A 55379-nucleotide genomic window follows, 5' to 3' on the forward strand; every position below is an offset into this window, starting at 1 on the left:
TCGAACTACCGCGACGGCCTTGAAGCAGGCATCGTGTTCGCCAATTCGCGCGGCATGCTGACCGATCGTGTTTCCGCCTTGCGCGAAGCCAATATTTATGAGCGTCAGACTTATCGCCACATCCTCGGCTTGCCGTCGATCCTCTCGGAAGACGGCGCGAAGGTGACAAGCGAGACACCCTTCATGGTGGCGCGCATTCTGCAGGATGGCGATACATCGATCTATGCCACGGGTCGCTATTTTGATGTCTACGAGATCGAGGACGGCGCGGCGAAACTGAACGAGCGCACGGTGGTGTGTGATAGTTCGCGGATCGATACACTGCTGGCGCTCCCATTATGACGTCCAAAGCCATAGCGCTGACCATTGGCGATCCCAATGGCATCGGCCCTGAAATCGCTGTGAAGGCCGCCGTGTTGTGCGTGGAAGCGCAGCCGGGCTCGTCGCCCATTCTGGTTGGCGATGAGCATGTCATCCGCTTCTACGCAGACAAATTCGCGCCCGGCCGGACGCTGACGCAGGCCGGGTCGCCCACTGATGAGCGGACGCTACTTTATTATCCTGTAGTAGCATTGGATGCTGCGGCTTTCACGCCGGGGCAAGGACGTGCGGAGGGTGGTCGCGCCACCGTCGCTTATGTTGAAGCCGGGCTCGATCTCATGGAGCAAGGGCGTGCCCACAGTATCGTGGCGTGTCCGCACTCCGAGACCAACGTCAATGCCGCCGGTATCAAGTTCTCCGGTTATCCGAGCCTGCTGGCGCAGCTGAAGAAGGTGCCGGAAGATGAGGTGTTCCTCATGCTGGTCGGTGCCGGCTTGCGCATCGTGCACGTCACCCTGCATGAGCGGCTGTTCGATGCCCTCGATCGGATCACGCCGGTGCTGATCGAGCGCGCCGTTCGCACGACCATTGATGCCTTGCGCAATCTTGGTATTGCACGTCCCCGGCTTGGTGTCTTCGGCATCAATCCCCACGCAGGCGAAGGCGGTCTCTTTGGCGATGATGACGACCGCATCGTCAAGCCGCTGATTGAGCGGCTAAAGGCCGAAGGCATTGATATCGAGGGACCGGTGGGCGCCGATCTCATGGTTGGTCAGCAAGGCTTCGATGCGTTCGTGGCGATGTATCACGATCAAGGACACATACCGATCAAGTTACTTGCGGGCCGCAATTCGGCAGCGATGTCGATCGGCGCCGGATTAATGTTTTCAAGCGTCGGCCACGGCAGTGCCTTCGACATCGCGGGAAAGGGCATTGCCGATCCGGCGCCCGTCCTGCGCTGCATCGAGCTTGTCGCAGGTGCCAATCAATTCAAGGAAACGGCATGACGCACACAATCGCGGTCGAAGACGCCGACATCAGCTTCACATGCAATGACGGCGAAACCGTCCTCGTCGCAGCGGAGCGTGCGGGATATACGATGCCTTATTCCTGCAGGAAGGGCGTCTGTGCATCCTGCGAAGGCTTTCTGAGCAAGGGCGATGTCAAACAGCGCTCGAAGGACATGACAGGTCCGACTGGCAAGGTTCTGTTCTGCACGGCCACCGCCAAGAGCGATCTCACCATCCGGCCTCGCCAGATCCAGCGCCACGATCCGTCGGCGCGAAAGAAACTCCAGGCTCGGGTCTTCCGCATATCGCGCCCGGCGGATGATGTGGCCATTCTGCAATTGCGTTTTCCGGCCAGCATTCGCGCCAAGTTCAAGGCGGGGCAGTATCTCCGCATCCGCGCGCCGGATGGCAACGAGCGCAGCTTTTCAATGGCCAACCCTCCGCAGGAGAGTGACGGGGTGCAGCTGCACATTCGGCACGTGCCCGGCGGCGCGTTCTCCGAAACAGTGCTGGCCTCCCTGCAACTCGACGACAAGCTCGAGGTCGAGGTGCCGTTTGGTGATTTTCATCTGCGGGAAGACGATCAAGCGCGTTACGTGTTTGTCGCGACCGGCACCGGCTTCGCGCCTTTGAAATCGATTCTCAACGACATGATCCGGCGGCGGCTCAGCCGCGAGGTGCGCTTCTATTGGGGCGGACGCAGCAAGGCTGATCTTTATCTCGCGGAGACCTGCGAGAAGTGGGCAAAGCGCTATCCATGGTTCACGTTCGTTCCAGTGCTGTCTGAGCCCGACGCGAACTGGAGCGGGCGTCGTGGCCTGGTGCACGCCGCGGTGCTTGAGGATCTTCCGGATCTATCGGACCGACATGTCTATGCCTGCGGTAATCCCATGATGATCGAAGCCGCGCGCGCTGAATTCAATACGCGTGGTGGATTGCACAGTGACCGCTTCTACGCCGATGCGTTCGTGCCAAGTGGATCGTCCGACATAAGCCAGTCGCAAGTCCTGCAAGCCACAGTCTGACGATTTTTGCGCGTTCTTCGTGCCTGCAGCGCGACGCGATCGCCGCGCGGTCATCAATAAAGAACAAATCGGGCCAAGAGTAATTTGGCGAGCAGAGGTGAGGAAATGATTGGTACGGAGGTTGCTTTTGACGTCCCATCCTTGATCAATTCGCGTCGCACCGGCATCACACAGTACGGAATTGTCCTGTTGTGCGGTCTCGTCATGTTCCTCGATGGCTTCGATACGCAGGCCATCAGCTACATGGCGCCGTCGATCGCAAAAGAGTGGGGGCTCACCAAGCAGCTTCTTGGTCCGATCTTTTCGTCGGCGCTGACCGGGTTGATGGTGGGCTATTTGCTCGTCTCGCCGTTTTCGGATCGGTTCGGCCATCGCAAGCTCGTCATCATCAGCACCTTTGCTTTCGCCTTACTCACATTCGCTACGATTTTCGCGACCAATGTCACCGAATTGATCGCGCTGCGTTTCTTGACCGGCATTGCGCTGGGGTCGGTGGTGCCCAGCGCCATCGCATTGACGACAGAATTTAGTCCCGCTCGCTTGCGCGCGACGTTCGTGTTGGCGATCTACTGCGGCTTCTCGCTCGGATTCGTCGCAGCCGGCGCGGTCGCAGCCTGGGCTATCCCTGAATATGGCTGGCGATCGATGCTGTGGATCGGCGCGGCCGCGCCCATTGTCGTCGCGATCCTGACGCTGATGTTCTTACCCGAGTCGCTGGACTTCCTGATCCGCACGAACGCGAAACCGGATGCCGTCTGGCGTGTGGTGCGTCGAGTTGATCGTGCGTTGCCAGTGCAGGGGCCGACGCAGTTCGTCACCGAGGCGGCTGAGCGGCGCAGCGCGGTTGGAAGTCTGTTCTCGTCCGGCCGCGCTACTGGAACGCTGGTGATCTGGGTCGTGTTCATGCTCAATCTCGCCGAATTCTACGCGCTACAAAGCTGGCTGCCGTCCATGCTGACGAATGTCGGTCATTCTCTCAACACAGTCGCGCTCGCCACCACCATGACCACGGTCGGCGGTATTGTCGCCGCATTCGCGATCGGACCGGCGATGGATCGCATTGGCCCCTATGGCTCTCTTGCGACGGTTTATCTGGCTGGCGTTCTGTTTGTTGTCTTGTTCGGCTATTCGATCGACAAACCGAGCTGGATAATGGTCGCGACCGCATTCTGCGCCGGCTTTTGCATCAGCGGCGGGCAGAAGAGCGTGATCGCGCTGGCGGCGATTTATTATCCGACCTCGATCAGATCTACGGGCGTGGGCTGGGCTCTCGGGATCGGCAGATTAGGCGGCATTGGCGGCCCGCTGTTGATTGGCGTCTTGCTCGCGTATCACCTCAGCGCGCAGCACATTCTCTATGTTGCCGGGATCCCGATGCTGATCGCCGGGTTGCTCATCCTCTTGCTCGGATATTGGTGTGGGCGGGATGGCGCTAAAGCGAAGATTGAATGAGCTCGGGACCGCCTTGCAGGTCGGCTGCGCGTCGGCCAGATTGTGAATCGGCGCGGGTTCCGACGCCGATCGGCACGTAACTCTTTGATTCGTTTGGTGATGCCGGGGTCATAATTCGGCGTCGATTCACAGACGAGATCACATTATGTAAGTTCTTTGTGCACCGACCTTCACTTGCCAACCTTTCGATCTCTTTTAGGAAGTCGACTGTTGGCATGGCGCTCCCGTAAGCGAAGTTCGCTGAGACACACAGTAAGGGCGCACATTGCGTTGGAGAATCACTCACCCGAACGGTGGGCATTTGAGCAAGTCTGCACCGGACTGAACCTCACATCGTTGCAGGTTTGCATAGAGGAGAACCTGCTGTGACAGTGTCCTTAGCTGCACGTCGATTTTTTCAGACAGGCATTCTCCCGAATCGTCAAACGTCTCGCCAACAGTGACGATCGCAGCTCCCAATGGGGTCGGCCATCCTCGTAGGGCGTGGACAACCGAACGAAGCGCCAGCAACGTCGAAACGGCGCCTTGCTCACCTGCCGCGGTCACAACACAGCCGACAGCTCGTCCCTCCAAATAGGGCCTTGCGTCCGACCTGAGTTCCTCGACGTAGTCGAGCGCGTTTTTGACGAGGCCTGAGATCCCACCGTGATAGCCCGGCGTGCCCACGATCACACCGTCGGCGCGACGGAGCTCGGCCACGATGCTCTGCGCGGCAACAGGAAGCTTGGCACCAGGTGTGTATGGAGGCAAGTCTAGATCGACGCCGCTCACCAGGTGCGTTTCCCCGCCCAGTGAGGCCACTTCACGCAGACACAGCGCTAACGCCTTTTGGGTCGACGAACCTGCCCGCGTCGTACCGCCAATTCCCACGATATACGGTTTTGTCATAGCGTCACCTCACATGCCGAACCAAGCCGAACCCGTCGAATCTCAGGAAGTCCTCCCGAGCGATGCTCCACCATCGATCGGGATTTCGGCTCCAGTAACGAAACTTGCAGCTTTGGACGCGAGAAAAAGGGCGAGCCCCTGGACATCTCGGGGATCGGCGATCCGCCCCAAGGGAATTCCCCTGCTGACTATTGCAGCAACTTCCGAGGACTTTAGCCGACCACCCCCAATGTTGGTGGCGAAAGCCCCTGGCGCAATTGCATTCACCGTGATGTTGAACTCAGCGAGTTCCAGAGCGGCCTGCCTGACTAAATGAGCTGCGCCAGCCTTTGCCGGCATATACGGTGTGCCAATCCAGGCTTGGTTGCGAAACGAGGCGATCGACGTGGTGACGATGATGCGCCCCGTACGACGCGGCTTCATATGTCGGATCGCAGCCTGAATTGTCGCAAATGCTCCACTGAGGTTCACCGCGATGACATCGTCCCAATGGCGGTCAGTGATCGCTTCAAGTGCGCCCCCCGGATAACGGGTCCCCTCAAGGCCAGCAAAGCCTGGGCCTGCGCCGATGCCTGCGTTGGCGAATACCGTGTCGAGGACTCCATAGTGACCAACCGCCGCATCAAACGCCTCTCTTAGCGCGGAGCGGTCACGCAAATCAATTGATCTTGCGAAGACCTCCACCCCGGTCTGGGCGAGCGCATTCGAAACAGTTGCCAGCGCTGCCTTATCGATGTCAAAGAGAGCCAGCCTAGCACGATTGGCGGCCAAGACCTCCGCGATCGCCAGACCAATCCCGCTGGCCGCGCCGGTGATCGCCACGACATCGTTGCTTACGTTAAATAGCTCGTCCGCCTTCATCACTAAACCTTGGTCAAGCCGCAGTTAGACCGCCATCGACGACCAGTTCGGCTCCAACCATGTACGAGGAGTCATCTCCGGCCAGAAATCTTACGACGCTTGCGATTTCATCCGGCCGACCTATGCGACCGATTGGATAGTGTTCGAGGACCTTCGCCCGAGCAGATTCGAGGCTCTCGTCTGACCCAGGCTTCAGTCGACTCTCGAACAGGGGTTTGGTCAGAGGCGTATCGATCAGGCCCGGATAGACAGAGTTCACCCGTATTCGGTAGCCTCGCCGTGCGAAATCGACTGCAATGGCCTTCGTGAACAGTCGCAAGCCGCCTTTGCCGGCCGAATAGGCGGGCATCCCAGCCGATCCCCTTAAGGCGGAAACAGACGCAATATTGATGATGGCTCCGCCAGAAGGCGAGCGGCTCGCACTTAGACGCATGGCGTCCAGCGCTTCCTTGATGCCGAGAAAGGCTCCATTCAAGTTCACGTCGATGTCGTGCTTCCAGTCATCCACCGACAGCGCCTCGAACGGCTTGATTCTCGCCCCGCCCGCATTGTTCACGAGAATGTTCAAGCCGCCGGCGGCCTCCAGCGTTTGGGCAATGGCCGCCCGCCATTGATCTCGGTCCGTGATATCGAGTCCAATTCCGATGGCCCGACCGCCATCCGACACGATGCCCCGCACGACACGGTCGGCCTGCTCGGCGTCAAGATCGGCGACCACCACCAGCGCTCCGTCGAACGAAAGCCGCCTGCAGATAGCCGAGCCGATCCCGCCGGCGCCGCCCGTCACCAAGGCCGTTTGCCCTTCGAGAGAAGTCATGTCTCGTCTCCTACTTGCTACCGATCACGTCGCCGAACGGCTCGAAGCGCTTGCCGTTGAATTTTACGGGTTGAAGCTGATCGATCGGCGAGTAATCGGTCTTGCTGGTACGGATCTTGATGCCGGGCAGATAGACATCGATCTCCATATCAAGACTCGTCATCTGCTTCATGAGGTTCTCTCGCGTCAGATCGTCTCCGCACCTTCTGAGAACTTCGACGAAGGCCTTGGCCGCGCCGTAGCCGAATACGGTCGTGCCGTTCTCCTGATCGCCCTCAGGGTAATACTTCGTCATGAAGGTGCGGAATTGACGGACACCTTCGTCATTCGCCCAACGCGGATCGGCGGGATCCTTCAGGTAGACGGCGCTGATGATCCCCAGTGACGCATCGATGCCCGCAGCGGAAATCGTCGACTGGGTTGACGCCGACGCATTGCCCAAGAACTGGATGGGCTTCCACCCAATTTCCCCAATCTTCTTGATCGCTTGCGCGGCAAACTTGGGCGTGGAGAGGTTGACGAAGATATCGACATGGGCGGACTTGATCTGCACCACCTGCGAATCGACCGTGGGCGTGGTCACTTCGTAGGGAAGCGCGATGACGATCTTCTTATCTGCGTCCGCACCGAACGCTTGACGAAATCCCGTTATGTAGTCTTTGCCAGAGTCGTCATTCTGATAAAGGATGCCGACCGTCTTCGTTGGATAGTTCTGCAGAATGTATTTCGCGTAGATTGTGGCTTCGCTGACATATCCCGGCCACCAGGCCATGCTCCAAGGCGAATGCTCGGGGTCATCGAACCTGGCAGCGCCGCTAGAGATGAACAGATGCGGCACCTTCTTGGAATTGACGTACTTCTGAATCCCAGAATTCCCTGCCGTCCCGACGACATTGAAAAGTGCGAAGACCTCGTCGGATTCGATCAGTTTGCGAGCCTGCTCGACAGTTTTGGGAGGACTGAAGCCGTCGTCATAAGTGACAAACTCGATCTTTCGGCCGTTGATGCCGCCCTGGTCGTTTATCATTTTGAAGTATGCGGCCTCGGTTTTGCCGATGGCAGCATATGCTGACGCCGGACCGCTATACGGCATGATGTTGCCAATCTTGATGGTCGTGTCGGTCACTCCCACGTCATACTTCTTTTGAGCCATCGCGACGCCATTGGCGAGCGTCGCGAGAAGGCCCGACAGCAGAACGGCAGTTAGCGAACGCATGTCGAGGCTCATCTGCACGCACCTCCCCGTCACTATTGAATTGGACGCCAGTGTTCTGGCTAATTAGGCCGACTGGCGCCGAGCGCCCTCGCGCTCGGTGAAGAACGCCTTCACTCGCGTCACGGCCGCCGGAGCCTCAAAGAAGATGAGGTGTCCCGCTCCTTCGAACAGCGCGATTTCGCTGGATGGCAGTCGCTTCGACCAGTAGTTCGCCTGCTCAACTGGAATGATCTGGTCCTTGTCACCCCAGAGCACCAACGTCGGCACCTTGATGTGCCCGAGCCATCGCGCAAGCTTCGGTTCGTAGTTTCGCTCCCAGCTGATGCGGGCGAGCGACGTCATCTCGCGATATCGCGCGATCTTGAGTTCATTGGTGAGATTGACGGTCGGGATACGGGCGAGCGCCTCGGGCGAAGAGACAATCCGAGAGGGGACATGCTCCGCGCGGATCGTAAACATGTCAGCCGTCGGATGTTCCTTGACCCGCAGACCCGCCGGACAGGCCAGGGCGAGGCGACGAACGCGATGCTGATTAAATACAGTAAAGAGACTGGCAATCCATCCGCCCAACGAGTGTCCCACGAGATCCACCGGCTCGGACAGCTTCAGCTGGTCGAATAGTGCAGCGTAGTGGACGGCGTAATCCAGCACGGAATTCACGCCGGGATCATCGTCGGACGCACCGAAGCCAGGATGGATCGGCACGATCAGACGGCGCCCCTGTGCCAGCGGCAGCAGATCCTGGAATCCGCTCGTCGTACCGGCACCGTGGAAGAATACAATCGGCTCGCCTTCGCCCGCTTCCAGGACCTGAACGCGAATGCCGTCGACGGTAATGTCACGCTTTGTGAAGCTGGTCATTGTTTCCTCCAACTATTCTGCCGCGACCTGGACCGAGGGTGACATCAGCTTCCGCACGCGCGGAATGACTTCTTCGGCGAACAGAGTGATGTTCTTGACGGCCTTCCAGTGCGGCATATCGCCGACGTGCAGATGCAAGATGATCTTGCTGCTCTGGGCCTGCTCGCACCAGAACGCGATGCGCTCGGCCACGTGATCGGGGGTACCAAGAGCGGTACGGTAGACCGTTGTGAGCCCCTCCCAGGTGACGTCGAGCTCCGTCGCCCCAGACTCGAGACGCTTGCGAAGGCGCTCGACCGGGAGATAGCCGGGAGGCGAATTCAGGTGCGAGTCGGTCTTCAGGAGGTTCTTGAAATAGAAGAGGATATGATCGCGCCCCTCCTCGACGGCCTTCTCTTCCGATTCGGCCACATACACCATTGCCGAAATGATGATCGATTCTGAGTCAGTCGGCTGATTGTGCTTGGCTGCCACAGACCGGTAGTTCTCGAACGACTTCAGCTGCGCTGGAATCGGGGTGAAGACCTGAGAATAGCCGTAGCCGCGCTCGGCCGCGTAGTTGACGGTGTCTTCCGTGCCTGAACCGACCACATAGATCTTCGGGTGCGGCTTCTGATACGGCAACGGGAAGCAATTGAGATATTTGTACTGATAGAAGTCGCCGTCGTAGCGGCTCGGACCAGGCTGATTCCAAGCCTGCATCAGGATGTCCATGCCCTCGCGGAAGCGTTCGCGCGCGGTCGCAGGGCTGAGCGGATTGACCCAGTACTCCATGCCGGTGCCGAGGGGAAACGCGCATTCGAGACGCCCACCGGACATGACGTCGAGCATTGCATACTCTTCCGCCAGCCGATGCGGATACGTCAGCCCGATCGGCGTGCCCATGACGCAGATCTTCGCGCGTTCCGTGAGCACCGCCAGCGCGCTGGCGATGAGTTGGCAGGAAGGCATCAGGCTATAGAAGGTGGCATGATGCTCGTTGACCACGAGACCATCGAACCCGAGCTTGTCACCCAGTACGAGCTCGTCGATGTATTCCTTGTAGAGCTTGTAGCCGACCTTCGGATCGAAGTGCGTATTGGGAATGTCGACCCACTGGCCCTGCGGGCGGTTCGGCACGACATCCGGATACGGCATGAAGTGCATCAAGTAGAACTGCGGAGCACTTAATCCCGGCATCATTAACCTCCCTCGGAACATCAACCTCGAGCTTCGAGGCTCGTTTATAATCATAGTATGCTATGATTATGGTCGAGACGTCAAGGGTTGTGCGCGAGTTTGAATCCCCGCGATCAATCGGTCGAAAGACTTGAGATGTGGACGTCACCTATTTGTCGCCGTAGCGCTCGGCGTTCAGGTTCTGCGTCATTAGGTTTGCAACGCGGAAAAACTCGTCGACCTCATGCGCGCTAAGTCCCTTGGTCGCCTTCTCTTCGACTTCCCGAGCCGCTTTGGACATGAGTTGACTGAGCGCGCGACCTTTCGCGGTAAGCCTTATTGTGGTTCGCCGCCCATGCGCAGGATCGGGCGATCTGGAGATTAGCCCGTCCCTTTCCATTCGTTTCAACGTCACAGCCATCGTTGGCTGCTCGATACCAATGATGCGTGAAAGCTCTCCCTGGGTCGATTCCGTCAGCTGCATCAACCGGGCAATGACTGGATTTACGCCAGGAAGGAAACCATGGCGGGCCGTTCGCTGCGCCAAGCTCCAGCTGATATTCCGGCCGAGCGTGTTTACGGCAAGGCCAAGAATTCGCTCGCGATCAGTGGATGGCTGAGATTCACCGTGCTCGCCTTCAACTTTGCTGGGCCTTGTCATCCAATGCTTTCAATGAGATCTCGAACTGCCAAGTCGTGGCCAAAATGCTGTTTCTGGATACCACCATCTTGGCACAGGCTACAGGGGAAGCCATGTGCAGCCTTTTGCCAAGAGATTCAATAGCTTTGGCTTTGGCTGACACCGCTTCCTTCCGCCGGGCAGAATGCGACCGTCAGGGTGCAGCGTCTTGCTGGTCAGGATTTTCGCGCTTTGCAGCCCCGGATGGAGCCAGCGGCGCTGGTAATTTCACGGCTGTTCGAGCGTATACGTCGTTGGAGGTGGCAGCGATAGAACTCGCTGCTGGCATCGGCGCGCCGCAGAACCCGCGGCACGAACGATTTCATCCGTGCACCGAACTCGCTGTTGCGATGTGTGCACGGCAATAATGACAACAAGAGCCGTCAACGAATAGGAGGCCCAAACGCTTCCGATCGGCTCAAGACCAGGCCCTAGCGCGAGCTACTCTTCCTCGAGAGAAAGAGACCGGAGAACACGATAAGGTCGATCCGCTGCGACCGATCACCGGGCAGCGCAAGCGCGGCGCGGCGGCAACAGAAGCCTCCGTCGCTACCGAAACGGCCACTCTCTATCCCGAAAGGCCCTCGAGGGCGTCAATCTGAGCACGGAGATCGCTTTTTTGAGCGCTAGATGAGCGGCCGCGAAGCACGAACCATCCCATCGCGAACACCGTCGCCGCCGCGCCGAGTGACGTCAAACCAGCAATGAGAAAGAACGTGGGCGCCGTGAAGCCTGCTCCGATCAAGACGCCACCAAGAACAGGACCAAGGATTGCGCCTATACGTCCTATTCCCATCGTCCAACCGACACCCGTTGCGCGCAGACGCGTGTCGTAGAAGCCCGCGCATAGAGCCACGGTGCACATCTGCGCGCCGATGGTCAGGATCCCGGCAAGAACTGAGAAGATCAATAGAAGCGTGCTTGACGTGCCTACATAGCCGATAGCGACGATAGCGACGGCACCGAGGCCATATCCAGCGCCAATAACCGTTGCCTGGCCGTAGCGTCCCGCCAACTGTCCGAGCGTAAGGCAGCCTATGATCGCACCCAAATTGATCATGGCCACGGCGACGACGGCCTCTTCGACGCTGTGCCCCCCTTGCCGAGCAAGCATGGGGATCCAGTTGAGAAGGAAATAGGACAACATCAAGCTGAAGAAGAAGGTGATCCAAAGCAGGATCGTACCGAGCGCGGTGCCCTTGGCAAATAGACTGAAGAGCGGCGCCGGCGTCTCGACCGTCAGTTTGACGTTCCATTTCTTTCCCAGGTTCATCCGATCCAGGATGGAAATGATCGCGAGGCTATCCCCCTTGAGCGCAAGAAACCGGATCGACTCCGGCACCCAGCCGACTATGAGCGGCATCAAGAGAAGTGGGATTACACCGCCAGCGTAGAAGGCGCTAGTCCATCCCAGTACTGGAAGCAGTTTCGCCATTGCGAAGCCGCCAATGACTGCCCCCAGCGGAAAACCACAAAACATGAGCGCAACAACCGTGGCCCGCAGGCGCGTCGGCGTATACTCCGACGTCAGCGCGATGGCCGTCGGAAGAGCTCCTCCGAGACCGAGACCCGTGACAAACCGCAGGGCGGTCAGATTGCCGATGGATGTGGCGAAAGGTGTGAGCAAAGAGCATATCGCAAACAATGCGACAGAAAACATCAGCACAGGCTTGCGGCCAAGGCGATCGCCGGCAAGCCCGAGCGCCATGGCTCCCAGCATGCCGCCGAGCAGACCCGCTCCAAAAACGGGACCAAACTGGGAAGGCTCGACGTGCCAACTGCTGGCTATTTCTGGCGCGACAAACGCGACGCATTGCGTGTCGAAGCCATCTATCATGGCAACGAGCGAACAGATCGAGATGATCAGGTACTGGGAAGGTCCCAGGCGACCTGAATTTACGACTGTCTCCAAGTCGACGGCTTCGCTCGAATCCATGCGCACTCCATTGCGGGCGTCTCCCGAGGCGCCGGTTACCCGGTCTTCTTCTTGCTGAACGTTTGCTTCGTTATGTCAGCGGCTTTGCATCAATCATGCAGCCGACCAACAAGCAAGGTTCTTTCGAACGATTGCTCCAAGCATGGTTGGTCCCGCGAATGATGACGGTGTCCCCTGGCCGCATCAACACCTCGTCGACGTCGGTCACCATGTAGATCTCGCCCTTGATGCAGGTGATGCAATCCAGCGTATCGGTCCGGTGCATGCTCGGATGGCGCGCCATGTCTTCAGCAGTAGGCGTATGCTTCTGATTCACTTCGACGTTCAACTTCTTGAGCGCCTCGATATGTCCGGCCTTGTCGCCAGTGTCTGGTGGAATCTCAAGGGCGCGGCATAGCATGCCGCCGGGAAACGGCTCGCGGGTCGTGATATCGAGCGACCGGTCCGCATCGATGCTGTTGTCGACCGGCACTTCTTTCGTACCCCACAGCGTTGCACGGTAGAAGATTCCAGGGCTTTCCTGCACGTTGGTAGCTTCGTGCATCAGGACTGCCGATTTTCCGGCTGCATTCGGGCCGACCACGTATCTTTTCCACTTAGCCATTTTTCTCTCGCGATGTATTGTTTGTTGGATTGGAGTTAGCGCCCTGGAAATCCGCTGGCCGGAGCGGGAGCCCGCCGGTAGTTTGTTCCCTCAATGCCGGCATTGAGGGCATTGACGGTTTGCTCGCAGAAGCGACGAAAGCCGAGCGTATCGAGACCGAGGCAGAACACAGTGATCCCGTCGTCCAGCGACTTGCGACACGACTCCGGCGTCGGATCCAGGATCGGACCTCCGACCACCGCAACACCATGCCGCTTAGCCGCCGCCAGGACCTTCCGGTAGGCGTCTTGAACGCGCGGGCTCTTCATCATCGCGGTGCCCTCACCCATCGCGTAAGACAGGTCGCCTCCGCCGAAGACGATGACCTTCACTTCCTCCATCGCACATATCTCATCGATATTCTCGACGGCGGTCGGATGCTCGATCATCGGAATCAGGATGACTTCGCGGTTATTCCAAGCGGCATATTCCTCGAATGTCCGCAACGAATAGCCTGCCGCGCGGATCGCGGGACAAATGCCGCGCGACCCCAGCGGCGGGAAGAACGCCGCGTCAGCGGCGCGCTTAACGTCTTCCGCGGAGCGCACCATCGGAAGGAAGATCCCGCTCGCTCCGGCTTCGAGCGCGCGTCGAATATCGGCCTCGTTGGCACGATCAGGAACGCGAACGAATGGCACAAGGCCAGCCTGCTCCGACACGCGGATGAGGCTTTCGAGCCCCCGCGCATTGTTGCTCGAGTGCTCGCAGTCCAACATCACGAAATCGAAACCGGTCAGGCCAAGCACTTCCACTAGCGCCGGATCACCAGTGAAGCATTGCATGCCGAGCGGAATTTCACCGCGCTCAAGCATTTCGATCAGCCGATTGGGCTTGAACAAAACATATTCCTCCCGAAGACATAAAGTCACTTGGTGTCTTTGTGACACAAGTCTCCAGGCTTGGGAAGAAGCATCTTGGAAAAATTTTCGGTCTCCGTCGCCGGGGGCTCACGCGACTCCCGGGTCAGCAACGAGATTGACCGAGCGGATTCCAGCCAGCGCGCAGGCTTCATCTTTATCCGGCACGTCGCCACTCACGCCAACAGCGCCGATGACGAATCCTTCTTGCGATCTGACAAGAACGCCGCCCGGGACCGGGACCATGGATCCTTCCGCAAGTGAAGAGAGAGCCACGAAAAATGAAGGATGGTGAGCCGCACGAGACATCAGCGTACGGGTACCCATTCCCATGCCTAGCGAGGACCAGGCCTTCGCTCTGGCAATCTGCTCCCGCAACAAGCTAGATCCGTCCTCCATTTTGAAGGAAACAAGGCACCCCCGCGCGTCGAGGACCGCGACGGTCATCGGCGGTAAATTCATCTCCCGCGCAGTCTTGAGGGCTTCGTCCACGACACGTGACGCATCGGACAAGGACAGCATTGTGAAACTCCCTTAAAGTTGTGCTCTTGAGCAACTGCGCATGCGCTGCGGATTGATCGGAGCCGTGCAAATTGCTAGTCACTAGGTCACCTACTCTCAAATCGTACCGCTGGACAATCAAAAATGGCAACATTCCGAAGCGGGTCTCAGGTCATTGATCGCGAACGCATCGCCGATCAGATCTTCAAGGATCTGCGGAACGACATCATTCTCGGCACCATCCCGCGCGGCACGAAACTACCTTCAGAGAAGGATTTGGCGCAGCGCTATGGCGTCAGCGGCCCCACGGTCCGTGAAGCGATCCGCGGCCTCAGTCTTTTGGGGTTTGCCGACGTGCGACACGGCAGCGGCGCCTACGTCGTTGCCAACCCGGACCAGCTGGTCGCCACCTCTTTGAGTGCCGTGATCCAATTGGGCAAGCTGGGGGTGGCCGATGTCCTCGGCGTGTGGGGGGCGCTGAACGAACACGTGGCCGCGTTGGCCGCGGAGGCTTCGACGCGCGAGGACCATGAACGTCTACGCACCACCCTCGCCGCGCTCGACGACGTCACTTCGGGGGAACAGGCTGCGCAAGCTGTTCTCGCTTTTCACAATGCCATGGCGACCGCAGCGCACAATCCTCTGCTCGCCGCGCTCTGCGGTTTTCTGGCCGAATTGCAGACCGAACTCGGTCACCAGCTTTGTGATTCCGTCACCCAATGGCGCACCATTCTCGCCAAGCTCAAGCCAATTCGAACGCAATTGGTCCAGTCAGTCATCGCGAGAAACCCGCCCAAGGCCGTCGCTGCAGCACAACAGTTCCATACTAAGGCGGTGGCTTTGATCACCGCCTTACCAAAGGCCAAGGAGATTCGACTGAACGACCCCAAGCTTCGCCAATTGCTGTCAACATTGTTGTTACGGGTTGGATGACCACACGCCGCACCCCCGTAAGAGCTACGCACATGCAGAAGAGTGATATTGAGAAACTGGAGCAGGCTCGGCGTAACGCTATGCTGGAGGCCGATCTGACTGGTCTCGGCCGCCTATTGGCCGACGACCTGGTCTGGATACATGCATCGTCCAAGTCGGACACCAAGAAGTCCTTGATCGAAAAGTTTGCCAGCGGAAGTCTCCGTTGCCATCGGCTCGACCACTCCGAGGTTGCGATCCGCATCTATGGTTCAGTCGCAATTGTGCAAGGCAAGCTGGAAATGGACGTCTCGGCAGATGGGACAAGCCGCACGTCTGTGAATCTGTATACCGGGGTCTGGGCAGGAGCGCCGGGTGACGCCAAGCTTGTCCTGTGGCAATCGACTCGCGTGCAGAGCTAGGTCATCCTGGAGAGATGCAAATTCTGTAAGACCTCGGGAAAAGAAAGGTGGCGCCTTTTCGGCGCCACTAGTTAGCGGTGGTCCAGTCCGCTACTTGAAGATCTGAGGTTTGATTGGCGTCGCCGGAGGATCAGGCGCCCACAAGCGATAGCTCACATTGGCGAACAACTTGTAGCCCTGGGTGACTGCCGCCCGGTCAGTAACAAACGGGCTCGGCGAGCCGCCGGACGCGCCAGCGCTTACCTCGCGGAATCCGAAGACGTTCAGCTGCACCGGACCAAAATTGTATCCGACAAGTCCTCCGATGGCGCCTTCGTGAAAGCGGTTCGCGCTGATGGCATCGCCGTAGAAGGCGCTCGACGTATCGTCTCCGACTTGTGCAACGTAATAGCCAAGGACACCGAGGGTCCACTTCCCCAACTGCTTCGTGACCGCAAATTCGGAGTCGAGCACGTCGCCACTCCGATAGTTGGTAACGGTATTCCGAGTGTTGGTTTCGTAGTAGAAGGCCGCAGTCAGATTCCACCCTTCGTTCAGATAAGAGACGATGAACTCTGGCCTAAACGTCCACCAGGGGTTGCCGACATTGCCCAAACCGTTGGTACCAGAGATAGTGCCGTCGGGCACGCCGATACCGAGCCCTGTCTTGACGAAAAAGCCCGTTTGACCAAGCTTCCAACTGAGTTCGACGGGCACCACAAAGGTGTTGTGTACGCCAGTTTTCATGGTGTTCACCGGAGAACTCGTGTCAGCGTTGGCGAAGGGCTGCACGATCACAGCATCATAGGTTGCTCCGAGGAAGGTCCAGCCAGGAACAAAAAGGAAGCCTGGCGTGGCCGCGTTGACGTTCACGGTCGTAGCGGCACCACCAACATTCGGAGCTCCCGGGCCCACAATCTTAGCCTGATAGGTCCAGAACTGGTCGAACATGTAGATGCCGGTGCCGGGCGCAGCGGCGGTTGTGTTACCGATCGCAATGCCGGCAGGCACTTGTGTCCCGGGTGAGCCCGATTCGTAGGCATTGGCCTGCCCTAGCGAAATTACAGCAGCCGCGGCGGACACGGCAATGTACATCTTCTTCAGATCAATACGCATTTTCCCCCCATTGGTGATTTCCGCCCGATGAAACTGCCCGCCCGCAAGAGCAGGTAGCCACGCCTCGAGCCCGATCACTTAGTCGTTATTCTGCACACTAAGTCACCTAGTGACCTTGTCAAGAGGCGACTTGAACCCCTATCTCCGACTCGCCTCAGCAAACAGGAAAGAAGCATGACAGCCGACGGTTCGGATAAACTCGCCCTGCGCATCGCTTCGCTGGTCACTGCAACTAATGTCATAGTCGCATGCGGATTTTCGATTGCCGGTCTTCTCAGTCCCAGCGCGATCTTGCCTGCGGGTGCATTCCCCACCGCGGCGTCGCAGACTTTTGCCATGTACGCGGCCGCGCGAGCGGTGCCGTTAACTCTGATTACTTTGGCGAAACTCGGTCAAAGAACTTGGATTTTGCCATTAGGCACCCTTGCCGGGTTCGCGCAGTTACTCGATGCCGGCGTTGGTGTCTTTCAGCACGATGTCGGCAAGACAATAGGGCCGCTGTTCCTAGCCATCCTACAATTTATGGCTCTTCTAAATCTCGGCCGTATCAGCAAATAACAACTCGATCGCCGCACTGAGGACTACGGATCGGGAGTTCCGTCAGAACGCTGCGGTGGTGCACGACGGAGGTGCAGCACGTCAAATTCCTCCTGGCCTTGGATACGGAAAGGATCACTTGGCGGATCATTGCCACGGCCCCTCCGCGGCGAGGTCGCCGGAGCGAGATCATCGCAACGGCCCGTCCGGCGGTCCGCAAGATCGGCCGAGCGAGTGGAGCTTTCGGCGAATTCGCGAAACTCGTCGGGAACATAACGAGAGATGCCCATCACCACCGAGCCTTAGCCAATGGCATCCCATCCGAAGCGGTCGCGGATCTCATCGAAAGGTCGGTCGGCCGCCCAACGTGCCATGCCTATTTTGTGCCGGAGCGGCGCGGTTCATCTTGAAGTCCAAGCGGAAGTTCCAGCTCCAGATTCCAGTGCTCCTCAAGATGGGACACAGAGATCGCCAGGAGCGAGATGGTCTTCTCGTTAGGGTGTTCAGCAAGGACCGCACTAGTCTAGTTAGCTCCTCGGCAAAGCTCGGCGAGGATCGCGGTCGCGGAGATTGGTGCGTCAAGCGTTCGCGAGCGCGTAGCTGAGTTCAGATTGGCGGAGCGAACGCGATCAATCGGTGGGGTAATGACAAGCGTTTGAGCCGCCTGTGTCGTGGCGATTGCCCCGGCAGCCTTCGTCGGCTGTACTGGAATTGGCGTGCGATAGACAAAGCCGCAGACGAGAATAAGATGCCGGGAAACCTCAACCGGCGCGGTCGGGTACTGCAGCCTCGGCAAATGTCGCCATCTTGTTATGCAACGCACATGCAAGGCGCAGAATTGGCAAGGCCAGCGCGGCGCCCGAACCTTCGCCGAGTCGAAGATCAAGATCGAGCAACGGACGGGCGGCGAGCGCCTCCAACACCAGACGATGGCCCTGCTCGGCCGAACGATGTGAGAAGATCAGGAACGGACGGCACGACGGATTGAGACGTACGGCGACAAGCGCCGCGACCGAAACGATGAAGCCGTCGACCAGGACGGGAATGCGGTGCTGCGCGGCGGCGATAATGGCCCCGCCGAGCGCCACGATCTCGAGCCCGCCGACGGCACACAAGATCTGTTCCACTGCAATATTGGACGCCCCGATGTCGTGACGGGCAAGCGCCGTCGCAATCACGCGCGCCTTGTGCGTCTGGCCAGCCGCGTCGAGGCCGGTACCAGCGCCAGTGATCATATCCGCGCTGAGCGTAAGGAGCGCCGCCGCCATCGCCGCAGCCGACGTGGTGTTACCGATTCCCATCTCCCCGAAGATCAAGAGGTCCGGCATCACTCCCACGGCGCGCGCGACGGCGCGTTTTCCAGCTTCGAAAGCGAAGGCCACCTCCGCAGTCTCGAGCGCCGGCTCCTTAGAGAAATCCCGTGTCCCGCGGCGCGGCTTGTCCTCGACAATACCTGGTATTCGATTCTCGGCCAGCGTTCCGGCATCTACGACTTCGAGCGCCGACCCCAATTCACGCGCCAGCACCGAGATCGCGGCACCTCCAGAAGCAAAGTTAGCCATCATCGCGATCGTCACTTCCTGCGGATAGGCTGACACGCCCTGTGCAGTGACGCCATGATCGCCGGCGAAGATGATGATCGGCGTGCGATCGACCCTCGGGCGATCGGTCAGCTGCAAACCGGCGAGTTCGATGGCCAGAGTTTCAAGCCTACCGAGCGCGCCGGCCGGCTTTGTCAACTGGCTTTGGCGAAGGCTTGCGGCCTCGCGGTGCGCACTGGAAATGCCGAGGCAGTCCTGAAAGACCCAATCGGGAAGCATGTGGTGTTACCTTATTTCAGATTGCGCCTAAGAATGTAGCTATCCATGATCCAACCATGCTGTGCTCGCGCCTGCGCGCGCGCAGCCACGATTTTCGCGCACATCTCCGCCAGTGGGCCCGAGAGGATGATCTCGTGCGCCATACCGAGATAGGCGCCCCACCAGATGTGAACGCCCCTCGGATCAAGCGATTGGAACGCCGCGCTACCGTCGAGCATGACGACAGCAGTGTCGACCCCAGCAGGCCAGCCGCCCTCGCCAAGGCACCGTCCCGTGGTGACAAGAAACGGTTCGCCGACTTCATTAACGGGAATGGCATGCGCAGCGCAAAGTGCCTGAATCGAGGTAATGCCGGGGATGACCTCGATCTCCGGCAGCGGGTCGAGCCGGCGTGCGATTCGCAGGCTGGAATCGTAGAGCGAAGGATCGCCCCAGATCAGAAGCACGACACTTCGCTTATTGCCGGGGTGATTTTCGATCTCCTTCGACCATGCGGCGGCGACCGCAGCATGCCATTCATCAACGCTGCCACAGTAGTCCATGTGTTGGAGGTCCCGCCTGGGCAGGTCGAACTCGACAACGCGTGTGTTGGGGTTGGTGAGAACCTGCGCACAGATCGTTCGGCGCAAGTTGGCGAGATCGACTTTTTCCACGCCCTTGCGCGGAATCAAAACGAGATCGGCAGCGTTGATCGCACGGGTAGCGGCGAGCGTCATTTGATCGGGATCCCCACTACCTATCCCGACCAGAAAAAGCTTGAACGCCGTCTTCACGACGCTTCTCCCGACAACGGGCCAAAAAGGATCACGGCGGCGGCGGCGGCGTTTTCCTGAGCCAACCGTGCGGCGAGTTCGCCTATCGTGGTGCGAATGATCTGCTGATCAGCATGTCCCAGCGATTCTGCAAGCAATGCCGGCGTATCGGGCGCCAACCCCTGCGCGACCAGCCGCGCAGCAAGCGCTGGGAAGGTGCGCTTGCCCATATATACGGCGGTCGTCACCTGGGCTTCTGTCAGCGCTGCCCAATTGATATCCTCCGGCAGTTCGCCCTTAACATCAGTGCCGGTGATGAATTGCAAGCGACGCGACGCGCCCCGCCTCGTCAGCGGAATGCCCGAGATCGCTGCCGCTGCGCTGGCCGCTGTGATGCCGGGAATGATCTCGAAACGAATACCGGCTGTTCGCAGCGCATCAAGCTCCTCCTCGAGCCTGCCGAAAATTCCCGCGTCCCCCGACTTAAGTCGCGCCACATTGGCGCCGGTCATCGCATAGTCGACCAGCAACCGGCTGACATGCTGCTGCTTCGCCGAGGGACGGCCGGCACGCTTGCCAACCGAGACCAGCGTCGCACCCTTGCGGGCGTGATCGAGGATCGCTCCTGCCGCGAGATCGTCGTAGAGCACGACATCGGCCGCCCGCAGCCGCGCAGCAGCTTTCAGTGTCAGAAGCTCGGGATCGCCTGGACCGGCCGACACAAACGAGACGAAGCCGCTCATCGTTCCTCCGCGATCAGGTGAAAGAACGTCCCGGTAACGTGGCCGCGGTGGGAACCGGTTTCGGCAACCTCGGCGCCATTGGCGTCGCGCACGGAAGCCAGCGGCGGATCGGGCTGCGCAGCGATCGAGGCATAATGGAATTCATGCCCGCGCAGCCGTATCCCCTGCGCATGACCGGGCATGCTGGCGGTGAGTTCGGCCCTGCGATAGCCGAGATGCATGCGCCGCTTGGCGAAGCTTGTCTCGAGACCGAGCAGCCCCGTCATTTCATGGCGTGCGCCCTTGGCGTCGGTGAGCCCCTCCCCCAGCACGATGTAACCACCGCATTCGCCATGGACGGGACGCGTTTCCGCAAACGCCTTCAAGGCCTGCCGGAAGTTGCGATTGGCGGCAATCTGCCCTGCATGCAATTCGGGATAGCCGCCGGGCAACCAGCCAACATCTGCGCTATCGTCCGGCCCCTCGTCGGCCAGCGGCGAGAACGGCAGAACTTCCGAGCCGGCGGCGCGCCAGCCCTCGAGGATATGCGGATAGATGAAGGAGAACGCTGCGTCGCGCGCCAGCGCAATGCGCTGGCCGGGCGGGGTCACGCGCGCCGGCGCTTTGTTGTCAGTCGCGGTCCAGCCGCATTCAGCGAGGCGCAGCACCGCATCGAGATCGATGCGCTCGGCGACGAGCCGGGCAGCCTCCGAAATCAGCTCATTGAGCCGGGAAAGCTCCTCTGCCTGCACCAGGCCGAGGTGCCGTTCCGGCAGCGCAATCGGCGCGTGCCGCGGCAACGCGCCGACCACGGCGATACCCGCGCCGTCCATCGCACGGCGCACAAGGTCCTCGTGGCGGGAACTGGCGACGCGATTGAGCACCACACCGGCGATGCGAACGCCCTTGCGGAAATCGCGCAGGCCCACAGCAACCGCCGCCGCGGTTTGTGCTTGTCCTGCGGGATCGAGCACCAGCAGCACCGGCCAGCCCATCATTTCAGCGAGATCGGCGCTCGCGCCAGTGCCGGACATGCCCGGCGTCGCCACACCGTCAAACAGGCCCATCGAGCCCTCGGCCAGAACAAGATCGGCGTCTTGCGCGCGCGAGACCAACTTCTCGACGGTGTCGCGGGGCATCGCCCAGCTATCAATGTTGACCGAAGCGCGCCCCGTCGCAGCCGTGTGGAAGGCGGGATCGATATAGTCAGGGCCGCTCTTGAAGCATTGCACGGCGAGCCCGCGTTCACGGAACGCGCGCGCGAGCGCCAGCGTCAGCGTGGTCTTCCCGGTACCCGAGGCAGGTGCGGAAATGACGAGGCAGCGCGTCATCATGTCGTCTCCGGGAAACGGGGCGAGGCGCCGACCGGCCGGTAGCGGCGGTCATAGTCGGCGGCATACAGCTGGCTCTCATCAAAATCCTTCGCCTCGATGGTCCGTCCGACCAGGATGATCGCCGTGCGCTCGAGCTCGGCACCGAGCGACGATTGCAGCGTGCCCAGTGTTGCACGAACAAGCCGTTCATCCGGCCAGCTCGCGCGCCAGACCACCGCAACGGGACAGTCAGCACCATAATGCGGCGTCAGCTCGGCGATGACCTTGTCCAGCACGTGCACCGAGAGATGGATTGCAAGTACCGCGCCCGTCGCCGCGAAAGCCGTCAGTGTCTCGCCTTTCGGCATCGCGCTGGCGCGGCCGGAGGTGCGCGTCAGCACGACGGATTGCGCAACGCCTGGCAGCGTCAGCTCCGCTTCGAGCGCAGCGGCCGCCGCGGCAAAGGACGGCACGCCCGGCGTCACGGTAAATGGAATGCCGAGCTCGCGTAGCCGCCGGAGCTGCTCGCCCATTGCCGACCACACCGAGAGATCGCCGGAATGCAGCCGCGCCACGTCCTGGCCCTCGGCATGACCGGCGGCGATCTCGTCGATGATCTCGTCGAGCGACAGTGGCGCCGTGTTGACGACACGCGCGCCGGGCGGGCAATGCGCCAGTATCTCCTTTGGTACCAGCGAGCCCGCATAGAGGCAGACTGGACACGACGCGATGAGGTCGCGGCCGCGCAGGGTAAGAAGGTCGGGCGCGCCCGGGCCGGCGCCGATGAAGTGCACGGTCATTTCACGACGCTCCATTGCACGACCGGGCGCGCGGCCTCCCAGGACCGGTATCGGCCGAGTGCGGCCGCCTGCGATAGCTCGATTCGCAAGAGATCGCCGCCGTGCTTTCGCTGCAGTCCGGCCAGCAGCGCTTCGGTTTCGAGTGTCACGCTGTGTGCGACGAGGCGTGCATCTTGGGGAATCAGTGACCAGACCGCGTCGAACATCGCCGCATCCAGGCCGCCGCCGATAAAAACTACATCCGGCCTATCCAGCGATGACAACGCCGCCGGCGCAGTTCCAATTACGATGCTGACTTTGTGCGAGAGACCGAAAGCCTCCGCATTGGTGCGGATGTGGGCCGCGCGGTCTTCCCGCGCCTCGAACGCGATCGATGTTCCGCCGGCCAGTGCCCACTCGACCGAGATCGAGCCGGAGCCCGCGCCGACGTCCCAAAGTTTCTCGCCCGGCCGCGGTGCCAGCGCTGACAGCGCCAGCGCGCGGATCGGCCGCTTGGTGATTTGACCGTCGTGCTGGAAGAGGTCATCGGCAAGGCCGGACGCGCGCGATAGCCCAGCTACGCCACCCGCTTCGATCGCAACGGCTACCGGGCTTGCCGCTGAAGCAGCTACATAACTGTCCGGTCTGCATTCAATCATGTGCTCGCGTGGACCGCCCAACGCCGACAAAGTCCAGAGCCGCGAGACACCCCACCCCCGCCCAACAAGCCATTGCGCGAGATCGCCCGCCGCCTTGACGTCGCGTACGAGGCAAATGATCCGCGCCCCGCGCGATAACAACGGAACCAGCCGCTCGAACGGCGCGGCGTGGAGGCCGATGCAAATCGTGTTTTCGAGCTGCCAGCCGAGCCGTGAGGCCGCGAGCGAAAAAGTCGAGAGCGCCGGATGCGCAATCCATTCGTCCGGCGCGAGATGCGCCGCGAGGCTGCCGCCGGCTCCATGCCAGAAGGGATCGCCGGACGCAAGCACCACAGTCGGATGGCCGCGGCGGGTAAGCACACAGGCCGCATCGAACGGCACCGGCCACGGCTTGCCGCGGCCATCGGCGCCGGCGAGCTTCAGATGCCGCTCGCCGCCGAATACGGTCTCGGCATTGGCAAGCGCCTTTCGGCTTGCTTCCGACAGCCCGGCAAGGCCATCATCGCCGATGCCTATGATGGTCAACCAGGGATCAGACATGCGCGCACTCATTCTGGGCGGAACGGGCGATGCGAACCAGCTCGCGGACGCATTCGTGCGCGAAGGGATCGACGCAATCTATTCCTATGCGGGACGGACGCAGATTCCTCTCGGCCATTCGCTGCCGACTCGGATCGGTGGCTTTGGCGGCGCGGCCGGGCTTGCCGACTGGCTCCGCAAGGAGCGCATCACGCATGTCATCGACGCGACGCATCCCTTTGCCGCCGAGATGAGCCGTCACGCGGTCGAGGCGTGTGCGGCCGTGGGCGTCCCCCTGGTCGCGTTGGAGCGCGCGCCCTGGACGCGCGCGGCTGGCGATAGCTGGATCGAGGTGGCGGATATTAGCGCAGCGGTGACCGCCCTTCCAGAAGCTCGCGCGCGCGTTTTCCTCGCCATTGGCCGGCAACACATCGCCCCGTTCGCCGCAAAACCACAGCACGCCTATACACTGCGCTTCGTCGATGCGTCCGACGGTGAGCTCCCCCTGCCCGACGCTGAGGTGATCACATCGCGCGGCCCGTTCACGCTTGAGAGCGACCGCGAGCTGATGCGCTCGCGCGGCATCCAGTGGCTGGTGGCGCGCAATTCCGGCGGCACCGGCGCGCGCGCCAAGATCGACGCCTCGCGCGAGCTGGGCCGGCCCGTGATCATGATCGCGCGGCCCACACTGCCCGAGCGGTCGCGGGCCGAAACCATTGAGGCGGTGCTGGCGTGGCTTGGTCATGGGGCGCGCCTCGGGGCATAGACCCAGCGGCCGACGCGCCGGGTCGCCGAATTGCCGACGATGACGAGCGTCGCCATGTCGGCCATCTCGGGACGAGCGTCCTCAAGCCGGAGGGTTTCGATCCGCTCCTTCGGCGTCGTCACCGCATGCGCGAAGATGATGGTACGATCACCGCAGCCGGCCTCTTTCAACACGTCGAGGGCGCGGGCAAAGCCTTCGGGCCGGCTCGCCGATCGCGGATTGTAGATCGCAATCGCAAAGTCGGCTTCGGCAGCTAACCTCAAGCGCTTCTCGATCACCTGCGATGGCTTCAGATTATCGGAGAGATTGATCGCGCAGAAATCATGGCCTAGCGGCGCGCCGGCCCGCGCCGCCGCGGCGAGCATCGCGGTGACGCCCGGCAACACGCGGATCGAAACTTCCTGCAACTCCGGCGCCGCCTCCAGCGCCTCGAATACAGCCGCCGCCATCGCGAACACGCCGGGGTCGCCGGACGAGACCAGCACGACGCTGCGGCCCGTCGCCGCGAGTCTCAAGGCTTCATCCGCGCGCTGCAATTCCTGACGATTGTCGGAAGGATGCAGCCGCAAGCCCTCGCGCGCCGGCACCCGCGCCACATAAGGCGTATAGCCCAGCACGTCGGTCGCGTCGGCAAGCGCGGCCGACACTTCCGGCGTCACCAACGCTGCATCGCCCGGTCCAAGTCCAGCGATGGTAAGCCGGCCCGTCATTCCGCCGCTTCCTGCCGTCTGCCACCGCGGCCATGCACCAGCACGATCGCGAAATACGGGCAGTCCGCGGGATCGACATCGGTCAGGGGCGCGACGCGTTCGCCCGGCATGGTGCCGCGTTCGATCAGCCAGGCCTCATCGAGCCGCCCGGCTCGCTCCAGCGCGCGGCGGATCTTTGCGAGATTGCGGCCCGTCTTCATGATGACGAGCGCATCGGAGCTTTGTGCGCGCCGCTCCAGCTCGGTTTCGGGCAGCGTGCCCATCAAGACCGTCATCACATCGTCGCCGAGCACCATCGGCAGGCCCGCGACATTCCAGCAGCCGGCCATGCCGGGAATGCCCGCGATCACCTCGACCTCGGCGCAGCCCTGCAGCCGTGTGTAGAGATGCATGAAGGAGCCGTAGAAGAAGGGATCGCCTTCGCAGAGCACGACGACATCGGCGTTTCGCGATAGCTCCGCCAGACGCTCGGCCCATTCATCATGGAAGCACGCAAGCAGCCGGGCATATTCTTCGCTGTTCACTGTTAGCTCGGTCGTGACGGGGTATTCCATTGGATATTCGCGGACACCCGCTGCCAACAGACCATCGACGATGGCGCGTGCCTGACCGAGCCGGCCTTTCTTGCGGAAATACGCGACATGCGTCGCGGCGCGCACCTCGCGATCGGCGCGCACGCTCATCAGATCAGGATCGCCAGGCCCCAGGCCGCAGCAGATGATCCGCCCCATGGTCATTCGCTCCTGCTTGCCAGCGCATTTACGGCGGCGACGGTGATCGCCGAGCCGCCGAGGCGGCCCAGAACAGTGAGCGCCGGCGCCGGCGTTGAAGCCATCAGCGCGGCCTTGGATTCGGCGGCGCCGACGAAGCCGACCGGGCAGCCGATAATCGCGGCCGGTCGCGGACATACTTCGTCTTCCAGCATGTTGAGGAGATGGAACAAGGCCGTCGGCGCATTGCCGATCGCGATCATCGCGCCCTCGAGATGCGGTCGCCAGAGTTCGAGCGCGGCGGCGGAGCGCGTCGTTTGCATGGATCCCGCCAGCGCGGGCACCTTGGGATCGTCGAGCGTACAGATCACGCGGTTGTTCGCAGGCAGCCGAGAGCGCGTGATGCCTTCCGAGACCATGCGCGCGTCGCACAGGATCGGCGCGCCGTTCTGCAGCGCCGCGCGCGCAATAGTCGCCATATCAGGCGTGAAGCGGATGTACGCCTCGAGACCGACCATGCCGGCGGCATGGATCATGCGCACCACCACTGGCTCTTCATCGGGCGAAAGGCGCGAGAGGTCGGCTTCAGCACGGATGGTGGCAAAGGACTGCCGGTAGATCGTCGCGCCATCGGTCTCAAAGGTCTGGGGCATCAGCGGCCTCCGAGCCATGTGCCGGGGTCGGCAAGGATTTTCACGCGAGCAAGTCCACGCATCGCGGGAACATCACGCGCCGTGCCATGGCGAACGAGATCGAAACCGTCCGAGGTGCCGACCAGCGTGAGCCCGGCGGCGGTCGGATGCGCACAACCCTTGGCGCAGCCGGACACATGAAGATGGGCGTCCGCCGCGATGTGCGGTGCGAGCACCGCGGCCAGTTGTCGCGTTTCCGCGTGCGCCTCCGGGCAGGACGGCGCGCCGGTGCAGGCGGTGACCCGCAGCAACGGGTCATCGGCATCCGTGACGAGGTCGTCGTGTTGCGGCATCTCGCGCAAGCCTTCGACCAGCACCATGCGCCATGGTGTCAGGCGCAGTCCCGGCGACAAGCCCGCGAGATAACCGAGCGTCTCGCCACTCAACAGTCCGAACGCAAACCCAACCAACCCGCCAGCGACGACAAATCCGGGCTTGGGCGGAGCCAGCGCCGGCGCAGGTTGCGTGTCGCCCGCAAGATTGTCCGGAGGCCCGACGACAGCGACATGTGCGGCCATGCGCCCTCGCCTACCCCTCGTGCCGCCGGAAGCGACGAACCATTCGACCAGCGCATGAACGGCATCGATCGCCTCTTCTCTCGCGACCTTTCGACCGTGAGAAGCGCCATCCGCTCGAACCACGAGGCCGCCATCGATGCAACGTTCGATGCGGATATCGGCAGGCGTCTGTGCCAGTACGCGCTCGCTGCCGCAATCGATCGCGAAGCCGAATTTTTCGGGCAAGCCAAGCGAACGCTTCGCAAGCGCCTGCTCAAGCTCCGCTGCCAGCGATGACGCATCATCGCCCGGCGTCCAGAACGGCGCGATCAAAATATTGCGCTGACTTTCCGACAGCTCCGCTTCGACCAACCCGAGCCGATCGAGCCCCTCGATCAGCGGCCCATGGCTCTGTTCGGACACGCCTCGGATCTGCAGATTGGCGCGGCCGGTCAAATCTATTAGTCCGTTGCCATGGCGTGCCGAGAGCTCAGCGATGCCGGCAGCTTGCGCCGAAGACAACCGGCCACCGCGCTGGCGCAGGCGAACGACAAGGCCATCTCCTGACGGCATCGGGCGCAACGCCGAGGGACACCAGCCCTTGAAAGCGAAGCCGTTCATGACGCTTCCCGCAGTGAGGCCAGTATCGAATTGCGCCGCGTCACCCAGAGCGAGGCTTCGTCGAGACGACGGAAACAGTCCTCGACCGCGGCTAGGGCTCGCGGATTTTCGCGGGCCAGGAATACGCGGATATCGTCATCGCCGAGCGTCGCGTCGTAGTAGAGATCGAACAGATGCGAGGGCACGGCATCTGCCAGATGAGCGAACACGGCCATGTGCTCCAGCGTCGCTGCGATCTCGGCCGCGCCGCGAAAGCCGTGACGCATCATGCCGGCGATCCATTTGGGATTGGCGGCCCGCGCCCGCACGACGCGCGAGATTTCTTCGGTCAACGATCGCGCGCGTGGTGTTTCCGGCCGGGTCGCGTCGAGGTGATAGAGCGCTTTGAGAGATGAGCCGATGCTCGCCGCAGCCGCCGCAATGCCGGCCTCATGCGTGGCATAGTCGGGCGCGAGCAGCAGGTCGGTCTCTGGCAAGTCCTGCAAGTGCACGAAAGCGTCGGCACCGGTCAGTCGCGCCTCGATGCCCTTGCGATCGGGCTTCATCGCGCCATCCGATCCAAGCGACCAGGACGACGCCGCGAGCCAGGCTTCGCCGGCGGCCCTGCGAGATTCCTTGGTGAAAACATCAAGCATCGGCGCCATGCCGACGCCGTATTGTGCGGGACGCGGACCGAACACGCGCGCGGCACGCGCGAGATAGGGATTTTCGTCGTCCTCGAAATCGCGCTGCGAGAGCGCTTCGGAAGCCGCCTCGAACAATTGCGCCAGCGGCGTGAACACATCGCGGAACAGACCGGAGACGCGTAGCGTCACGTCGATGCGCGGACGGCCCAACGCGGCGAGCGGGATGATCTCGAAGCCCGTGAGCCGGCCCGAAGCATGATCCCATTGTGGCGCTACGCCGGCGAGCTGCAGCGCCATGGCGAACTCCTCGCCAGCGGTGCGCATTGTGGCCGAGCCCCAGAGATCGATAACCAGCCCCTTCGGCCAGTCGCCATGATCCTGCAGATGCCGGCGCAGCAATTCCTCCGCAAGCTTGACGCCCTGCGCGTGGGCTGCGCGGGTCGGCACCGCACGCGGATCGAGGGCAAAGAGGTTGCGCCCCGTCGGCAGCACGTCGTGCCGGCCGCGGTGCGGCGAGCCTGCTGGTCCCGGCGCGACGCGCTTGCCCGACAGCGCCGCGACCAGCGCGTCACGCTCCGCCTCGCCACAGGCGCCGCGGCCGAACACGTGTAGGCCATCGCCGAACTGGCTTTCCTTCAGGTCACAGACGAAACGGTCGATGCGTGGGACCGCTTCAGCCGGAGGGGCCGAGGCAGCGAGGCCAAGATCGTCTTCGACGCCGGCCGCGCGCGCCTCATCACGGATGGCGGTGACGAGGCGCTGGCGCCGCGACGGATCGAGCCCGTCGGCGGTAGAATATTCATCAAGCAATTGCTCGAGCCGAACGAGGTTGGGTGGCAGGGTGCTGGCGGCGAGCGGCGGCGGCAGATGGCCGATCGTGACGGCACCGATGCGGCGCTTGGCCTGCGCCGCCTCACCGGGATCGTTGACGATGAAAGGATAGATGACCGGCGTGTCGCCGGCCAGCGCTTCCGGCCAGCAGGTTTGCGACAGCGCCACCGATTTGCCGGGCAGCCATTCCAGCGTGCCATGCGCGCCCATATGGACCAGCGCGTGAATGCCCTGGCTTCGAAGCCAGAGATAAAACGCGACGTAGGCGTGGCGCGGAGTGCGCGAGAAGTCGTGGTAGTCAACGTCACGGCTCGCGACCTCGCCGCGCTCGGGCTGAACCGCGATGATGGCCTTACCGCGCCTGATCGCCGCGAAATGAAAGGCGCCATCGCGGATCTGCGGATCATCCTCCGGCTGGCCCCAGGCGGCCTGGAGTTTTTCCTGCAACGGAGGCGGCAGCCCGGTGAGCGCGACCTGATAATCGGCAAGGCTCAACGTCAACGTCTGCCCGCCCAGTGCCTGCCCCAAGGAATCCACTGCTTCAACGTCGAAGCCGGCGGCAACGAGGTCACCGAGCAGCGCCGCGGTCGAGGCCAGCGCATCGAGGCCGACCGCGTGCGCGATCTGGTGCGGGCGGCCTGGATAGCTTGAGAGAATGATGGCGAATTGCCTGCCGCAGGCCGGGATCGTCGTGAGCCGATGCCAGGCGCTGACACGGTCCACCACCGCACAAACACGTTCGCGATCCGGCTGATGAGCGAGATGCGAAAATTGCAGGTCGGCGTCGCGCTCGCCCGGCGACTTGAAGCTTACGACGCCGGCAGAGAGTCGCCCGTCGACCTCCGGCAGCACCACATGCATCGCGAGATCGGCCGGCGACAGGCCTCGCAGCGAGGACGCCCAATCTTCCCTGCCCGCAGTTGACAGCGCGACCTGAAACACCGGACAGCCTGCCGCGTTGAATGGCGTTGTTCCATCGTCGGCCATCGCCGAGAACGCGGTCGCGTTCACAAGTGCAGCCGGCGGACGCTCCGCGAAATGTGCTTTCAGCCACGCCGAGACGCCGGGCGCTTTCAGCGAGGTCGCGAACGCGCCGTAGGCGTCAAAGCCCTTTTCGCGCAATGCCGCGATCAGCGCGTCGATCGGGCCGGTATCGGCCGACGTCAGATAGGAGCGATAGAAGGTGACGAGCGCCTGCGGTCTTCCGTCAGGCGACGGCAAGGACGCCAGCGCTCCCATGGAGGGATAGTAGAAACCCATCTCGGGGATTTCGGTCTCGCCGAACACCGGTCCCGCGTACAGACCGGAGGCCAGCGCGAGCTGCGCAATCGCAACCTGCGCCGCGACCGCGCCGCCGGCGTCGCACAGCGCGCGCAGACGCCGCAGCGTCGAGACCGGGACGTTGGAAAGGGCATCGAGCCGCGCGTCGTCGCGGCCGTCGGCCGGCAGTACCGCAAGCGCGATGCCGTGCCGCGTGGCGAGCTCGTGCAACGCGTTGATGCCATAGGACCAATAGGACTCACCGCCGATTAGGCGAACCAGAATGCCACTAGCGCGGGACAGCGTGCGTTCGATGTAAGTGTCGACCGAGAGCGGATGGCGCAGCGCCATCAGATGGGCGAGCCGCAGCGACGGCAGGCCCTTGCGTCCACGCCGCCAACCGGCGGCGAAGGCGGCGAGATCGCTGTCGGAGAATGACAGCACCACGAGAGCGGCCGGATCCTGACCAAGATCGACGGGTGTCGCGGTCTCCTCCAGGCCATGGCTCTCGCGGAAGACGACGTGCATCAGACCCCCAATCCCGCTTTGATCGCGTTCTCGTCGATGTCGCCCTGCTCGCCGATGACGACGAGCTTCGATCGCCGCGGCGCCGCGCCCCAGGGCTTGTCGAACTGGTGGCGCACGCGCTCGCCGACCGATTGCACCAGAAGCCGCATCGGTTTGCCCTTCACCGCGAGATAGCCCTTGGCGCGCAGCACATTCTGCTCGCGCGCCAAGCGCGCGATGGAAGCGACCAGCGCGTCGATGTCGGACACTTCCGGAAGCTCGATGACGACGGATGCGAAGTCGTCATGCTCATGCTCCTCCTCGCCGTCGTGAAGCGAGGGCCGCGCGGCGAGGTCGTCCTCGGCGGCCGCGTTGAAGCCAAGAATCACCTGCGGGTCGATCGCACCGTCTGTGATGGCGAGTATCGGAACCTGCCGCGGCGTCTCGGCCGTGATCGCCAGCCGGGCCGCTTCAAGGCCGGCCTGGCCCACAAGATCGGCCTTGGTCAAGAGCACGATGTCCGCGCAACAGATCTGGTCCCCGAACACCTCCGATAGCGGCGTCTCATGATCGACGCTCCCGTCAGCCGCACGCTGGGCCTCGACGGCCTCCGGGTTCGGCGCGAAACGGCCGGCGGCGACCGCCTCGGCATCCGCGAGCGCGATCACGCCGTCGACGGTGATGCGCGAGCGGATCTCCGGCCATTCGAACGCCTTCAGAAGCGGTTTTGGCAGCGCGAGGCCCGAGGTCTCGATCAGGATGTGATCGGGCCGCGTTTTTCGCGCGAGCAGCGTCTGCATGGTCGGAATGAAATCATCCGCGACGGTGCAGCAGATGCAGCCGTTCGCGAGCTCGACGATGTTTTCCTCGGGACAATTCGCGTCAGCGCAGGATTTCAGGATCTCGCCATCGACGCCTTCACTGCCGAACTCGTTGACGAGCACCGCAAGCTTCTTGCCGTTGGCGTTGGTGATCAGATGCTGGATTAGCGTCGTCTTACCCGATCCAAGGAAGCCGGTGACGATCGTGACCGGGATTTTTGCAAGCGTGTTCATTCGGCTGCCTCCGGCAGGACGGCGATGGGTGGAATGCGGGCAACCGATTGCTTGCGAAAAACTTCCGGCCGGTTGCGCCATGGCACGATACCGTCGGATGCAGCCCGGTAAGCCGTCGCCCCCGCAATCACATCCCGCGCATGGGCTTCAGACAGGCGGCCATACACGTAGGACCATCGCCCCGTCGCGCTGAGTGCGACCGAGCAGCCTTGGCTGCATGCCGACAGGCATTCGACCGGCACTAGCTCGACGCCTTCGGGCACGCCGGCATCGAGAATTGCGGCATACAGGCGCTCGCCGGGCGCGGTCTTGCCCTCCGCCAGCTTCTGGCCGACGCGGCAGGTAATGCAGACGTAAAGTGTGACAGTCATCGCCCCGTCCAGCATAGGCAGCGGGGGGCAATGAGGCGCGAACCATTCTCTCACTGGTTCGCTTCCCCGTCACGGAACACCCCGTCCGCCGGTTCAAAACTCTGCGCTGGCAGGTCTCCCGGCTTGCGGAGCAGGATCTTATCCTTCGATCCCCGCCTTCCCGACCCCCTTGGGGATCAGTGGCTTCGGGCATCTCTCCGGTCACGGTCGCGGGGGCGGCTGCTTTTGGGACCAGACCTTTCGATCTAAGCCCTATCGCATTCCCTCTTCGCCTGTCGTAGGACAGGAACCAACGCAAACCCACCATTTGCTGAAGGTCGCGATTTGTCAAGCCTGAGGACGACGCCAGATGATGTCTGAACAAGATGCCGCCGAGGACGAAGGCGTGGTCGCCACCGACGCATCGCTTGACGCCCGCCACGCGTCGAAGATGGCAAAGAAGAAGGTCGCCCGCGACAAGATCATGGCGACCAAGAGCGGCGAGAAGGGACTGATCATCGTTCATACCGGTGCAGGAAAGGGTAAGTCATCCTCCGCCTTTGGCATGATCGTCCGCTGTGTCGCGCATGGCTTTCCCTGCGCGGTCGTTCAGTTCATCAAGGGCGCCTGGGATACTGGCGAGCGCCGCCTGCTCACCGGGCATTTCGGCGATCTCTGCCAGTTCCATGCGATGGGCGAAGGCTTTACATGGGAAACGCAAGACCGCGCCCGCGACATCGCCGCCGCAAAGGCCGGCTGGGACAGGGCCAAGGAGCTAATCCTGGATTCAACCTTGCGCATGGTCTTGCTCGACGAGATCAACATCGCGCTGCGCTACGACTATCTCGATATCGACGAGGTCGTTGCGTTCTTGAAGACACACAAACCACCGATGACGCATGTCGTCCTCACCGGCCGGAATGCCAAGGGGGAGTTGATCGAGATCGCCGACCTCGTCACGGAGATGACGCTGCTGAAGCATCCGTTCCGATCCGGCATCAAGGCCCAGCCCGGCGTCGAGTTCTGAGGAGAAGCACGGGATGGCGCGCGCATTGATGATCCAGGGAGCGGGCTCGGACGTGGGCAAATCGCTCATCGTCGCCGGGCTTGCGCGCGCCGCGAAGCGCCGCGGCTTGCGCGTGCTCCCCTTCAAGCCGCAGAACATGTCGAACAATGCGGCCGTGACGGTCGACGGCGGCGAAATCGGCCGTGCGCAGGCGTTGCAAGCGCTCGCGGCGGGCGTCGAACCGCACACTGACATGAATCCGGTTCTGCTCAAGCCTGAGACCGATATCGGCGCGCAGATTATCGTGCAGGGCAAGCGCATCGCAACGGCGCGCGCCCGCGAATATGCGTTGATGAAGCCGTCATTGATGGGCGCGGTGCTGGAGAGTTTTTCGCGACTGAAGCAGCGCGCCGATCTTGTGCTCGTCGAAGGGGCTGGCAGCCCCGCCGAAGTCAATCTTCGCAAGGCCGACATCGCCAATATGGGCTTTGCCCGCAAGGCCGATGTCCCGGTGATGTTGATCGGCGACATCGACCGCGGCGGTGTCATCGCTCAGCTTGTCGGGATCAAGACCGTGATCGACGCGGACGATGCCGCGATGATCCAGGGCTTTGTGATCAACAAGTTTCGTGGCGACTCGACGCTATTTGACGATGGCTACCGGCTGATCGAGGCAAAAACATCCTGGCGCGGCTTTGGGGTGCTACCCTATTTCGACCGCGCCGGCGAGCTTCCGGCCGAGGATGCGCTGGGCCTAGCTGATGCGCGCAAACCCGGCCGGTGCAAGATCGCGTTCCTCGCGCTGTCGCGGATTGCCAATTTTGACGATCTCGATCCGCTCAAGCTCGAGCCCGGCGTCGACCTCGTGATGGTCCGCCCCGGAGAGGCCATTCCCGGCGACGCCCGGCTTGTCATCATCCCGGGCTCGAAGTCGACGCGCGGCGACCTCGCCTTCCTTCGCGCGCAGGGATGGGACATCGACCTCTTCGCGCATCACCGCCGCGGCGGCCATGTCCTGGGCGTCTGCGGCGGTTATCAGATGCTCGGACGTAGCGTCGCTGATCCCGGCGGGATCGAGGGACCGGTGGGAGACACGCTAGGTCTCGGACTCCTCGATGTGACAACGATGATGTCGCCGCAGAAGACGCTGACCCGCGTGACCGCGCAACACGCGCAGACCCGGCAGGCGATTGAAGCTTATGAGATCCATATCGGCCAGACCGACGGCCCTGACCGCGCGCGTCCATTCGCTTTGCTCGGCGGCGCGCCGGAAGGTGCGGTCTCAAGCGACGGACGCGTGCACGGCAGCTATCTGCACGGCCTGTTCGCGTCCGACGATTTCCGCAGATCGTTTCTCGCTGAACTCGATATTCTGGCCGCGGACCAACCTTATCGTGGACGCGTGGAGAGTGCGCTCGACGCGCTTGCCGATCACATCGAGGCTCATCTTGACGTCGAAGGGCTGCTCGCGCTTGCCCGCTGAGCGCTGAACTCGATCTTGCGGACTGGATAGGGTTGCCGATTGATGCCGGTCGACAGATCGACCCAGTCCTTCAAACGCCTGCCGAAGCACTGGACCGCCAGATCGAGGTTGCCACGATGCTCGCGCATCGTCGCCCTCGTCATACCAACGCCAGTGCGACTAGCGCTCCGCCGAGGAGCAGCATCGCGCGGACGTAAAGCATCAAGCCGTGCCAGACATCGGCCGGAAGTGGGTCACGCGTGGCTTCGTTCAACCAAGGCTCCGCGGTCACGCTACCATGATAGCTGCGTGGCCCGCTCAACCGTATGCCGAGCGCGCCTGCCATGGCGGCTTCCGGCCAGCCGGCATTGATCGAACGATGGCGGTTCGCCTCCCGCACCATGCAAGACAGCGTCTCCGAGAGGCGCGAAGAGACCAGCGCGAAGAGAACGCCGGTGAGACGCGCCGGGACGAAATTTGCGATGTCGTCTATGCGCGCAGCCGCCCAACCGAAATGCAGATGACGTTCGGAACGATGGCCGATCATGGAGTCCAGAGTATTGATGGCCTTGTAGCCAACAATGCCCGGCAGGCCGAACAGCGCACCCCAGAACACGGGTGCCACGATGCCATCGGATGCATTCTCGGCGAGGCTTTCGATGGCCGCTCGCGCAATCCCTGCCTGGTCAAGCGTCGCGGGATCGCGCCCCACGATCTGCGCGACAGCTAGACGCGCAGCATCGATGTCGCCCGATTGCAACCGCTGTGCGACCGCGGCGACATGGTCATACAGCGAGCGCAGCGCGACCATGGGCCACGCGAGAATTCCGATGAAGATGACGCTGCTCCATCCTGGCGACAGCACAGCCTGCATGATCCAGGCTAACGCAACTAAAGGCCCGATCACCGCCAGCGCGGCTGCGACGCCCAAGATGCGGCGGATCGACGGCGCGTCGGCGGATCGGTTCCAACTCCGATCAAGCAGGCCGATCAGCCTGCCAATCCATGTCACGGGATGGCCGATGCGCGCGAACAGCACGTCCGGCCACCCCACCAGGGCTTCCACCGTCATCGCCACCGCCATTGCCCCGGCAAAGCCCACACATCGTCTCCCGTTTACCGCCCGACCTGATGCGCAAGAATTGCACTGAAGCGCAAGCCCCTCGGATGAGAATTCGGCTTTGTCTTTGTCGGCGATTGGTGGTTAGTGCGGATCTGAACGGAGGGCTTGATGGCGATTTTGCTGATCACGGGAGGCACCCGATCGGGGAAAAGCCGGCGCGCCGAGGCGCGCGCCCACGCCTTTCCCGGCCGGCCCGTCTACATCGCCACCGCCGAAGCGCTCGATACCGAGATGGAGGAACGGATCACAAGGCACCGCGCGCGCCGCGGCAATGCATGGATTGAACGCGAAGCTCCGCTCGACCTCGTGGAGGCGCTGACCGAGACGGACGGCGGCGGCGCTCGCCTCGTCGATTGCCTGACACTATGGCTGTCAAACCTCCTCCATGCCGGGCGCAGCTGGTTGGACGAGGCGGCCTTGCTCACGGCTGCGCTTGGCCGGCAACAGAGCCCGGTGATCCTCGTAACCAACGAGGTCGGTCTCGGGATCGTGCCGGACAATGCGCTGGCGCGTGTCTTTCGCGATGCCGCTGGGATTCTGAACCAAAACATCGCCACGGTCGCCGATGAGGTCGAGTTCGTGGTGGCGGGCTTGCCGATGAAGGTCAAGTGATGTCTCGCGTGTTAAAACACTCCATGTGCCGTCCAGGCTGAGACATGCTTCAGGTCAAGCAACTCAGAGGCCTTGTCGCCGACTTGAGGATCGGAATCACGCTGGCCACGATTCTCCCGCTCGGCTCACCGACGACCGTGGACGACGGCGATGTTGCCCGCGCAAGCTGGTCGCTGCCGGTGGCGGGACTGCTGGTGGGCCTCCTGGGATCCGCAGCATACGTCGTCGCCCATGCGATTGGCCTGGCGCCAGGGCCGGCCGCCATGCTCGCCCTCGCTAGTACGATCTTCCTGACCGGCGCGCTACACGAGGACGGGGTTGCCGACACCGCGGACGGGCTTGGCGGTGGCCGAACGCGCGACCGCAAGCTCGAGATCATGCGCGACAGCCGGATCGGGACCTATGGGGCGTGTGCCCTTGTGATATCGATAATGCTGCGTTGGAGCGCGTTGACGGCAATCGCCGAGCCACGTTCGGTCGTGGTCGCGCTCCTGCTTGCACACGCAGCCGCACGCGCAGGGGTTCCGACGTTCATGGCCTTTGTGCCGCCAGCGCGGCCGGACGGGCTTTCTGCCAGTGCCGGACGGCCGGCGCCGCCACATGCCGTCATTGCGCTTGGCCTGGGGGCCGTCGTGCTGGCTCTCGGCTTTGGTCCGGGCAAGGCTATCCTCGCCATGATCCTGCTGTCCCTGATCGGGTTCATGATGGCGCGGCTCGCGATCAAACAGATCGGGGGACATACGGGTGATATATTGGGTGCATTCGAACAGCTTGGCGAGACGGCGATCCTTCTGATGGCAGCCGCTCTCTTTCATGCGGGCTTGCAATCCTGATGGTCGCCTTCGACGATCAATTTCGCCACCAGTTGCGCGAACTCCTCATCTGGCGGCGCGACGCGCGGCGATTATGCGGCACTGACGCCTCTTGATGCTGGCCGTGATCGAGAGCTTTAAACGCCTCAGAGCGAAGGTCGATCGAGTATCCGCACGATCACGCATGCGACAGCCTTCGAGGGCGATTAAGGCGAAAACCACGATCAGTGGTAAGCGTGTAGCCGAAGCCGTTCAGGCTCTGAAGTTCCACGGCATGAGGGCATCGATCTGAGTGATCGGCCACCGGTTCGCGATGCGCTCGAGCGTTTGCGTGAGCCAGGCGAGTGGATCGACGTCGTTCATTTTGGCGGTCTGCAGAAGCGTAGCGATGGTCGCCCAGGAGCGGCCGCCACCATGGCTACCCGCGAAGAGCGCATTTTTTCTTGTGATTGCCTGGGGTCTGATGGTCCGCTCGACGATATTGGAGTCGATCTCGATACGACCGTCGCTCAGAAAGCGCTCGAGTGCGGCGCGTCTGGATGTGGCATAGCGGATCGCCTCGGCGAGCTTGGATTTGCCGGACAGACGCGGCAGCTCCTTCTCCCACAGATCGAACAGCGCCGCAACGATGGGGGCGGACCTTTGCTGGCGCGCATTCAGCCGCGTCTCAGGATCCTGGCCGCGGATATCGGTCTCGATCTCCCACAGCTCGACCATGGTGGTGACGGTCTGTGTCGCCAGGCGCGAGCTCTCGTTGACGTGAAGCTCGTAGAACCGTCTCCTGACGTGGGCAAAGCACGCTGCAAGCCGCACTCCCTCGTTGGCGCCCGCCGACCTGGCGAGCCGATTATAGGCGGCATAGCCATCGACCTGGAGGATGCCAGCAAAGCCTGCCAGATGGCGCTCGACGCATTCGCCGCCACGGCTGTCCTCGAAGCGATAAGCGACCATCGGTGGACCGATGCCGCCAAACGGCCGGTCGTCACGGGCATAAGCCCACAGCCAGGCCTTTTGCGTCTTGCCGGATCCGGGAGCGAGCGTTGGCAGGGTCGTCTCATCGGCGAAGATCCGTTCGCCTTGCTTGACCTTTTCCAGCACATAGTCGGCCAGCGGCTGCAATTCGAAGCCGACCTTGCCCATCCACTGCGCCATCAACGAGCGGTCCAGCTCGACCCGATCGCGGGCGTAGATCGCTTCCTGCCGGTAAAGCGGCAGCCCGTCCGCATATTTGGAGACGGCAATCTGGGCCAGAAGCGCTTCAGTCGGAAGGCCGCTCTCGATCAAATGGGCAGGCGCTGGCGCCTGTACCACGCCGTCGCGGTTGCGATAGGCGTATTTCGGGCGGCGCGTGACGATCACGCGGAACTTCGCCGGCGTCACATCCAGCCGCTTCGACACGTCCTCGCCGATCAGCACCTTCTCCAGCCCCTCGCACCCGGCAGGAACCTCCGGCTCGATGACGATCTCCACCCGCTCCAGATGCGCCCCGAACTCCTTGCGCGGCCGCGGCACGCGTTTCGGCATGTCCTTGCCGCCAGCCTTGGCCAGTTCGGCTTCAACCGCCGACACGCCGGTCTCAATCTCCTCGAACACGAAGGCGATCTGCTCCGTGCTCAGCTTGTCGCTGCGCAAGCGTTCCGAGCGCGTGCCGTAAAGCGTGCGCTCCAGCATTTTGACGATCGCCGTCAGCTCCACGATCCGCGCATCGGCGGCCTTGTTGATCGCCGTAAGATCGGTGTTTGCAGCGGCAATGCGGCTGTTCTCGGCCTCGATCGCCGCCCGCTCTTCCGCCAAGGCGACGATCAGCGCGTGGGCTTCGGCAAGCGTCGTCGGGAGCTCTGTAACGGGCGTCGTCATCGTCGCCATCACAGCAGAGTCGCCGCCACTCTTCCAAACTTTTCAGCACCCTGATTCAATTCGCCGCAGCTTGTCAGCCTACCGTTTCTGGGCGCTTCACAACCACCGGACGCACCTTCGTCCAGTCCAGCCCGTCAATCAGCGCGAGCAACTGCGCATGGTTCAGCTGCACCCGGGTCGGCGCAATCCTCGGCCAGCAGAACTTTGACTCCTCGAGAGTCTTGGCAAACAGGCATACCCCGCTGCCGTCCCACCAAACCGCCTTGATCCGATCCGCCCTTTTCGAACGGAACACGTACAGTGCTCCGCTGAAGGGGTCGGCCCCACCATCTCGAACCAGCGCCATCAAACCCGTGGCACCCTTGCGGAAGTCGACCGGCGTGCTGGCCACGTAAACCTGAACACCCGCCGGGATCATGCCTGCCGAACCGCCCGGATCACAGCAGCAAGCCGCCCCGCCTCCACATCTCCACCAACGCGCACCACGACATCGCCGATGACGATTTCCACCATCTCCCCCGCCATGGTCTCAAAGCGCGCGAACTTAACCGCTCGGTCTCGCGCCCCAGAGAGCGGCGCCACCATTCCCGAGGCCAGCGCCTTGCGTCGCCACGCAAACAACTGCGATGGATCGATCCCATGACAGCGCGCTATCGCCGACACGTTCGCCCCCGGCGCAAACGTTTCCCCGACGATGCGATCCTTCTCCTCCCGCGACCAGGTGCGGTAGCTCCGCCCGGGACTCACCGAAAGCCGCTCGGCCGCCGCTGTGATAACTTCGAAATTCTTGGTATCAGACATATGTTCGCTCTCATGAACTCCTGGGACAAATCACCAGGAGATTCTCTGACAATCGAACATCATCCGCTACGTGGGATGACCTACACGCTTACGATCAGTGCGAAAATCGAGCCGACACAGAGTGCTAAGGCCGCCTCGCTGGTGGAGTCGAGATCATGATGGCTAGGGTTACTGCAGATAACGTGACCAATGACCGACCGCGAGAAGGGCCTTCACAACTGGACGCTCGTATCCACGGTGCTTCGGGGCGACCTCACATTAACGCGATGCGCCAAGGATTTATCGGCTGCACACCGGTGCCGGGAGCGACACCAGTTCGCTGGATCACCGCGCGCCTGTCCCTCTCTACAGCGACGGCCATGAGCTTAAACACAAGCAGGGCTCTCCCCATCATTGGATGAAGGATAGGGCTCAGCGCATCCCCAGCGATCAGCGAACACGAGAGTTTCGAGCGGGAGACGCTTGGCCCAGTTCCTCGCCTCCAATTCAGGGCGCACGAAAAGCTGATCGACAAAACCGACACATAGATATGCGACGATCACAATTTCATTGGGAATTCCAAGAATCGGTCTGAGATCGTCAGGGTCGAAAATGCTGACCCAACCGACGCCAACTCCTTCGGCACGAGCCGCCAGCCATAGATTCTGAACGGCACACGCCGTACTATAAAGATCAGTATCGCGTTGATGCGTACGTCCGAGCACAACAGCGCCGCCACGCGATCGATCGCAAGTGACACAAATATTTAGCGGCGCCTTGCAAATTCCTTGTAATTTAAGCCGCCGATAAGATTCTCGGCGGTCACCTTGGAATAGCCGCGCTGCTTCCTCGTTTCTTCGTACAAATACATCGCGGACTGCCTGTTTCGTCGCGGCATCGTGCACAAGTATGAAATTCCACGGCTGCATAAGCCCAACAGAAGGGGCATGATGCGCCGCCTCCAAAATGCGCCTCAGTACCTGAGCCGGAATGGGTTGTGGCAAAAATTCATCTCGGACGTCTCGTCGTGAATGGATGGCCCGATAGACAGCCTCGCGGTCATGCATGTTGAACGCGGTTGCCGCTCCAAGATCCGGATGGCGTTCGGCATTTTCCCCATCGACGATCAGTGTCATCTTTCGCTCCCCTGAAAAGAACTCCTCACCAGCATCCGAGGCTCCTTAGTCTGAATTCAGCGTTTTCATCAGGATGTGCTTGGGATGCGTCTGGCGCGCGACGCGTTGATCCGGCGATGGCCTGACGCAACAGCCTCCCGGGCGTGAGCTGCCCTTCCGGGATAGTATGTCCCGCGTTGCAGGTGATACAGACATGATGCGTAACGGCCATTACTCTTCTCGAGCGTCGGGCGGCGGGAAGATGCGATGGCTCCGGCATGCCGCTAAGTGCGACCTGTTGCGCGTCGCGGAACACCCCGTCCGCAGGTTTAACATGATGCGCTGGCAGGTCTCCCGGCTTGCGGAGCAGGATTTCTCCTCCGATCCCCGCCTTCCCGACCTCAGGGGGTCAGTGGCTCAGTGAGGATCTCTCCGGTCACGGTCGCGGGGGCGGCTGCTTTCGAGCTCCGATACAGAGCCTATCGCATTCCCTCTTCGCCTGTCGTAGAACAGGAACCAGCGCATACCTACCATTCGCTCAAGCGAGCATCTTGTCAAGGGCGCGCAGCTTGTCGTTGAGGGCAAATGCGTTGCGACCTCGCGCGTGCGCATGCGGCGATGAAGCCTTCCTCGATGCCGGCCGTGATCGAGAGCTTTGAACGCCCAAAGGTCGACATATGTTTGGAGGTGCTTGCTCACGAACGAACCGCTGAACCGCTTTCGCAACCGCCAAAGTTCACTGAGCAGATTTGAGCAGCCATTTGAATTTACGCTTACGTCTCATGAGGACCAGAATCTAATGCATCACGTGTATCATGGTGGCGACGTCACCACCGTACATGCGCGTTTTCCCAATGCGCTCTTGCCTTGGTTGGACCTTTCTACTGGAATCAATGCCCTTCCCTATCCCATCGGAACCATGGATACGGAAGTTTGGACGAAGCTTCCGAGCAGGGACTCGGTGAACAGACTCAGAACCGTAGCTGCAAATGCCTATGGCGCACGTGACGCGAGGCAAGTGGTCCCCGCTCCAGGAACACAAGCTCTAATCCAACTCTTACCGCGCATTTGTCGCGCCAAGAACGTAGCGATCCTCGGTTTCGGTTACCAGGAACATCCGGCCACTTGGCGAGCAAGCGGCGCCAATGTCATCATAGCAGAAGATCTCGAGACAATAAGCGATCTCGACATCGATGTCGCAGTCGTTGTCAATCCGAACAATCCGGACGGCAGGTTAATTTCTTCTGCTGCGTTGCTCAAGCTTGCCTCAAGCCTTCAAACTCGAAACGGCCTGCTGGTCGTCGATGAGGCCTTCATGGACGTTGTTCGACCGTCTGCAAGCGTTATACCGATGCTCGCCCGTCAAAATGCGGTCGTGCTTCGGTCATTTGGAAAAGCTTATGGCCTCGCGGGATTGCGGCTCGGGTTTGCAATCGCGAACCGCGACCTTGCGGGCAAAATGGAGGCCGCGCTTGGACCTTGGGCAGTCTCAGGACCGGCAATCGCAATCGGTGCGAAAGCACTAGCTGATACAAATTGGCTTGACGAGACGTCAGCCCGCCTCGCGTATGATGCGGCTCGTCTGGACGAACTGCTGGCCCAAGCGGGGTTCCGAATCCTCGGAGGATCACCGCTCTTTCGACTTGTAAGCCACCAGGACGCAACGGAATGGTTCGACAAACTCTGCGAACGTGGAATCCTCGTTCGGCCATTCTTCGATAGGCCGACTTGGCTGCGGTTCGGAATTCCTGGCCGCGCAGCGGATTGGTTGCGCCTCAAAGAGGCTCTGCTGGAGTAGGGCAAGGCCGAAAAAGAAAATGGAGACAGGTCAAAGACTGAACTTCCCCAAGGCTGAACGACAGGAATGTGCAACGGCTGCTGCACACCGCCTTGGCAGGCCCAGGCCAAGAACTCTGCAGGTCATCCTTGATAGCGCGCCTATCCGGCTCGAAAGGCGACCGGCTATTGACACTTGCTGAATTAGTCGGATGATACGTGGGTCTAGGTTTGTTGATCGAGAGATCAACGACATGGGAATGCGGTGCGACTTAGCGCAAAAACTAAGCCAAATCCGCAACTGCGCCCGCAACTGTAGGCGGCGAGTTCTTTTCCACAAAGCCACTGGGCTGGTTTGCCCGGGAAGGCGGAAACAGAGCATCGACCCGCGAGTCAGGAGACCGGCCTAGACAGTCATCCATCCGGCATGCGGTGCGCGCGTTTGGGGCGGTTTTTTCGCTGCGATGACAGTGAGCAATTCTGTCTCGCGGGGAGAGGACCGCTATGATTAAACGCGTCAAAAATCCTGATTTTCTTGACAGACCTGCGAGACCCTCCTCCTGGGTGGCGGCGCTCGTATTATTTGCGAGCGATGGATATGCCGCCGACCTTTCGCCGCCATCGCTTGCGAATGCGCGAGCGCCTGTCGAGGACTATGACTGGACCGGCTTCTATGTCGGCGGCCACATTGGACTGGCAGCGGGACGCGCGCGCATTGCGGCGGATGCATTGGGCGGCGGCGCACCGGTCGCCGGATCATTCAGCCTTTATCGTTCGCCGAATGCCTTCACCGAAGGCGGCAGCTTTTTCGAGGGTGCGCAATTTGGCTTTAACTATATGGCCTCGAATAGAATCGTGCTCGGCATCGAGGCCGACGGCTCGTTCCCCGCCTTTCCCGATCCTGATGGACTGACCATCGGCGGGATCGCGAATTTCGTCTCGCCCACGCTCGGCAGTGTGAGCCTGAGCGAGATCGCGCTCGCATCCGGCACGCAACGCGGTACGCAGCTACACGAGCCGATCGGGCGTGAGCGTCAATATCGAGCAGCAGCTGACGGACACGGTCGGCGCCTTTTTCCGCGCTGGCTGGGCCGACGGCCATGTCGAGCCCTGGGACGTCACCGACATCGACCGCACCGTCTCCGGCGGTGTCTCGGTCAACGGCACACCATGGGGCCGGCCGGACGACGCGATTGGTATCGTGGGCCTCGTCAACGCCCTCGCGCCCGTGCATGCGGCCTTCCTCAATGCCGGCGGACTCGGGATTCTTACGGGCGAAGGTCGGCTGAACTATCGCACCGAGAAAATCTTCGAGGCTTATTACAGTTACGCGCTGACGGACTCGACGCGGCTCACCTTCGACTTTCAGTATTTAGCGAACCCGGCCTACAACGCCGACCGCGGGCCGGTGAACATCTTCGCCGCCCGTGCGCATCGGCAGTTTTAGCGAAACGGACGTCATGCTCAAATACCTGAAACTCGCCGTCGACGACGCATCGGCCGCTTCGCGCACAAGAATTGTTTCGCTCTATGCCTTCCTGCTGGCGATCAACGGCATGGCCTGGACATGGGCCATCCTCGCACTTTCCGACCGGCCAACGCTGCTCGGCACCGCCTTGCTGGCCTATGTGCTAGGCCTTCGACACGCCGTCGATGCCGATCACATCGCGACCATCGATAATGTCGTGCGTAAATTGATGCAGGACGGTAAGCGTCCACTTGCCGTCGGGCTGTTCTTCTCGCTTGGACATTCGCTTTCGATTGCACTGGTCATTGTGGCTATCGCGGCCGCCGCGTTCGCAATGCAAGGTCAATTTCAGGACTTCAAGGCGGTGGGCAGCATCATCGGGACGGGGGCGTCCGCATTCTTCTTGCTGACGATCGCCGCCATCAATCTTGTGATCTTACGAAGTGTCTGGCGCAGCTTTCAGCGGGCGCGGCGAGGAGAGAACGTTGGCGAGCAAGAGCTCGATCTGCCGCTCGCCGGTCGCGGATTGCTGCCCCGGATACTGCGACCGTTGTTCCGAATGGTGACGGCAAGCTGGCACATGTTCGCGATCGGCCTGCTATTTGGCCTTGGCTTCGATACCGCAACCGAAATCTCTCTCTTCACGGTGGCTGCCGGACAGGCGTCGGGCGGGCTCAGCCTTGGCACTGTGATGATCTTTCCAGCTCTCTTCACGGCCGGTATGACGGTCGTCGACACCACTGACAGCGTCCTGATGGTCGGGGCGTATGGCTGGGCATTTCTCAATCCGATCAGGAAGATTTGGTACAACCTGACCATCACGGCCATGTCTGTCGTGGTGGCGCTAATGATCGGCGGGATCGAGGCGCTTGGCCTGATCGCCGCCAAGCTCGAACTTGACGGAGCTTTCTGGAGCGTGATCGCCGATCTCAACGCAAGCCTCGCGAACTTCGGTTACCTCGTTGTTGGCGTCTTCCTGGTCAGCTGGGCACTCTCGTTTGCCATTTATCGCTGGGTCGCACAGCCACTTGAACAGTGACCATGCATCGTCAAACGCGATGCGAAGCGGTGTACGACGCACGAATTCGATGCACAGGAGCTACCGTGGCGACCTACACACACGTTCCCGACGACGAACTGCGCGCCTTTGTCGCTCACTACGATCTCGGTGTGGTGGCGTCCTGCAAGGGGATAGCAGAGGGAGTCGAAAATTCTAACTATCTCCTGCGTACCGACCGCGGCGCCTACCTCCTGACGCTCTACGAGAAGCGCGTAGCCCCGGCAGACCTCCCGTTTTTCTTCGGCCTGATGGAACATCTAACGCGCAGCGGTATCACCTGCCCGGTACCCGTACGTGCGCGCGACGGCCAAGCATTGCACCAGCTCTGCGGCCGGCTTGCGGCGATCGTAACCTTCGTCGACGGCATATCGCCGCATCGCATAGAACCGCACCACTGCGCTGAGATCGGCCGCACGCTGGCCAAGCTACACTTGGCCAGCATAAATTTTGCCATGACACGGCCCAATCGTCTGTCGGTCATCGGCTGGCGATCGCTCTACAGCGTTTGTCGCGAGCATGCGGACCAAGTGTGTTTCGGTATTGCCGATGAACTGGCCGAAGAACTCGAATTGCTTGAGGCTGAGTGGCCGAGAAATCTACCGGAGGGGATCATTCACGCAGATCTATTCCCCGACAATGTCCTATTTCGCGGCAGCCAGGTATCAGGCGTTGTTGACTTTTACTTCGCCTGCAATGACTTCCTCGCCTATGACATAGCAATTTGCATCAACGCTTGGTGTTTTGAACACGATGGCGCCTTCAACGTTACGAAAGCTATGCTGCTTCTTTCTAACTACCGCTCCGTGCGACCGATGGGTGCGGACGAGATCGACGCACTTCCGCTCCTTGCTCGCGGAAGCGCGTTACGCTTTCTTCTCACTCGGCTCCACGACTCCCTTAACCCTACACCGGGCGCCCTAGTACGACCGCGTGATCCGCTCGAGTACGTCCAGAAGCTTCGCTTCCATCGTCGAACCGATAGCCCGACTACTTATGGACTTGGCTGAATGAAATGAAGGGTGCGAAGCTATTCACGCAGCGGAACCAGAACCCGTGTCAGGTCAAGCACACATGAAGGGCGCCGATGTCGATCTCCGTCAAACGAGAACAGCAATCTGAAGCTGCGTCAGCTAACAATCGGCATACTGCGGATAGTCGAATGCGCTTCAAGGATTCGGAACACGCAATGTGTGCAGCGTTCTGTAAAGACAGAGATAGGCGCGTCGCGACGGATCCAGTCGCTGCAGAATGTTGCCGTTCGCGCCGTCGCGCTCCCTGAGCGACAATTGATATCCTTGGAGACGTTGAATGCGAGAAACCTTGCTGTGGCTGGTCCGGCATGCGGTTGTCGAGAGCATCGCAGGAACGATCCATGATTGGGACGCTCCGGCCGATCTCCGCGACCGGACCCAACTGGACGCGTTGCGACGGCATCTCCCTCAGGATGCCTTGAGCTACGCGAGTCCGTCGAGGCGGACGGTCGAAACGGCACGCGCCCTGGAGCTCGATCCGACCCTGGTGCGCGAATTCCAGGAGCAGGATTTCGGGGCTTGGACTGGGCAGCGCCACGACGAGCTCGCGGCCATCGGCGGCGAAGGATACGCAAAGTTCTGGAGCGATCCGGCCCATTCGCGACCACCGTGCGGTGAAAGCTTTCAGGATCAGATCGTAAGGGTTCGACGGGGCCTCGGCCAGGTCAAGGCGGGCGCAGCAACTCTTGTGGTTCATTCCGGTACTATCCGCGCTACCCTATGCGTTGCGCTCGATCTTACCCCCAAGGCCGCCCTGCGCTTTGTCATCGATCCGCTCTCCCTCACCCGGCTCGACCGGCTGTCGAACGGATGGCGGGTAGTTTCGGTCAATCAGAACGTTGCTTGAGCAGTTCCGCCGCAGCGCCGATCATTGCGCCGACCAGTGGAAATATTGAAGTATCCGGAGCACGCGGACAACATTTTCGGGTCTGGCGCCGTCGGAATGCTGCATGAGCGGTCGCACCAGGAAGGCGACCGCGGCCCGAAATCGGCGAGTCATCTACGCGCAATGGGAGGTTCCGGAAAACGCCTCAGGCATACGATCATTCGACCGCAAAGAGACGGCCTGCTTGGCCGCGTCATCGAAGTCGCGACCGATCCGGTCGGGGAGATCAACCGGGCCACGGCGCTCGATGACCACATGCTGCGGAAACAGGCGCCAGCGACCGAGGTTCCTGCCTTTTAGACTAGATGCCAAGCCGGTCCTATCGCGGGCCCCTCAACCGTAGTGACAACGGACCGCCTTTGCGGTGTTCTCGTCCCCGTCCGTCCGTTCAGTATGGCAAGACCCAGTCTAGACGGTTACGCGGACGCCCAGTCGGCGCAGCTCCTGCAACTGATCTATGGTCGCGTCCTGCGGTGCGGTCACGTGGACATTGACCCCCTCGCCTTTGACCTCGACTCTGATCCAATTGCACAGCGAGACATAGTCCGGCAAGGTTGCGTGCTTTTTGGATTCGCGAACATCGTTGTCGTAGATCGCGACACGCCAAGTCATTCATTGGCTCCTCTTCCCAGCCCATCTCTGAAGCCATAATTATTCAATTATTGCGAATCAGACAGAAGTCTAGCTTTAGACCGAGCGGATTATTCGACCAACCCAGTCGTACGATTCGGTGGCGACCCCTTCGTGGCTTCGCGTTCGATCATGACGCCAACGGCTTCAACATCTTCAAACATGCGTGGTTTTGCGACTTTGACGCGAACCCACGCGGCGCCGAAATCGTCCATTACCAGATCAGCGACCGCCTGCGCGAAGGCCTCAAGCAACTTAAAGCGATGTTCGCATAGCAGCGAGCGCAATCGGTCGCGCACGAGGCCGTAGTCGATTGTGTCGGCGATCTGGTCTGTGTTGCAGGCCCGCACGCGATGCACGCCCGCTTGAATGTCGATCACGACCGGCTGCGGATGGAGTAGCTCGCTTTCGTTGATGCCAATTATGGTCTGCCCGGTGAAGCCATCGAGAAAGATGATATCAAGCGCTTGCCCGTCGCTGAGCGGAACAACGGATGATTCAACAAACGAGCGCCGACGAAAGACGTTCAAGTTCGTTCCCCCCGATCACACAGATAGTAGGCCAATTCCGTTGCTATAGCATCAATAGCTACGTCGTGATCCTCCATCGGCACCGCATCTACGATTTGCAACTCAAACGCTGCAGCAACGATGAAGGGGCGTTTGCAAGCCGCATGGCAAGCGCGTAGCAGCTTGTCATAGTAGCCCCGGCCGTAACCAACGCGGCCACCGAATTTGTCAAATGCGACCCCGGGGGCCACGATGAGATCGAGGTCTTTTGGCGAAAAGCGGGCGCAGAGATTCGGATTAGGTTCCATGATGCCCCAGACGCCGGGCACAAGTTCAGTAGGTATGTCCTTGACAAGAAAAAGGTCAATCTCATTGGTCGTCCGATTGATCTTGGGCAGCACTAGCTCTTGTTTGTCGCGTAACACCTTGTGAAGAAGTGGTTGCGTTTCGATCTCAGAACCGAAGCCGCAATAGGCCATGACGAAGCGGGCGACCAGGTACTCAGCCGTACCGGTGACCCTTGCTAGAGCCACCTGCCCGTCTTCACGGCGAACTTCGGCCGAGAGCGCATTTCGGCGTGACAATGTAGCTCGCCTTATGGCCGACTTCTCTGCAGCTTTCACTCTCCTGATCCTCGCGATTATCTTCGATGCTCCGTTCCACAGGGTCCGCCGGCATTTTCAGTTTGCACGTGAGACGGACGCGGCGCCAGTCTCAAAGGGCCTAACCGCGTTACGAGCGCCTTCGCTTCGTTCTCAGCGATTGCAAGCGCGCCCGCGGGCAACCGTTCCGCCGCAGCCATAAAATAGGGCTCGTAGATGTCCAATCGCTCAAGGCCCAGAGCGGCTACCTGCATGAACCGGTGTACGACGAGGCGTTGATGTCCGCAAGCGATACTGTGTTGCAATAGGCGCTCGGCGGCATCGACGTCGCCTCTCGAACGCAAGCTGAAGCGTGCTTCACGAGCTTCGTCTCGGCTCAGTTGCCAACCCCTTCCGGCTTTGAGCTCGCAGCGACCTCCTGCAGTTTTCACAATATGAGCTCCCCTTCATCCAGCACACAGGTTGCTGTCTTTCCGGTAGAAGATTGCCGCACCTGAAACGCATCGCACTTTCTCGGTCATGCGAAATCGCTGGGACGAGGACGGTGGCTTAACCATCTCGGACGCCTTGAGAGATAGTCGCCGCGCGCAGCGTATTCTGGATCAGCATCGCAATGGTCATCGGACCAACGCCGCCCGGGACCGGAGTGATCGCTGCAGCCACAGGGATGGCTTCATCGAATGCGACGTCGCCGACAAGATCGGTCTTCCCGCCGCCGTCCGACCCCGCTACGCGATTGATTCCTACGTCTATGACGATCGCACCCGGTTTGATCCAATCACCGCGGATCAGGCGAGGTTTCCCTACAGCGGCGACGAGAATATCAGCCGTCCGGCACAGACCCGCGAGATCAGCGGAACGGCTGTGCGCGACTGTTACCGTGGCGTTTGCCGCCAGAAGCAAGTGGGCCATTGGCTTGCCGACGATATTTGACCGGCCAACGACGACTGCGTTCAACCCCGAAAGATCGCTGCCAGCCACATCTTCCAAGAGCTTCATCGCGCCCGCAGGCGTGCAGGGAATGAAAGCGTCGGCAAACGAACCCGCGGCGATGCGGCCGACATTGAGATAGTGAAAGCCGTCAACGTCTTTCGCCGGTGAGATCGCCTGGATCACCGTTGCGGGGTCGACATGACTTGGCAATGGAAGTTGAACGAGAATGCCATGGATATTCGGGTCGGCATTGAGGTCGCCGATTAGCTTAAGGATCGTATCCGAAGAGGCGGTTCCGGGAAGCACGTGTGTGACCGAGTGAAACCCACATGCCTTGGCGGCGCGTCCCTTCGCAGCGACATATACTTTGCTGGCCGGATCATCACCGACGATCACGACCGCGATGCCCGGGGTAATGTCACGCAGCGCCTTAAGGCCCGCAGCACTTGTTTTGATCTCCGCCAGGATGTCGTCGGCCTTGCGTCGGCCGTCGATAGCCTTTGCGGAGAGGATCTTGCTAGAGTTTGCGGCATTCATGAGTACCTACAACTCCCGATCCAGCTGGAGATTACTGGGCCCGCGCGGGGAGGTAAGTCATTTTGCAGGCACAGCGGGCTATCGTGAGGACGCCAAGGCCCACGGCGGTACGGGGTTTTTATCAGTGCCACTTATCAATCTCCTTCGCACTTAACGCCTGCCGATGAGAGCAGGACCTCGTCCGTTGCGTACGTCGATGGTTCATTTTCGTCGCGCTTTAGCGACCCAATCGAGCGTCTTTTCCCAGCCGCCAAAGGGGAAGAAGTGCAAGTCGACCTGCCCGGTCGGTTCCGGATAGCTCATCTCGATGGCTTCAATGACATCGGCTGGATCTTTATCCGCCAGAACGTTAAACAGCCCCTTGCCTGAGTTCTTGAGAGCAGCAAGAGACGGCCCGATGCCGCACATGGCGGCAAACCTAACGAGCTTTGGCAATGAAGTGACACCGGCAAGGCCAAGGCGAACCGGAAGATCGGGGTTCTCTGACTGCAGCTTCTTGGCCCATAGGCCTATCGCAGCTCCGTCAAACGCGAATTGCGAGACGACATGTGGGCTAAGTCCCTTATCGCGGCAAAGCGCAACCTTGCGGCTCATCGCGTCGTTCAGCTCTGACTGCGATACCGCGGGATGGCCTTCAGGATAACCGCCGAGAAAGGCCACACCGATTGGGCTGTCAGCGAGCACCGGATGGGCCAGAAGATGAGCAGCCTCCGACAGAGGTCCCCACGCGATCAAAGGATTGCCGCCCACAAACAACGCCTCGGTCACGCCGTTGCGGGAATGGGACTCGATCTGGTGCACATAGTCCGCGATCGTCTCGAAATTTCGCGCACCAAGATGGGGGACCGGCACGTAGCCGAACTCCTTCAAGCGTTTTGCGGCCTCTACTTGTGCTGACAGCGGCTTGCCTTTGAGATGTGTCAGGAACACACGTGATCCAATCGGCAGTACGTGAGGATCGGGACTGAAGTTCCGGACGTGGTCGGATGCAAGCTCGATCGAAACAGCACCGTCGATTAGGCGGGGAGCTTCGACAGACACAGATTGAGCGGTCGTTGGTTCACGCATATGTTTTCCTTGGTGAAACGATCTATGTTGGCAGCGCCGAAGCGCCGGCTGCGATCACGGCGAACGGGAGCATGTCCGGGCCTCGCACCAGGTCCTCTGGTGTTTCGGCATCGAAAACCACCAAATCTCCGCGCTTGCCGACGGCAACCGAACCTACTTGTTCGGCGAGGCCCAGCGCCCTCGCAGCGTGGAGCGTAATGCCCGACAGCGCTTCGTACGGGGTCAACTGAAAGCAATCGACGGCGAGCCGGGCGGCAGTGAGGAGGTTGAGCTTACCCGCACCGTCTGGACCGCTTTCGCTGGACACGGCGAGATGGCCGCCGCATGCGCGGATTGCCGCGATGTCCGGCCGACGGCTGTCAAGATCGCTCAAGGCGATCTCAGGGACGAGCACCATTGTCGTGCCGGTACCTGCAATCGACCCCAGGCCGGTTTCATCCGACTGGCAGAGATAGGTTGCGGAACGCGAATAGAATGAGGCGGGAAGCGTTGCGCCAGCGCTATCAGCAAAACGGTCACATGCCACGCGGGAGGGCGTTTTTTTCCGATAGAATGCTTCAAGAATGGTGCTTGCTTGGTCAAGGTCGAGCCCCGCCGCTTCGTCGCAGAACACCTGGACGGCGTCGCAGCCCTGACTTTCTTGGATCTGCGGAAGGAGTCTCGTGACGATTGCCTCGAGGTGATCGCCGGGATCGGTGTCTTCAGGGATGAAGTGCCCGGCATAGAGTGTTGCCGTCGACAACGCACTTGTTCCTCCTTGCAACTGACGAATGAGTTGCGCAAGCCTTAGTTCTTCCTCTGGTGTTCGCCCGAATCCGGATTTCAGTTCGAACGTGGTCACGCCCGAGCGCATCAGCATAGCAAGCCGATCACGCGCGCAGTCGAGTAGTTCCGCGTCGCTGGTCGTAGCGGTCAACTCTGCAGTCTCATTGATGAGTCGACGGTAAGATCGGGCATCTTGTTGGGGGTTGGCTGTGGCGCCTTGCGCCCAAAGCAGCGTATTGTGGCAGCAGACAAAGCCTGGGAGCACCAAGCGGCCATCCATGGAAATAGATTGTACGTCATGCTTTTTTGCCGCGAAGTGAGTGGCTGGTCCAGCATAGGCAACACGTCCATCCGTAATCGCGACGACGGCGTCCTCAATGAGGCCGAACGGATCGTCCCCTTCGGAGATCATGGTCGCGAGGCGCAGGTCGCGCAGGATCACATTGCCATCCATCGTTAAATCTCGTCGAAATCGATGCGAATCCGTTTGGTCGTCGGGTGCGACAGGCAGGCAAGGGTAAGGCCTTCGTCGAGATCATCCTGCCGCAGCGTCCGCAGCACCCCCGGGCGTACGGAGGCGCCGCCTTTGGTCAGCTTGGAGATGCAGGAGGCGCAGGTACCCTCCTGGCAGGAAAACGGCACGTCAGCCCCGACCCGCAACAACGCTGCCAGGATGGTCTCGCCTGGCTCGGGGGCCACCGAGTATTCTTCGCCGCCGACCACGGCGACGATCCGCTCGCAAGGTCCCTCCTCCCCCGGTTCATTGGCGCCGGTCAACGGCAATCCAGGTTCATTTTCGTCGTCATTGAGGACGAGATCGAAACTCTCGCGGTGGATGTCTATCAACGCGATGCCCTCCTCGGTGAAAGCGCTTTCAGCCGTGTCCATGAAATCGTCAGGACCGCAGAGGAAGACGGCGAGCGCCGGGCCCACCGCCTTCCAACCGGGCAAATGCGCACCGATAAAGGGAGGATCGATCCGCCCACGCGCGCCCTGCCATGCCTCGCCCGCCCGCGACATGACATGAATAAGCGCACAAGTGTCCGAGTACTCGCGCGCGAGCGCGTCGACCTCGTCGCGCAGGATCACGGTATCAGGGGTCTTGTTACCGTAAACAATGGTGATGCGATGCCCTGCACCGAGGCTCAGTAGGTGCCGCGCGATAGACAAGATCGGCGCGATTCCAGATCCGCAGGCCAGCATCACGACATGGCGCGGCTGCTCGAAGTCGCGGAAGAAGCGCCCCCGCGGCACCTGTACCTCGATCGTTTGACCCTCGCTGACCTGATCAACGAGCCAAGGCGAAAGCCGCCCTTCAGGAATCTTCTTGACGGTGATACGCAGTGCCTGATGGTGGCCTGGCGTTGAGCTCAACGAATATTGGCGCGCGACGCGCTCGCCGGCCTTTTCGTTTTCCACGGTTAGAAACTGGCCGGGCTTATATTGGAATGCACCCTTGAGGTCCTGGGGCACGTCGAGCCAGAGGCTTGCCGCATCGTTGGCCTCGTTTTCCTTGCCGATCACTTTGAGATGGTAGGTGGTCATTGCTGTTTCCGGCTCTCAGTCTTCGTCGGTGAAGCCGAGGGAACTCTTGATTTCTTGCTTGAAAGGGTTGGACTTGGTCAACCGCACGCCGCAGCGGCATTGGTAGCGGTGCCCGCAAGGCTTGAAGATGCGTTCCACCTCGGCTTCGCGGGCGGTCTTGCGCGCCCGCGTCGCGGGGCCGATTATGTTGAGAGTCAGGACAGGCGCACAGCTCATCGAGCCACCGCAATCAATGCATATCAGTTCGAGGTCCTGTGCGGTTTTCAGGTCCACCATGACGTCGCGAGTTTGATCGCAATCGGCGCATCGGAACGTATAGACCGGCATCGTCGGCGCTCCTGTTCTGCTGGAAAAATCGCCGTCCTGCCGAAGCGGGACGGCGCAGTTTGGGAGGCGGATCAGGCGGCCTTCTTCGTCACGTAGTCCTTGACAAGCGAAACGGCAGCGTTGGCGTCCATGCCGTACTGAATACCGATCTGGCGTCCGAGGCCGACGTTCGCGGCGGCGCCACCGAACATCAGCAGGTATTTGTCGCCCTTGCCTTGCTCATCGAGCATCTCCTTAACCCTCTTGACATACACGGAGGAGGAGTTGGTCATCACGGACATGCCGATGGCCACAGCATTCTCCTTCTCGGCCATCTCGATGAACTGCTCGGGCTTCACGTTTTTACCCATGTCTATGACTTTGAAACCGTTTGCCTTGAGCATCAGGCAGACGAGGTTCTTGCCGATGTCCTGAGTGTTGCCGCGCACCAGGCCGACCACGACAGTGCCGGTCGGGCCGCCGCCGTCGCCGCCAGCGGATTCGAGTAGCGGCGTGAGGATCGGCATCGCCTTGTCCATCGTCTTGGCCGCCTTCAGCATGTCGGTGACGAACCGCTCGTTGCGTTCGTACATGTCGCCGACAATCTTCATGCCGAGAGACAGCCCGTCGAAAACGATTTCTTGGGCCGTCATGCCGCGCTCGAGCCCCTTCTTGGTCCACTCGATCGCCTTGTCGCCGTCGTACTCCATGATCGCTTCGACAAGCTTTTCATTCACTTCCTGCTGCGGGGTCAGATCGTCGTGATGCGTCTTTATCTCGGCGATCTGCGTGTCGCCGGCAGCAGTTGATGAGCGCTTGCCCGGATGCTTCGGGTGGCCGGCGAGATACACGTTGGACAAGTCGCCGAGCGCTTGGACATCCATCGGATATTTGATTTCGGCACACTGCTGGATCATCGCGTGCAAGTTTTCGTCCGAGATGTTCCAGTCGATGTCGCAACCGGGCATGACCACAAGGCCGCCATTATAGCCGACCTCTGCTGCCAGCTTTTTGACCTCGTTGCGCACTTCCTGCGTCGAGCCGTGCATCAAGGTAGAGAAAGGAGACAGCGTTCCCATCAGCGAAAGCTGACCGCCGATCGCCTGCTTGGCCTTG

General features: G+C 61.2%; 57 protein-coding genes, 1 pseudogene and 3 riboswitches (2 of these 61 running past the window's edge). Of the genes and pseudogenes, 18 read left to right on the forward strand and 40 right to left on the reverse strand.

The features are described from left to right. From ACP2YO_RS42400 to ACP2YO_RS42420, 5 genes and pseudogenes are all read left to right on the forward strand, one after another. On the forward strand, positions 1–342 hold the 3' portion of the coding sequence (locus ACP2YO_RS42400) for an aromatic-ring-hydroxylating dioxygenase subunit beta (RefSeq protein ID WP_426437121.1). Its footprint begins 129 nt before the window's first position; 342 of the gene's 471 nt are visible here — the last part of the coding sequence; the start codon falls outside the window, past its left edge; it ends in the stop codon at positions 340–342. Beyond that, positions 339–1328, forward strand: coding sequence for a PdxA family dehydrogenase (locus ACP2YO_RS42405; protein WP_426437122.1), 990 nt, complete (start codon positions 339–341; stop codon positions 1326–1328). Before ACP2YO_RS42400 ends, ACP2YO_RS42405 begins: the two co-directional genes overlap by 4 nt. Then, positions 1325–1489: pseudogene (locus ACP2YO_RS42410) on the forward strand (2Fe-2S iron-sulfur cluster-binding protein); the annotation flags it as partial. The gene ACP2YO_RS42405 and the pseudogene ACP2YO_RS42410, both read left to right, overlap by 4 nt. A gap of 165 nt (positions 1490–1654) precedes the next feature. Next, positions 1655–2356, forward strand: a complete 702-nt coding sequence (locus ACP2YO_RS42415; protein ID WP_426443455.1) for an NAD(P)H-flavin reductase — start codon at positions 1655–1657, stop codon at positions 2354–2356. A gap of 243 nt (positions 2357–2599) precedes the next feature. Then, positions 2600–3808, forward strand: a complete 1209-nt coding sequence (locus tag ACP2YO_RS42420) for an MFS transporter (protein WP_426437123.1) — start codon at positions 2600–2602, stop codon at positions 3806–3808. A gap of 282 nt (positions 3809–4090) precedes the next feature. Here the strand turns inward: ACP2YO_RS42420 and ACP2YO_RS42425 are convergent, their stop codons facing one another. The 12 genes from ACP2YO_RS42425 to ACP2YO_RS42480 form a co-directional block, all read right to left on the reverse strand. Then, on the reverse strand, positions 4091–4696 hold the full coding sequence (locus tag ACP2YO_RS42425) for an NADPH-dependent FMN reductase (RefSeq protein WP_426437124.1): 606 nt from the start codon (positions 4694–4696) through the stop codon (positions 4091–4093). Positions 4697–4738: 42 nt separating this feature from the next. Then, on the reverse strand, positions 4739–5557 hold the full coding sequence (locus ACP2YO_RS42430; protein WP_426437125.1) for an SDR family NAD(P)-dependent oxidoreductase: 819 nt from the start codon (positions 5555–5557) through the stop codon (positions 4739–4741). A gap of 13 nt (positions 5558–5570) precedes the next feature. Beyond that, positions 5571–6374: an SDR family NAD(P)-dependent oxidoreductase gene (locus tag ACP2YO_RS42435; RefSeq protein WP_426437126.1), complete on the reverse strand. Its 804-nt coding sequence runs from the start codon at positions 6372–6374 to the stop codon at positions 5571–5573. 10 nt (positions 6375–6384) lie between these two features. Next, positions 6385–7602, reverse strand: coding sequence for an ABC transporter substrate-binding protein (locus tag ACP2YO_RS42440; RefSeq protein ID WP_426437127.1), 1218 nt, complete (start codon positions 7600–7602; stop codon positions 6385–6387). 51 nt (positions 7603–7653) lie between these two features. Next, positions 7654–8451 (reverse strand): alpha/beta fold hydrolase, encoded by a 798-nt coding sequence (locus ACP2YO_RS42445; protein ID WP_426437128.1) that lies wholly within the window; start codon positions 8449–8451, stop codon positions 7654–7656. A 12-nt stretch (positions 8452–8463) separates the two neighbouring features. Continuing rightward, positions 8464–9630 carry an LLM class flavin-dependent oxidoreductase gene (locus ACP2YO_RS42450; RefSeq protein WP_426437129.1) on the reverse strand — a complete coding sequence of 389 codons (1167 nt, stop codon included), beginning with the start codon at positions 9628–9630 and terminating at the stop codon, positions 8464–8466. Positions 9631–9778: 148 nt separating this feature from the next. Continuing rightward, complete coding sequence (locus tag ACP2YO_RS42455; protein WP_426437130.1) at positions 9779–10270, reverse strand: MarR family winged helix-turn-helix transcriptional regulator; 492 nt, start codon at positions 10268–10270, stop codon at positions 9779–9781. Beyond that, on the reverse strand, positions 10248–10412 hold the full coding sequence (locus ACP2YO_RS42460; RefSeq protein ID WP_426437131.1) for a hypothetical protein: 165 nt from the start codon (positions 10410–10412) through the stop codon (positions 10248–10250). The genes ACP2YO_RS42455 and ACP2YO_RS42460 overlap by 23 nt, the downstream gene beginning before the upstream one ends. Positions 10413–10856: 444 nt before the next feature. After that, a complete protein-coding gene (locus ACP2YO_RS42465) occupies positions 10857–12224 on the reverse strand; it encodes an MFS transporter (RefSeq protein WP_426437132.1) in 1368 nt (455 codons plus the stop codon). A 70-nt stretch (positions 12225–12294) separates the two neighbouring features. Further along, entirely contained in the window at positions 12295–12828 is a 534-nt protein-coding gene (locus ACP2YO_RS42470; RefSeq protein ID WP_426437133.1) for a cupin domain-containing protein, read from the reverse strand. Between the two features lie 35 nt (positions 12829–12863). Further along, the gene (locus tag ACP2YO_RS42475) at positions 12864–13706 is read right to left on the reverse strand and encodes an HpcH/HpaI aldolase family protein (protein WP_426437134.1); all 843 of its coding nucleotides are present in this window, start codon (positions 13704–13706) and stop codon (positions 12864–12866) included. A 108-nt stretch (positions 13707–13814) separates the two neighbouring features. After that, entirely contained in the window at positions 13815–14246 is a 432-nt protein-coding gene (locus tag ACP2YO_RS42480; RefSeq protein WP_426437135.1) for a GlcG/HbpS family heme-binding protein, read from the reverse strand. 123 nt (positions 14247–14369) lie between these two features. Here ACP2YO_RS42480 and ACP2YO_RS42485 point away from each other — a divergent pair, with 123 nt between their 5' ends. Further along, positions 14370–15158: a FadR/GntR family transcriptional regulator gene (locus ACP2YO_RS42485; RefSeq protein ID WP_426437136.1), complete on the forward strand. Its 789-nt coding sequence runs from the start codon at positions 14370–14372 to the stop codon at positions 15156–15158. 32 nt (positions 15159–15190) lie between these two features. Further along, a complete protein-coding gene (locus ACP2YO_RS42490; protein WP_426437137.1) occupies positions 15191–15559 on the forward strand; it encodes a nuclear transport factor 2 family protein in 369 nt (122 codons plus the stop codon). Between the two features lie 90 nt (positions 15560–15649). On the opposite strand, the gene ACP2YO_RS42495 is transcribed toward ACP2YO_RS42490, so the two are convergent. After that, positions 15650–16732 (reverse strand): SphA family protein, encoded by a 1083-nt coding sequence (locus ACP2YO_RS42495; protein WP_426437138.1) that lies wholly within the window; start codon positions 16730–16732, stop codon positions 15650–15652. 96 nt (positions 16733–16828) lie between these two features. On the opposite strand from ACP2YO_RS42495, the gene ACP2YO_RS42500 reads away from it, so the two are divergent. Beyond that, positions 16829–17212, forward strand: coding sequence for a hypothetical protein (locus ACP2YO_RS42500; protein WP_426437139.1), 384 nt, complete (start codon positions 16829–16831; stop codon positions 17210–17212). Positions 17213–17952: 740 nt separating this feature from the next. Here the strand turns inward: ACP2YO_RS42500 and cobT are convergent. From cobT to cbiE, 6 genes are read right to left on the reverse strand one after another with little or no spacing between them, the layout of a single operon-like run. Beyond that, the gene (gene cobT / locus ACP2YO_RS42505) at positions 17953–19011 is read right to left on the reverse strand and encodes a nicotinate-nucleotide--dimethylbenzimidazole phosphoribosyltransferase (RefSeq protein ID WP_426437140.1); all 1059 of its coding nucleotides are present in this window, start codon (positions 19009–19011) and stop codon (positions 17953–17955) included. 11 nt (positions 19012–19022) lie between these two features. Continuing rightward, entirely contained in the window at positions 19023–19727 is a 705-nt protein-coding gene (cobF, locus tag ACP2YO_RS42510) for a precorrin-6A synthase (deacetylating) (protein ID WP_426443456.1), read from the reverse strand. Positions 19728–19780: 53 nt separating this feature from the next. Continuing rightward, on the reverse strand, positions 19781–20506 hold the full coding sequence (gene cobA / locus ACP2YO_RS42515; protein WP_426437141.1) for a uroporphyrinogen-III C-methyltransferase: 726 nt from the start codon (positions 20504–20506) through the stop codon (positions 19781–19783). Then, positions 20503–21816 (reverse strand): cobyrinate a,c-diamide synthase, encoded by a 1314-nt coding sequence (locus tag ACP2YO_RS42520; RefSeq protein WP_426443457.1) that lies wholly within the window; start codon positions 21814–21816, stop codon positions 20503–20505. The genes cobA and ACP2YO_RS42520 overlap by 4 nt, the downstream gene beginning before the upstream one ends. Then, a complete protein-coding gene (cobM, locus tag ACP2YO_RS42525) occupies positions 21816–22598 on the reverse strand; it encodes a precorrin-4 C(11)-methyltransferase (protein WP_426437142.1) in 783 nt (260 codons plus the stop codon). Before cobM ends, ACP2YO_RS42520 begins: the two co-directional genes overlap by 1 nt. Then, positions 22595–23776 (reverse strand): precorrin-6y C5,15-methyltransferase (decarboxylating) subunit CbiE, encoded by a 1182-nt coding sequence (gene cbiE, locus ACP2YO_RS42530; RefSeq protein WP_426437143.1) that lies wholly within the window; start codon positions 23774–23776, stop codon positions 22595–22597. The genes cobM and cbiE overlap by 4 nt, the downstream gene beginning before the upstream one ends. Here cbiE and ACP2YO_RS42535 point away from each other — a divergent pair. After that, positions 23775–24521, forward strand: coding sequence for a cobalt-precorrin-6A reductase (locus tag ACP2YO_RS42535; protein WP_426437144.1), 747 nt, complete (start codon positions 23775–23777; stop codon positions 24519–24521). The genes cbiE and ACP2YO_RS42535 overlap by 2 nt on opposite strands. Here the strand turns inward: ACP2YO_RS42535 and cobJ are convergent. From cobJ to ACP2YO_RS42570, 7 genes are read right to left on the reverse strand one after another with little or no spacing between them, the layout of a single operon-like run. Continuing rightward, positions 24497–25231 (reverse strand): precorrin-3B C(17)-methyltransferase, encoded by a 735-nt coding sequence (gene cobJ, locus ACP2YO_RS42540; RefSeq protein WP_426437145.1) that lies wholly within the window; start codon positions 25229–25231, stop codon positions 24497–24499. The two genes, ACP2YO_RS42535 and cobJ, sit on opposite strands and share 25 nt — an antisense overlap. Beyond that, on the reverse strand, positions 25228–25962 hold the full coding sequence (locus ACP2YO_RS42545; protein ID WP_426437146.1) for a precorrin-2 C(20)-methyltransferase: 735 nt from the start codon (positions 25960–25962) through the stop codon (positions 25228–25230). The genes cobJ and ACP2YO_RS42545 overlap by 4 nt, the downstream gene beginning before the upstream one ends. A gap of 2 nt (positions 25963–25964) precedes the next feature. Further along, positions 25965–26594 carry a precorrin-8X methylmutase gene (locus ACP2YO_RS42550; protein ID WP_426437147.1) on the reverse strand — a complete coding sequence of 210 codons (630 nt, stop codon included), beginning with the start codon at positions 26592–26594 and terminating at the stop codon, positions 25965–25967. Further along, the gene (gene cobG / locus ACP2YO_RS42555; protein WP_426437148.1) at positions 26594–27751 is read right to left on the reverse strand and encodes a precorrin-3B synthase; all 1158 of its coding nucleotides are present in this window, start codon (positions 27749–27751) and stop codon (positions 26594–26596) included. The genes ACP2YO_RS42550 and cobG overlap by 1 nt, the downstream gene beginning before the upstream one ends. After that, the gene (cobN, locus tag ACP2YO_RS42560) at positions 27748–30996 is read right to left on the reverse strand and encodes a cobaltochelatase subunit CobN (RefSeq protein WP_426437149.1); all 3249 of its coding nucleotides are present in this window, start codon (positions 30994–30996) and stop codon (positions 27748–27750) included. The genes cobG and cobN overlap by 4 nt, the downstream gene beginning before the upstream one ends. Next, entirely contained in the window at positions 30996–32030 is a 1035-nt protein-coding gene (gene cobW, locus ACP2YO_RS42565; RefSeq protein ID WP_426437150.1) for a cobalamin biosynthesis protein CobW, read from the reverse strand. The genes cobN and cobW overlap by 1 nt, the downstream gene beginning before the upstream one ends. Next, positions 32027–32401 carry a DUF1636 family protein gene (locus tag ACP2YO_RS42570; RefSeq protein ID WP_426437151.1) on the reverse strand — a complete coding sequence of 125 codons (375 nt, stop codon included), beginning with the start codon at positions 32399–32401 and terminating at the stop codon, positions 32027–32029. Before ACP2YO_RS42570 ends, cobW begins: the two co-directional genes overlap by 4 nt. A gap of 91 nt (positions 32402–32492) precedes the next feature. After that, a riboswitch (cobalamin riboswitch) is annotated at positions 32493–32710 on the reverse strand. 43 nt (positions 32711–32753) lie between these two features. Between ACP2YO_RS42570 and cobO the strand changes: the two genes are divergently transcribed. Together cobO and ACP2YO_RS42580 are read left to right on the forward strand one after the other, a co-directional pair. Beyond that, a complete protein-coding gene (cobO, locus tag ACP2YO_RS42575) occupies positions 32754–33407 on the forward strand; it encodes a cob(I)yrinic acid a,c-diamide adenosyltransferase (protein ID WP_426443458.1) in 654 nt (217 codons plus the stop codon). Positions 33408–33420: 13 nt separating this feature from the next. Further along, complete coding sequence (locus tag ACP2YO_RS42580) at positions 33421–34869, forward strand: cobyric acid synthase (protein ID WP_426437152.1); 1449 nt, start codon at positions 33421–33423, stop codon at positions 34867–34869. A gap of 139 nt (positions 34870–35008) precedes the next feature. Here the strand turns inward: ACP2YO_RS42580 and cbiB are convergent, their stop codons facing one another. Continuing rightward, positions 35009–35950: an adenosylcobinamide-phosphate synthase CbiB gene (gene cbiB / locus ACP2YO_RS42585; protein WP_426437153.1), complete on the reverse strand. Its 942-nt coding sequence runs from the start codon at positions 35948–35950 to the stop codon at positions 35009–35011. A gap of 129 nt (positions 35951–36079) precedes the next feature. Here cbiB and cobU point away from each other — a divergent pair, with 129 nt between their 5' ends. Together cobU and cobS are read left to right on the forward strand one after the other, a co-directional pair. Further along, positions 36080–36583 (forward strand): bifunctional adenosylcobinamide kinase/adenosylcobinamide-phosphate guanylyltransferase, encoded by a 504-nt coding sequence (gene cobU / locus ACP2YO_RS42590; RefSeq protein WP_426437154.1) that lies wholly within the window; start codon positions 36080–36082, stop codon positions 36581–36583. Between the two features lie 44 nt (positions 36584–36627). Then, complete coding sequence (cobS, locus tag ACP2YO_RS42595) at positions 36628–37416, forward strand: adenosylcobinamide-GDP ribazoletransferase (RefSeq protein WP_426437155.1); 789 nt, start codon at positions 36628–36630, stop codon at positions 37414–37416. 231 nt (positions 37417–37647) lie between these two features. On the opposite strand, the gene tnpC is transcribed toward cobS, so the two are convergent. From tnpC to bluB, 4 genes are all read right to left on the reverse strand, one after another. Then, positions 37648–39252, reverse strand: a complete 1605-nt coding sequence (gene tnpC / locus ACP2YO_RS42600) for an IS66 family transposase (protein WP_426443053.1) — start codon at positions 39250–39252, stop codon at positions 37648–37650. A gap of 73 nt (positions 39253–39325) precedes the next feature. Then, positions 39326–39670, reverse strand: coding sequence for an IS66 family insertion sequence element accessory protein TnpB (gene tnpB, locus ACP2YO_RS42605; protein ID WP_426433797.1), 345 nt, complete (start codon positions 39668–39670; stop codon positions 39326–39328). Next, positions 39667–40053 (reverse strand): transposase, encoded by a 387-nt coding sequence (locus ACP2YO_RS42610; RefSeq protein WP_426433795.1) that lies wholly within the window; start codon positions 40051–40053, stop codon positions 39667–39669. Before ACP2YO_RS42610 ends, tnpB begins: the two co-directional genes overlap by 4 nt. A 365-nt stretch (positions 40054–40418) precedes the next feature. Further along, positions 40419–41168, reverse strand: a complete 750-nt coding sequence (gene bluB / locus ACP2YO_RS42615) for a 5,6-dimethylbenzimidazole synthase (RefSeq protein ID WP_426437156.1) — start codon at positions 41166–41168, stop codon at positions 40419–40421. 306 nt (positions 41169–41474) lie between these two features. Beyond that, a riboswitch (cobalamin riboswitch) is annotated at positions 41475–41683 on the reverse strand. 155 nt (positions 41684–41838) lie between these two features. Here bluB and cobD point away from each other — a divergent pair. From cobD to ACP2YO_RS42640, 5 genes are all read left to right on the forward strand, one after another. Next, positions 41839–42945, forward strand: coding sequence for a threonine-phosphate decarboxylase CobD (cobD, locus tag ACP2YO_RS42620; RefSeq protein WP_426437157.1), 1107 nt, complete (start codon positions 41839–41841; stop codon positions 42943–42945). 188 nt (positions 42946–43133) lie between these two features. Next, a riboswitch (cobalamin riboswitch) is annotated at positions 43134–43347 on the forward strand. A gap of 603 nt (positions 43348–43950) precedes the next feature. After that, positions 43951–44370, forward strand: a complete 420-nt coding sequence (locus ACP2YO_RS42625) for a carbohydrate porin (RefSeq protein WP_426437158.1) — start codon at positions 43951–43953, stop codon at positions 44368–44370. A 13-nt stretch (positions 44371–44383) separates the two neighbouring features. After that, the gene (locus ACP2YO_RS42630; protein ID WP_426437159.1) at positions 44384–45430 is read left to right on the forward strand and encodes a HoxN/HupN/NixA family nickel/cobalt transporter; all 1047 of its coding nucleotides are present in this window, start codon (positions 44384–44386) and stop codon (positions 45428–45430) included. Positions 45431–45495: 65 nt separating this feature from the next. Continuing rightward, complete coding sequence (locus ACP2YO_RS42635) at positions 45496–46458, forward strand: homoserine kinase (RefSeq protein WP_426437160.1); 963 nt, start codon at positions 45496–45498, stop codon at positions 46456–46458. 301 nt (positions 46459–46759) lie between these two features. Then, entirely contained in the window at positions 46760–47329 is a 570-nt protein-coding gene (locus ACP2YO_RS42640) for a histidine phosphatase family protein (RefSeq protein ID WP_426437161.1), read from the forward strand. 447 nt (positions 47330–47776) lie between these two features. Here ACP2YO_RS42640 and ACP2YO_RS42645 read toward each other — a convergent pair whose 3' ends face one another. From ACP2YO_RS42645 to ACP2YO_RS42685, 9 genes are all read right to left on the reverse strand, one after another. Further along, positions 47777–47980, reverse strand: a complete 204-nt coding sequence (locus ACP2YO_RS42645) for a hypothetical protein (protein WP_426437162.1) — start codon at positions 47978–47980, stop codon at positions 47777–47779. Between the two features lie 89 nt (positions 47981–48069). Beyond that, positions 48070–48528: a dihydroneopterin aldolase gene (locus tag ACP2YO_RS42650; RefSeq protein WP_426437163.1), complete on the reverse strand. Its 459-nt coding sequence runs from the start codon at positions 48526–48528 to the stop codon at positions 48070–48072. Further along, the gene (locus tag ACP2YO_RS42655) at positions 48525–49130 is read right to left on the reverse strand and encodes a 5-formyltetrahydrofolate cyclo-ligase (protein WP_426437164.1); all 606 of its coding nucleotides are present in this window, start codon (positions 49128–49130) and stop codon (positions 48525–48527) included. Before ACP2YO_RS42655 ends, ACP2YO_RS42650 begins: the two co-directional genes overlap by 4 nt. Before the next feature lie 528 nt (positions 49131–49658). Beyond that, on the reverse strand, positions 49659–50579 hold the full coding sequence (locus ACP2YO_RS42660; RefSeq protein ID WP_426437165.1) for a bifunctional 5,10-methylenetetrahydrofolate dehydrogenase/5,10-methenyltetrahydrofolate cyclohydrolase: 921 nt from the start codon (positions 50577–50579) through the stop codon (positions 49659–49661). A gap of 201 nt (positions 50580–50780) precedes the next feature. After that, positions 50781–51647, reverse strand: a complete 867-nt coding sequence (locus tag ACP2YO_RS42665; RefSeq protein ID WP_426437166.1) for a methylenetetrahydrofolate reductase — start codon at positions 51645–51647, stop codon at positions 50781–50783. 22 nt (positions 51648–51669) lie between these two features. Then, entirely contained in the window at positions 51670–52866 is a 1197-nt protein-coding gene (locus ACP2YO_RS42670; protein ID WP_426437167.1) for an amidohydrolase family protein, read from the reverse strand. A gap of 2 nt (positions 52867–52868) precedes the next feature. After that, a complete protein-coding gene (locus ACP2YO_RS42675) occupies positions 52869–53957 on the reverse strand; it encodes a 2Fe-2S iron-sulfur cluster-binding protein (RefSeq protein WP_426437168.1) in 1089 nt (362 codons plus the stop codon). A gap of 15 nt (positions 53958–53972) precedes the next feature. Beyond that, positions 53973–54284: a zinc ribbon domain-containing protein gene (locus ACP2YO_RS42680; RefSeq protein WP_426437169.1), complete on the reverse strand. Its 312-nt coding sequence runs from the start codon at positions 54282–54284 to the stop codon at positions 53973–53975. 71 nt (positions 54285–54355) lie between these two features. Further along, positions 54356–55379: the 3' portion of an MtaA/CmuA family methyltransferase gene (locus ACP2YO_RS42685; protein ID WP_426437170.1), read on the reverse strand. The gene runs 830 nt beyond the window's last position; only the last 1024 of its 1854 coding nucleotides appear in the window; the start codon falls outside the window, past its right edge — the gene reads right to left on this strand; the stop codon is at positions 54356–54358.

Origin of the sequence: Bradyrhizobium genosp. P (assembly GCF_049949265.1) — a bacterium.
Classification (GTDB): Bacteria; Pseudomonadota; Alphaproteobacteria; order Rhizobiales; family Xanthobacteraceae; genus Bradyrhizobium.

What these genes read in the sequence shown, in the direction of transcription:
- ACP2YO_RS42405 (WP_426437122.1), top strand. Translation starts at nt 339, where the DNA reads ATGACGTCCAAAGCCATAGCGCTGACCATTGGCGATCCCAATGGCATC.
- ACP2YO_RS42420 (WP_426437123.1), top strand. Translation starts at nt 2,600, where the DNA reads ATGGCGCCGTCGATCGCAAAAGAGTGGGGGCTCACCAAGCAGCTTCTT.
- ACP2YO_RS42425 (WP_426437124.1), bottom strand. Translation starts at nt 4,696, where the DNA reads ATGACAAAACCGTATATCGTGGGAATTGGCGGTACGACGCGGGCAGGT.
- ACP2YO_RS42430 (WP_426437125.1), bottom strand. Translation starts at nt 5,557, where the DNA reads ATGAAGGCGGACGAGCTATTTAACGTAAGCAACGATGTCGTGGCGATC.
- ACP2YO_RS42435 (WP_426437126.1), bottom strand. Translation starts at nt 6,374, where the DNA reads ATGACTTCTCTCGAAGGGCAAACGGCCTTGGTGACGGGCGGCGCCGGC.
- ACP2YO_RS42440 (WP_426437127.1), bottom strand. Translation starts at nt 7,602, where the DNA reads ATGAGCCTCGACATGCGTTCGCTAACTGCCGTTCTGCTGTCGGGCCTT.
- ACP2YO_RS42445 (WP_426437128.1), bottom strand. Translation starts at nt 8,451, where the DNA reads ATGACCAGCTTCACAAAGCGTGACATTACCGTCGACGGCATTCGCGTT.
- ACP2YO_RS42450 (WP_426437129.1), bottom strand. Translation starts at nt 9,630, where the DNA reads ATGCCGGGATTAAGTGCTCCGCAGTTCTACTTGATGCACTTCATGCCG.
- ACP2YO_RS42455 (WP_426437130.1), bottom strand. Translation starts at nt 10,270, where the DNA reads ATGACAAGGCCCAGCAAAGTTGAAGGCGAGCACGGTGAATCTCAGCCA.
- ACP2YO_RS42465 (WP_426437132.1), bottom strand. Translation starts at nt 12,224, where the DNA reads ATGGATTCGAGCGAAGCCGTCGACTTGGAGACAGTCGTAAATTCAGGT.
- ACP2YO_RS42470 (WP_426437133.1), bottom strand. Translation starts at nt 12,828, where the DNA reads ATGGCTAAGTGGAAAAGATACGTGGTCGGCCCGAATGCAGCCGGAAAA.
- ACP2YO_RS42480 (WP_426437135.1), bottom strand. Translation starts at nt 14,246, where the DNA reads ATGCTGTCCTTGTCCGATGCGTCACGTGTCGTGGACGAAGCCCTCAAG.
- ACP2YO_RS42485 (WP_426437136.1), top strand. Translation starts at nt 14,370, where the DNA reads ATGGCAACATTCCGAAGCGGGTCTCAGGTCATTGATCGCGAACGCATC.
- ACP2YO_RS42490 (WP_426437137.1), top strand. Translation starts at nt 15,191, where the DNA reads ATGCAGAAGAGTGATATTGAGAAACTGGAGCAGGCTCGGCGTAACGCT.
- ACP2YO_RS42500 (WP_426437139.1), top strand. Translation starts at nt 16,829, where the DNA reads ATGACAGCCGACGGTTCGGATAAACTCGCCCTGCGCATCGCTTCGCTG.
- cobT (WP_426437140.1), bottom strand. Translation starts at nt 19,011, where the DNA reads ATGCTTCCCGATTGGGTCTTTCAGGACTGCCTCGGCATTTCCAGTGCG.
- cobF (WP_426443456.1), bottom strand. Translation starts at nt 19,727, where the DNA reads ATGACGCTCGCCGCTACCCGTGCGATCAACGCTGCCGATCTCGTTTTG.
- cobA (WP_426437141.1), bottom strand. Translation starts at nt 20,506, where the DNA reads ATGAGCGGCTTCGTCTCGTTTGTGTCGGCCGGTCCAGGCGATCCCGAG.
- ACP2YO_RS42520 (WP_426443457.1), bottom strand. Translation starts at nt 21,816, where the DNA reads ATGACGCGCTGCCTCGTCATTTCCGCACCTGCCTCGGGTACCGGGAAG.
- cobM (WP_426437142.1), bottom strand. Translation starts at nt 22,598, where the DNA reads ATGACCGTGCACTTCATCGGCGCCGGCCCGGGCGCGCCCGACCTTCTT.
- ACP2YO_RS42535 (WP_426437144.1), top strand. Translation starts at nt 23,775, where the DNA reads ATGCGCGCACTCATTCTGGGCGGAACGGGCGATGCGAACCAGCTCGCG.
- cbiE (WP_426437143.1), bottom strand. Translation starts at nt 23,776, where the DNA reads ATGTCTGATCCCTGGTTGACCATCATAGGCATCGGCGATGATGGCCTT.
- cobJ (WP_426437145.1), bottom strand. Translation starts at nt 25,231, where the DNA reads ATGACGGGCCGGCTTACCATCGCTGGACTTGGACCGGGCGATGCAGCG.
- ACP2YO_RS42545 (WP_426437146.1), bottom strand. Translation starts at nt 25,962, where the DNA reads ATGGGGCGGATCATCTGCTGCGGCCTGGGGCCTGGCGATCCTGATCTG.
- ACP2YO_RS42550 (WP_426437147.1), bottom strand. Translation starts at nt 26,594, where the DNA reads ATGCCCCAGACCTTTGAGACCGATGGCGCGACGATCTACCGGCAGTCC.
- cobG (WP_426437148.1), bottom strand. Translation starts at nt 27,751, where the DNA reads ATGAACGGCTTCGCTTTCAAGGGCTGGTGTCCCTCGGCGTTGCGCCCG.
- cobN (WP_426437149.1), bottom strand. Translation starts at nt 30,996, where the DNA reads ATGCACGTCGTCTTCCGCGAGAGCCATGGCCTGGAGGAGACCGCGACA.
- cobW (WP_426437150.1), bottom strand. Translation starts at nt 32,030, where the DNA reads ATGAACACGCTTGCAAAAATCCCGGTCACGATCGTCACCGGCTTCCTT.
- ACP2YO_RS42570 (WP_426437151.1), bottom strand. Translation starts at nt 32,401, where the DNA reads ATGACTGTCACACTTTACGTCTGCATTACCTGCCGCGTCGGCCAGAAG.
- cobO (WP_426443458.1), top strand. Translation starts at nt 32,754, where the DNA reads ATGTCTGAACAAGATGCCGCCGAGGACGAAGGCGTGGTCGCCACCGAC.
- ACP2YO_RS42580 (WP_426437152.1), top strand. Translation starts at nt 33,421, where the DNA reads ATGGCGCGCGCATTGATGATCCAGGGAGCGGGCTCGGACGTGGGCAAA.
- cobU (WP_426437154.1), top strand. Translation starts at nt 36,080, where the DNA reads ATGGCGATTTTGCTGATCACGGGAGGCACCCGATCGGGGAAAAGCCGG.
- cobS (WP_426437155.1), top strand. Translation starts at nt 36,628, where the DNA reads ATGCTTCAGGTCAAGCAACTCAGAGGCCTTGTCGCCGACTTGAGGATC.
- tnpC (WP_426443053.1), bottom strand. Translation starts at nt 39,252, where the DNA reads ATGACGACGCCCGTTACAGAGCTCCCGACGACGCTTGCCGAAGCCCAC.
- tnpB (WP_426433797.1), bottom strand. Translation starts at nt 39,670, where the DNA reads ATGATCCCGGCGGGTGTTCAGGTTTACGTGGCCAGCACGCCGGTCGAC.
- ACP2YO_RS42610 (WP_426433795.1), bottom strand. Translation starts at nt 40,053, where the DNA reads ATGTCTGATACCAAGAATTTCGAAGTTATCACAGCGGCGGCCGAGCGG.
- bluB (WP_426437156.1), bottom strand. Translation starts at nt 41,168, where the DNA reads ATGACACTGATCGTCGATGGGGAAAATGCCGAACGCCATCCGGATCTT.
- ACP2YO_RS42630 (WP_426437159.1), top strand. Translation starts at nt 44,384, where the DNA reads ATGCTCAAATACCTGAAACTCGCCGTCGACGACGCATCGGCCGCTTCG.
- ACP2YO_RS42640 (WP_426437161.1), top strand. Translation starts at nt 46,760, where the DNA reads ATGCGAGAAACCTTGCTGTGGCTGGTCCGGCATGCGGTTGTCGAGAGC.
- ACP2YO_RS42645 (WP_426437162.1), bottom strand. Translation starts at nt 47,980, where the DNA reads ATGACTTGGCGTGTCGCGATCTACGACAACGATGTTCGCGAATCCAAA.
- ACP2YO_RS42660 (WP_426437165.1), bottom strand. Translation starts at nt 50,579, where the DNA reads ATGAATGCCGCAAACTCTAGCAAGATCCTCTCCGCAAAGGCTATCGAC.
- ACP2YO_RS42665 (WP_426437166.1), bottom strand. Translation starts at nt 51,647, where the DNA reads ATGCGTGAACCAACGACCGCTCAATCTGTGTCTGTCGAAGCTCCCCGC.
- ACP2YO_RS42670 (WP_426437167.1), bottom strand. Translation starts at nt 52,866, where the DNA reads ATGGATGGCAATGTGATCCTGCGCGACCTGCGCCTCGCGACCATGATC.
- ACP2YO_RS42675 (WP_426437168.1), bottom strand. Translation starts at nt 53,957, where the DNA reads ATGACCACCTACCATCTCAAAGTGATCGGCAAGGAAAACGAGGCCAAC.
- ACP2YO_RS42680 (WP_426437169.1), bottom strand. Translation starts at nt 54,284, where the DNA reads ATGCCGGTCTATACGTTCCGATGCGCCGATTGCGATCAAACTCGCGAC.